Below are 47,087 nucleotides of genomic sequence, written 5' to 3'. Positions count from 1 at the left end.
GGATATATCTATATCCAGTTTATAGTGGAATAGGTTAATAACTAGAGAGGACGTGTTCTTATGATTAAAGGTAACCGAAAGAAATATGACATATCGCAGGGGAAACAGCGATTTTCTATTAGGAAATTCAAGTTTGGTGCTGCGAGTATTGCTATCGCATTTATGATAGGTGGGCAAGCGGTGGTTTTTGCTGTTGAGTCTAATGCAGTAACATCTGAGACGGCTGTAAATGCAGATGTTATTCCAGCGCAAGAGGCGAAAAAAGAAACGGAAGCAACAAAACAGAATTCAATAGATGATGATATTGCAAACAAAGATATTTCAACTGTTACAGATAAGAGAGGACAAAAATTAGAACAAGTAATTGAAGAGAATAACTTTACTCTAAAACCTACAGATGTATCGGAGATGTTGAAATATGCCCGAACTGTGACTGCTTTAGAAGCTAGAGATGCCAACTGGAAGTTAGACGATAAGTTAGAAGATAATAGTGTTGCTAAAACAAAGTCTGAAACTGGTAAAAGTCAGATTAGCGCTATAAACTGGAGAGCGGGGGTAGCTGAAATCACCTATAAAGAAGGTGATAGTAATTTCTCTAATGGTTGGTCAAGAAAACCAGGTGGAAATAGTAATTATGCAGATGAAGTGCTTCGTGTCAGAGCTCAGTATGATAGAGAACAGGATGTTATTCATTGGCAGATTGTTGTAAAAGGAAATGGTACTGGAACTTTTGCAGGGGTTGCTAAGGATTTTGCTAGACCTTATAGCCTTTTTACAACCTCTCGTGGTCTGTATAAGCCTGAGAATATGACTGTCCATGATGTGAGCTATCAGGGGACGTTGCAAAAGCTAGAAGGATACCCAAGTGATATAGATAAATGGTCTACAAATTCTAGAACTCTTTTTAATCCTAGTAAGGTTAATGTTAATGGAAAAGAAGCCGAGATATTAGGACCGTCTAGTCAAATGATGACAGAATGGGCGGGAGGCTATCGTTTAGGCTGTACTGGTACTGATAAAGAAAATGGGGAAAAGTACAATATTGAGAAACATATCTATTATTCGAAATATGGCTTTAGTGATTGGCTTACTGCACAGAATCAGTCTTGTACTAGGATTTATAATTTCGATACCCGTATTAATAGAGATGAATTAAAAAATTTAGAACAGCTTCCAAAAGTAAAAAGTCAATTTGGAAATTGGATGGGTTGGGGAGATTATTTCCGGGAAGATACTGATTTAGCAAATAAAGTGTGGGTGACTGTTGGTCTTACTTCACGGGAAAGCGGCTCAGGGTTTAGCCGTCCTGCAGGAACTGGGATATACAACTTTAGTAAAATCGCTACTGTAGATGTATCAACATTGCCAACGCAAGCAGATGACTACACGCCACAATATGATGGTGGATCAGGTTACCCAGGTGACACAGTAAATCTCAAAGTTAAAGAGAAAAACAACAAGCAAATTCCATCAGGAACAAACTATGAAGTAGATGCAGGTTCGCCATTTACAGTGGATAAAGTTACAGGTGAAGTAAGAACTAAAATCCCTGACAATGCACAGCCAGGCAGTGTTATCTCAGGCAATGTAAAAGTAACCTACCCAGATGGCTCTACTGATACAGTTCCAGTTAATGTTACAGTCAAAGATTATGCAGATAACATTAAGTATACACCAGAAGCTAAGCATAGGACTGTTGAACAAGATACAGAATTAGATGCAAAAGATAGTATTGTAAATACAGAGGAGTTGCCACAAGATTCAAAATATAAATGGAAAGATGGTCATACTCCAGACACTTCAAAACCAGGAGATAATAAACCAGGAATAGTAGAGGTTCACTATCCAGACGGAAGTGTAGATGAAGTACCAGTTCAAGTAACGGTTACGCCTAAAAAAATTCTAGAAGTCAAAGCTCCGACCCTAGCTATTGACAAAGAAAATATAAAAACAAAAGCAAACACTAAAGTTACATTCACCCTGACATTAGAGGGAGAGAAGGAAGTTGAAATTGATGGTTTCGATGAATTAGTTGACAAATATGATAACCGTGTAATAATTGAAGATCTTGAATACGAATTTAATAAAAAAGTATACAGAGTTACAATTGAAAATGTAGTTCCAAAAGATAATGCTACATTAACGTTTAAAGCAAAATATAAAGACGGTAGTAAGACATCTGAGCCGAAGACATTAAAACTTGAAGTTGAACCATCAGATAACGAACTTTATAAACTAGAGTATCCGTCTGCAACAGGTAAGCCAGGCGATAGTGTCACACTTGAACCCAAAGATAAGACTGGCAAACAAATCCCAGATGGCACCAAATACAAGGTTAAAGACGGTTCAGGTATCACCGTAGACGAAAATACAGGTAAAGCTACTGTCAAGATTCCAGCGGATAAGAAAGAAGGGGAAAAAGTTACAGGAACCATCACGGTTACTTATCCAGACAACTCTACAGAAGATATACCGGTAGAAGTTACGGTAGATAAACCAGCAGAAGTGAAAGCTCCGACCCTTACGATTGATAAAGAAGAAATCAAGACTAAGGCTGGAAAAGATGTCACCTTTACCCTTACGGCTGAAGGCGATAAGGCGGTTGATATTGATGGTTTGAAAGAACTTATTGACAAATATGGTCATGAACGTGTTGAAGTCGATGGTGAGTTGGATAACAATAAGACAATCTACAAGATTACTATCAAAAATGTAACGATAAAAGACAATGCAGACTTAACTTTCAAAGCAAAATATACGGATGGTAGTAAGACATCTGAGCCGAAGACATTAAAACTTGAAGTTGAACCATCAGATAACGAACTTTATAAACTAGAGTATCCGTCTGCAACAGGTAAGCCAGGCGATAGTGTCACACTTGAACCCAAAGATAAGACTGGCAAACAAATCCCAGATGGCACCAAATACAAGGTTAAAGACGGTTCAGGTATCACCGTAGACGAAAATACAGGTAAAGCTACTGTCAAGATTCCAGCGGATAAGAAAGAAGGGGAAAAAGTTACAGGAACCATCACGGTTACTTATCCAGACAACTCTACAGAAGATATACCGGTAGAAGTTACGGTAGATAAACCAGCAGAAGTGAAAGCTCCGACCCTTACGATTGATAAAGAAGAAATCAAGACTAAGGCTGGAAAAGATGTCACCTTTACCCTTACGGCTGAAGGCGATAAGGCGGTTGATATTGATGGTTTGAAAGAACTTATTGACAAATATGGTCATGAACGTGTTGAAGTCGATGGTGAGTTGGATAACAATAAGACAATCTACAAGATTACTATCAAAAATGTAACGATAAAAGACAATGCAGACTTAACTTTCAAAGCAAAATATACGGATGGTAGTAAGACATCTGAGCCGAAGACATTAAAACTTGAAGTTGAACCATCAGATAACGAACTTTATAAACTAGAGTATCCGTCTGCAACAGGTAAGCCAGGCGATAGTGTCACACTTGAACCCAAAGATAAGACTGGCAAACAAATCCCAGATGGCACCAAATACAAGGTTAAAGACGGTTCAGGTATCACCGTAGACGAAAATACAGGTAAAGCTACTGTCAAGATTCCAGCGGATAAGAAACCAGGTGATGTTATCGAAGGTAAAGTAACAGTTACTTACCCAGACGGAACGACAGATGAAGTTCCGGTGAAAGTGACCGTGTCTAAGACACCGGACAATATTACCTATTCACCAGAAGCGAAAGACCAAACTGTAGAACAAGGTACAAAACCAAAAGCTGATGACAGCATCGGAAACAAGGGTGAGCTACCAAAAGATTCAATTTACACTTGGAAGAAAGAGCCAGATACAGCTACACCAGGTGAAAAAGAAGGTGTTGTGGAAGTCACTTATCCAGACGGATCTAAGGATGAGGTTCCAGTGAAGGTGATAGTTACACCGAAGAAGACACCAGATAACGAGAACTACCAACCAGAGTATCCATCTGCAACAGGTAAGCCGGGCGATAGTGTCACACTTGAACCTAAAGATAAGACTGGCAAACAAATCCCAGATGGCACCAAATACAAGGTTAAAGACGGTTCAGGTATCACCGTAGACGAAAATACAGGTAAAGCTACTGTCAAGATTCCAGCGGATAAGAAACCAGGTGATGTTATCGAAGGTAAAGTAACAGTTACTTACCCAGACGGAACGACAGATGAAGTTCCGGTGAAAGTGACCGTAAAAGAGAAGCCGACGGACGCAGACACTCATGAACCAAAAGGTAAGGATCAAACAGTCAAAACAGGTGAAACACCAAAAGCTGAAGATTCAATTGCAAATATTCCAGACCTACCAAAAGGAACGAAATTTGAATTTGAAAGTCCAGTAGATACTACAACACCAGGCGATAAGACAGCGAAGGTGAAGGTGACCTACCCTGATGGCTCTAAAGATGAAGTAACTGTGACAATTCACGTAGAGAAAAAAGCTACGGACGGAAATCATTCTAATGGTGATGATGTTACAGGAAATCAAATAAATTCAGCTACAAAAACATTACCTAATACAGGTTCGACTGTTAATCCATTCTTTACAGCTGCGGCTATGGCTGCAATTGTAGGTGCGGGGACATTGTATGGAGTAGCACGTAAGAAGCATGAAGATGATGCGAATGACTAAGTTTGATAGCGAATACTTAAGGAAAGTAGATTGCTAAAAGAATAAGCTAAAAAGGGCCAGTATTGTAGCTGGCTCTTTGTTTCGGAGAGAAAGATGAATAAAAAAAGATACGTGATAGCAGGAAGCATAGCAATTGTGCTCGCTTTAGGATTTCAAGCTCAAGCCGGAGAGGCTCAAGAAGTTGATAAAATAAAATTGACAACTGAAACTGCTCAAGCAATTGCAGAAGGAAAAATCCGATTGGAAGACAATCGCGTTGATTCCTTGTTGTATGGTGGAGAAGTCTTGAAACTAGATGGTGACGATGATGGGGATGGCTTGTATAATTCAGAAGAATTGTATACCTATACTAAAAACGGTCGAGTTTATTACGACTATAATAGTCATCCGCGCCTCAAGGATACGGATGGGGATGGCATTTCGGATAGAGAGGATAAAAATCCCCTTCAATGGGATATCAGCTCAAGGGATATGGCGATGTTTATGGAGTTATGTTATCGTGATGATGACTATATTTCTGAGGTGTTGGATTCTCAAAATCCGTTAGAAGAGCTTTATAAAGGACGCCAAGAATATGCGATGATGCACACGGAGTTGTCTCGCTTTTGGATGGTTCGTGAAACCTATCATTTGAGTAATGGTTTTGATGCAGTGCTGTTCGAGAATAGAAGCGATGTACCTTATTTAGCTGATAAAACAGTCCAAGTATTGGCAGTAAGAGGAACGAAAGGTAGCGCTGATACGGATGACGATACGGCTATCTTTTTGGGGTTGAACCCTAAGCAAGCTATATCTATAGAAAATTTATTGAAAAAATATGAAGCGGAGCATACAGTTACCAATCTCTATGCGACTGGACATTCCTTAGGGGGATATTTAGCTCATCGTGCTTTGATTAACTCAAAAGAGGAGAACTATACTTGGTTCAAGCAATCTTATACTTTTAATGCACCTAAAATCAAAGGTGGAATATTTACTCAATGGCTCAATAGGCTGGCCAAAGTAGGGGAGCAACTCACTCTGGAAGGACGTTCAATCCATTATATGGTGAATAATGACAAACTGATTCCTGCGGTGGGGAATTTTGCTCATGCAATCAATATAGGAAATACGACTAATTGTCATGGTTCACGAAGTTACTTTGAATCGTTATTGAATGGTCAACCGGGGTTTGCTGTCGGAGACAAATGGTCGATGGATGGTAGAGGATATGCTGAAGAAAATCTGTCTCGCCTACATTTTAATCAGCAGCTTCATGATGCAGATGTTTATGATGTCGAAGTAAATGATGAGATTTTGAATGAAAATGGAAGTGTTGATTTACGAGATAATATCAAGAACAAAGGACAATTACCTCAGAATATAGTGCTTCAGGATGTAACGGACTATTCAAAGATAAATCTTCAAGTAGCAGGAAATTATCAGGGCAAGCTGTTGGTCGTATTTAGTGATGGTAGTAGAAAAGAGGTTCTGATTTCTATAGTGATTCAAAAGAAATCCAATCATCTGACCTCGAGTTCGACAATACCAGAAAAAGAGAAACGGACAACTGAAGGGGATGCGATTTCGTCAGCTACTGCGGAATAAGCTACTGTGACAGCAGCACGAAGTGCAAGAAATAGGCAGTATAGAAAGTTGCCGAACGATATTGTTAGGATAAGAAGACGAGGGTTCTATTCGAATGTGAGTAGTGCCCTTGTTTTTTATTTAGGGTGGTAAAATAGCTTCTTCAAATTAATTGTAAATTTCTCGTAAGAGATGATTAGTAAAATGAATTTTCTTTTTAAATAACATAAATATACGTGGATACTCTAAATTTTTTCTACTTTTTCTTATAAGCGCTACAAAAATAGACAAACTAGCTTATTGTGTTTAAAAATAGATGATTAATGAGAAAATATTCATAGAAAACGATTGCATCACATCTGTTTTTGTGTTATACTAATATCGTTTCGAAGAAAGCGCATTCAAGAAATAAAATGCTAAATAGGAGTTTTTGTATGTCTCAAAACAAACAAGATAAAGGATTTCGTTTTTCTATTCGTAAACGTAGTGTTGGAGTATGTGGCGTTGCCATTGCAACATTTTTACTAGGTTCTGGATTAATTTTTCAATCAAATGCAGTAAAAGCGACAGAGCCAAGTGTAGCTGCAGTTGCTGGTGAAAATATTGCTGCTCATAAGTCTGCGAGTCAGAGTTCAATTGCTTATGGAGGAGATGCTTCTAGAGCAGTTGACGGCAATCGTGATAATGCCTGGAACAATCGTTCCGTTACCCATACAGATTTTCAAGATCATTCTTGGTGGAAAGTTGATTTAGAGAAAGAAGAATCAGTAGGAACTGTTCGTATTTACAATCGTGGAGATGGAGTTGTAGCGAATCGTTTATCTAATTTTTATGTTATTTTGTTGAATAAAGATGGTAAGGAAGTAACTCGTCAACATGTCGATAGTTTAAACAATCAACCAACAATTGACGTTCAATTCACTGGAGTGAATGCACGATATGTTAAAGTGGAGCTAAATAAATCAAAAACACCACTTAGCTTAGCAGAGGTAGAAGTGTATCGTGCTACAGAAGAAAAAGCAGCGATTAATACTAAATTTGAAAGAGCCGCAAAAACAGACTTTACTGCAGAACTAAATAACTATTTATTTGGTTTAAATTATGATAAATTAAATATTTTGACTAGAAAAGGAGAAGCGTTAGAAAATTACACTAATACAAGCACAAAACAACAAGGCAATGAATTTGTGGTTGTGGAAAAAGTGAAGAAGAACCTTTCTAATGGTTCTGCTGATGTTGCCATTAATGGTAACGGAGATATTTTCCTAGGTGCATTGTTTAAAGCAAATCAAGACCTTCTAGAAAATAAACCACAACAAATTAGTGTAGATCGTAAGAAGGGGAGAATTAGCGTTGATTTACCAGGAATGGTAGGCGGAGATAGCTATGTAGATGCCAAACCAACTGTAAGTGGCATGCAGGAAGGTGTAAATACCTTGTTAAATCGTTGGCATGAAAAATATGCTGCGAAAAATCCTGCTCCAGCGCGTATGCAGTACGAATCAACTTCTGCTTACAGCATGAATCAATTGAAAGCAAAATTCGGAAGTGATTTTGAAAAAGTCGGTGTTAATTTGAAAATTGACTTTGATGCAGTTCACAAGGGTGAAAAACAAATTGAGGTAGTTGATTTTAAACAAGTTTACTATACAGCTAACTTTGATGCTCCCAAAAATCCATCAGATGTATTTGCCCCAGGAGTAACGGTTGATCAATTAAAAGCACGTGGAATTGATGAAAAAACACCTCCTGTATACGTGTCAAGCGTTTCATACGGACGTCAAATGTATGTTAAATTTGAAACAACAAGCAAGAGTACAGAGTTGAAAGCAGCGATTAATGCTGTTATCAAAGGAGTGCCTATTAAACCAGACTCTGAATGGGCACGTGTCTTGAAGGATACAACTGTAACAGTTTCAATCGTAGGTGGAAATGCTGATGGCGCTGCACGTGTTGTGACAGGTACAGTAGAAGATTTGAAGAAATTGATTCAAGAAGGAGCTACTTTCAGTACACAAAACCCTGCTGTTCCAATTTCTTATAAGACTGCATTCTTGAAAGATAATCAAGTAGCTACAATTCAAAGCAATACAGACTACATTGAAACTAAAGTGACTTCATATAAAAATGGTTACCTCAATTTACATCACAAGGGAGCTTATATTGCTCGTTACTATGTTTACTGGGATGAAGTAACTTATGATAAGGATGGAATTGAAAGTATTCGTTCACGTCAATGGGAAGATAATGGTAAAAACAGAACAGCAGGCTTCCAAACAGAACTTCAGTTTAGAGGAAATGTTCGTAATCTTCGCGTGAAAATCGAAGAGAAAACAGGGCTTGCATGGGAACCGTGGCGTACTGTATATTACCGTACAGAGCTGCCGCTCGTTCAAAAACGAACAATTACTAATTATGGAACAACTATCAGACCGAAATATACAGAGGAGATAGAGAATAACTAAGAGGTTAATTTGCAAAGACACATAAATAATTAGTTAAAGAGAAACTCCATAGCAGATGTAATGGCTGAAATGGAGTTTTTTCTTGCTAGTTTGAGTATTTTCTTGTACAATAGAGAAGGTGAAAAGAGGTACAGTATGAGTAAAAAAGATAAGAAAATTGAAATTCAATTAACAGATGCTAAAGTGACTGTTGGAAAAGACAGTTATGAAGGATACGTTTTGACAATCGGAAAAAAGGTTATTGGCGAAATTGCCGAATTAGATAGCCAATTTGCCATCATAAAGAATGGAAATGTCGATAGTTTTTATAAAAAACTTGAAAAAACTGTGGAAATTTTGATTGAAAACTACAATTTGACAAAATAATACTTGTTTTATTGAAAATTTCATGATATAATAGTTTTCGTTGAACATTGGAGAGATAGCGAAGAGGCTAAACGCGGCGGACTGTAAATCCGCTCCTTCGGGTTCGGGGGTTCGAATCCCTCTCTCTCCATTCATCATTGGGGTATAGCCAAGCGGTAAGGCAAGGGACTTTGACTCCCTCATGCGTTGGTTCGAATCCAGCTACCCCAGTTCTTAGGTAATAAGTTCAAGATAAAAAGAAAAATATCTTAGGGTATTTTATTTTTATAATTGAAAGGCGTGAACGATGTGAACATGTCTTTGCGGGTGCTTAGGAAAAAAATTATAAGTATGTCAAGTTTGGAAAGACTTGATTGTTGGAGGATTTTTTAGATGAACGAATTTGAAGATTTGCTAAATAGCGTTAGCCAAGTTGAGCCTGGTGATGTTGTTAGTGCTGAAGTATTGACAGTTGATGCGACTCAAGCTAACGTTGCAATCTCTGGGACTGGTGTTGAAGGTGTCTTGACTCTTCGCGAATTGACAAACGATCGCGATGCAGATATCAATGACTTTGTGAAAGTAGGAGAAGTATTGGATGTTCTTGTACTTCGTCAAGTAGTTGGTAAAGATACTGATACAGTTACATACCTTGTATCTAAAAAACGCCTTGAAGCTCGCAAAGCATGGGATAAACTTGTAGGACGCGAAGAAGAAGTTGTTACTGTTAAAGGAACTCGTGCCGTTAAAGGTGGACTTTCAGTAGAATTCGAAGGTGTTCGTGGATTCATCCCAGCTTCAATGTTGGATACTCGTTTCGTACGTAACACTGAGCGTTTCGTAAGTCAAGAATTTGATGCTAAAATCAAAGAAGTTGACCCTAAAGAAAACCGCTTCATCATTTCGCGTCGTGAAGTTGTTGAAGCAGCAGCTGCAGCAGCTCGTGCTGAAGTATTCAGTAAATTAGCTGTTGGTGATGTAGTAACTGGTAAAGTTGCTCGTATCACTAGCTTCGGTGCTTTCATCGATCTCGGTGGTGTCGACGGATTGGTTCACTTGACTGAATTGTCACACGAACGTAACGTATCACCTAAATCAGTTGTAACTGTTGGTGAAGAAATCGAAGTTAAAGTCCTTGAACTTAATGAAGAAGAAGGACGCGTATCCCTTTCACTTAAAGCAACAACACCTGGACCATGGGATGGCGTTGAGCAAAAATTGGCTAAAGGTGATGTAGTGGAAGGAACAGTTAAACGTTTGACTGACTTCGGTGCATTTGTTGAAGTATTGCCAGGTATCGATGGACTTGTTCACGTATCACAAATTTCACACAAACGTATCGAAAATCCAAAAGAAGCTCTTACTGTTGGTCAAGAAGTGACTGTTAAAGTCCTTGATGTTAACGCTGACGCAGAACGTGTATCACTTTCTATCAAAGCTCTTGAAGAACGTCCAGCTCAAGAAGAAGGACAAAAAGAAGAAAAACGTGCTGCTCGTCCACGTCGTCCAAAACGTCAAGAAAAACGTGATTTTGAACTTCCAGAAACACAAACAGGATTCTCAATGGCTGACTTGTTCGGTGATATCGAACTTTAATCAAATTGATAATCGCAAAATCCTTTGTTTAAAACAAGGGATTTTTCTTTTGTCTCTTTCCCATTTTTGATATAATAGTTCTATGTTAGATTCAGAAAAACAATCACAATATCAATTGTTAAATGAGGAACTCTCTTATTTACTTGAAGGTGAGAGCAATGTTCTTGCCAATCTTTCGAATGCTAGTGCCCTCCTAAAATCTCGCTTTCCAAATACTGTATTTGCAGGTTTTTATCTGTTTGATGGTAGTGAGTTGATTTTAGGTCCTTTTCAGGGTGGTGTTTCTTGTATTCGCATTCCACTTGGAAAAGGAGTGTGTGGAGAAGCTGCTGAGTTTCAAGAGACTGTTTTAGTTGGCGATGTGAGCACCTATCCAAACTACATTTCTTGTGATAGTATGGCCAAGAGTGAAATCGTAGTTCCCATGCTAAAGAATGGTCGATTGCTGGGTGTCTTAGACTTGGACTCTTCACTTATTGATGATTACAATGCCATTGACCGTGATTACTTGGAACAATTTGTTGCTATTTTGCTTGAGACGACAGAATGGGACTTTACAATGTTTGAGGAGAAAGTCTAATGTATCAAGCACTTTATCGAAAATATAGAAGCCAAACTTTTTCACAATTGGTCGGACAAGAGGTTGTGGCCAAAACCCTAAAACAAGCGGTCGAGCAGGAAAAGATTAGTCATGCCTATCTTTTCTCAGGCCCTCGTGGAACTGGGAAAACTAGCGTAGCCAAGATTTTTGCTAAGGCCATGAACTGCCCAAATCAAGTGGATGGAGAACCATGTAATCACTGCTATATCTGTCAGGCAGTGACAGAAGGTAGTCTAGAAGATGTTATTGAAATGGATGCGGCTTCAAATAATGGAGTTGATGAAATCCGTGAAATTCGTGATAAATCTACCTATGCACCTAGCTTGGCACGTTATAAGGTCTATATTATTGACGAGGTCCATATGCTGTCTACGGGAGCCTTCAATGCGCTTTTGAAGACTCTTGAGGAGCCAACTCAGAATGTTGTCTTTATCTTGGCGACCACCGAATTGCACAAGATTCCTGCAACCATTTTATCGCGTGTTCAACGTTTTGAGTTCAAATCGATTAAAACTCAAGATATCAAGGAGCATATTTATCATATTTTAGAAAAAGAAAATATCAGTTCTGAACCGAAGGCTGTGGAAATCATTGCCAGACGAGCTGAAGGTGGAATGCGAGACGCCTTGTCTATTCTGGATCAAGCCTTGAGTTTAACACAGAGAAATGAGCTGACGACTGCCATCTCTGAAGAAATTACAGGCACCATTAGTCTGTCAGCCTTGGATGATTATGTGGCTGCCTTATCCCAGCAGGATGTTCCCAAGGCCTTGTCTTGCTTAAATCTTCTATTTGACAATGGCAAGAGCATGACTCGTTTTGTGACGGATCTTTTGCACTATTTAAGAGATTTATTAATTGTTCAAACAGGGGGAGAAAACACTCACCATAGTTCAGTCTTTGTAGAAAATTTGGCTCTTCCTCAAGAAAATCTGTTTGAAATGATTCGCTTAGCGACAGTGAGTTTAGCAGATATTAAGTCTAGTTTGCAGCCAAAGATTTATGCTGAGATGATGACTATCCGTTTGGCTGAGATTAAGCCTGAACCAGTGCTTTCAGAAACTGTCGAAAGTGAAATTTCTGCACTGAGACAGGAAGTAGTTCGTCTCAAACAAGAACTTGCCAATGTTGGAACAGCTCCTAAACAAGTGGTACCAGTCCCTAGCCGTCCAGCGACTTCCAAGACAGTCTATCGAGTGGATCGCAACAAAGTTCAGGCTATCCTGCAAGAAGCTGTCGAAAATCCTGATTTAGCACGGCAAAACTTGATCCGCCTCCAAAATGCATGGGGAGAAGTGATTGAAAGCTTAGTTGGTCCAGATAAGGCTCTGCTCGTTGGTTCTCAACCAGTTGCGGCCAATGAACATCATGCCATTCTTGCTTTTGAGTCTAATTTCAATGCAGGGCAAACTATGAAACGGGACAATCTCAACACCATGTTTGGCAACATCCTCAGTCAGGTAGCAGGTTTTTCACCTGAGATTTTAGCTATTTCCATGGAGGAATGGAAAGAAGTTCGCGCAGCCTTTTCAGCCAAGGCTAAATCTTCTCAAGCTGAAAAAGAAGCAGAAGAAAGCTTGATTCCAGAAGGATTTGAATTTTTAGCTGATAAAGTGAAGGTAGAGGAAGACTAAAGAAAGATTTCATGATACAATAAGTTTATGAATAAACAACAATTTATTATTATCGCGCTGTTCACAGCTGCTGAGACCTATTTTTTCAATGAAGCCTGGATGACTGGTCGCTATATTATGGCAGCCTTTTGGGCCATTTTGCTTTTCAGAAATTTTCGAGTCAGTTATGTGATGGGCAAAATCATTGATGTTGTTGATCAGCATTTTAATAGGAAAGACTAGCTCTTTATTTACTGATACATGAAGTATAAATTGTTATAGTTCAAATAATATCCTTTTTGTATTTACACAACTTGTTGTAGATTATTTTTCTTAAAACATGTTATAACTAAATGTAAAAATATTTAAAAATCAAAAAGAAACATACCTCAGAATTATATTTCCTTACGCCTAATACTGATTTTTATACTCCTATTTCAACTATAAGATTAGTATTTTTGGTTACTTATCCTAGATTTCGGGTCTGATATTTGATTTTTTCTTTAGTATAACTTAACCTTTATGTAAAATAAGGAGAAAAATGACAGATTTGAAAGAAAAAATTGAAGAACTAGCTAAAGAATACTCAAATAAACTAGATATTAAAATTGAAGAAAGACTACAAGAAATGTCTGCTGATGATAAAAGTCATTATTTGATTTATAGGGTTCTGGGGATTTCTTTTGAAGAAGGTGAAAACATAGATTTATATCAAAATAAAGGTCGTTTTTTATATAAATATGCAGGTTCATTCTTGGAGGAAGCAACAGTTCTCTGCTTCCAAGAAAAATTTGGTTTAAAGAATGCTAGAAAGGTAAAAATACCCAATACGGAAGGACTAAGACCAAAAACTTTTGAAATAGATTGCTTAATTAATGATAAAAATGCATATGAGATAAAGTGGCGTGATGCGACTACAGATGGAGATCACATAACTAAAGAACATACAAGAATAATTGCAATTAATAAAAAGGGATATACTCCAATTCGTTTAATGTTTTATTATCCTAACAGAGAGCAAGCAAAAAGAATTCAACAGACATTAGAAACGATGTATAAAGGTATTGGAGGAGAATATTATTATGGTGATTCGGCTTGGGAACATTTGAAAACGACTACTGATATTGATTTACTGAGTGTACTGACTGAAATTGCAGAAAGAAATACAGGAGCCTCATAGAATGACAATACTGCAAGGAGACAATTTAGAACTACTAAAAACAATTAAATCATCGAGTGTTGATTTAATTTACATGGATCCTCCATTTTTTACACAAAAAACACAAAAATTATCTAGTAAAGATAATATTACCTATTCTTTCGAAGATACGTGGGCTTCTATTGAGGATTATAAATGTTTTTTACACAATAGACTAATAGAATGTAAAAGAGTATTGAAAGATAGTGGGAGTATATTTGTACATTGTGACAAAACTGCTAACCATCATATAAGGTTAGTTTTAGATGATATTTTCGGTGCCGATATGTTCCAAAATGAAATAATTTGGAACTACAAAAGATGGTCAAATTCAAAAAAAGGTTTATTAAATAATCATCAAAATATTTATTTTTATTCAAAAACAAAAAAATTCAAATTTAAGACAATTTATACAGAGTATTCTTCCACAACAAATCTTGACCAAATTTTAGTAGAACGAAGACGAGATAGTAATTCCAAAACAACTTATAAGCTTGATGATAATGGTGATTATATTTTATCTAAAGAGAAAATCGGAGTTCCACTTTCAGATGTTTGGAATATACCGTTTCTAAACCCTAAAGCTAGAGAAAGAGTCGGTTATCCAACTCAGAAGCCTATTTTATTACTGGAACAAATTATTAGAATTGCTACTGATGAAAACGATGTGGTTTTAGACCCATTTTGTGGTAGTGGAACTACATTAGTAGCTTCAAAAATATTAAATAGAAATTATATTGGAATTGATCTTGCAGAGGAAGCTATTTCAATTACGAAACAACGTTTGGAGACTATTATCAAGACTAGTTCTAATTTATTGAAAAAAGGTATTGCGGCTTATAAAACAAAAACTGAAGAAGAAGAAAACATTCTAAAATTATTAAATGCAAAAGTAGTGCAAAGAAATAAAGGTATCGATGGTTTCTTACCTCAACATTTTCAAGATAAACCTATCCCAATTAAAATTCAAAAGAAAAATGAGGATTTAAATGATAGTATCCTACTATTACAGAATGCAATTAAATCCAAAAATCTAAAATTTGGAATTGTTATAAAGACACATACAGATAATTTATTATTTGAATCCGAGGTTTTATCTAAAAATATATTAGTTATTAGTCACTTCGAACTTATGATTGAAAAATGGTTAAATAACAAATAGTTATTGTAGTTTGTAGAACATAGAAAAATTCTTATAAATGTTTATTTTAAGGTTTTTTGAAACCTATTAATTCCACCAGCCCTCAGATTCCAGACAAAATCAAAGCCTTTTAGGCTTTTTTTTGTTATACTATAAAAGTATATTTATAGACCTTTCACTCTATTTCTGGGGAAATCGGGCGTTTTTCTAGTAAGGATGGTAAAGGTCTTGAAAAAGAAAGGAACTATCATGTCAGTATTAGAAATCAAAGATCTTCACGTTGAGATTGAAGGAAAAGAAATTTTAAAAGGGGTTAACCTGACCCTGAAAACAGGAGAAATTGCCGCTATCATGGGACCAAATGGTACTGGTAAATCGACTCTTTCTGCCGCTATCATGGGAAATCCAAACTATGAGATAACCAAAGGTGAAGTCTTGTTTGATGGCGTAAACATCCTTGAGTTGGAAGTGGACGAGCGTGCGCGTATGGGACTTTTCCTTGCAATGCAATATCCATCAGAAATTCCTGGAATTACCAATGCTGAGTTTCTTCGTGCAGCCATGAATGCTGGTAAGGAAGATGATGAGAAGATTTCAGTTCGTGAGTTTATTACTAAACTAGACGAGAAGATGGAACTGCTCAACATGAAAGAAGAAATGGCTGAGCGTTACCTCAACGAAGGTTTCTCTGGTGGTGAGAAAAAACGTAATGAAATTCTTCAACTTTTGATGTTGGAGCCAACATTTGCCCTTTTGGATGAGATTGACTCTGGTCTTGATATTGACGCTCTTAAAGTTGTTTCTAAAGGTGTTAATGCTATGCGTGGTGAAGGCTTTGGTGCTATGATTATCACTCACTACCAACGTCTTTTGAACTACATCACACCAGACGTGGTACACGTGATGATGGAAGGTCGTGTTGTCCTTTCTGGTGGTCCAGAATTGGCTGCGCGTTTAGAACGTGAAGGATACGCAAAACTGGCTGAAGAACTTGGCTATGACTACAAGGAAGAATTGTAATTCCCTCGTATCTTTTAGGAGAAGTAAATGACTAAAGAGAATATTAAACTTTTTGCAGAAATGCATGCTGAACCAAGCTGGTTGGCTGACCTCCGTCAAAAAGCTTTTGATAAGATTGAGAGTTTGGAATTACCAGTTATTGAGCGTGTGAAATTTCACCGTTGGAATCTGGGGGATGGAACCATCACAGAAAGTGAACCTTTAGCAAATGTTCCTGACTTCACGGCTTTAGATAACCACTTGAAGTTGGTACAAGTTGGAACCCAAACTGTTTTTGAGCAAACTCCAGTTGAGTTAGCTGAACAAGGTGTTGTTTTCACAGACTTTCACTCAGCTTTAGAAGAAATTCCAGAACTTATCGAAAAATTCTTCATGTCATCTGTTAAATATGACGATGACAAGTTGGCAGCCTACCACACAGCTTATTTTAACAGTGGTGCTGTTCTCTACATTCCAGATAACGTAGAAATCACAGAGCCAATCGAAGGTATTTTCTACCAAGACAGTGATAGCGATGTACCGTTTAACAAGCATATCCTGATTATCGCTGGTAAGAACAGTAAGATTAACTATCTTGAACGTCTTGAGTCACGAGGTGAAGGTAGAGCTAAGGCAACTGCCAATATCACAGTCGAAGTGATTGCGCGTTCTGGTGCGCAAGTGAAGTTTGCGGCTATCGACCGTCTAGGTGAAAACGTCACTGCCTACATTAGCCGTCGTGGTAAATTGGGCAACGATGCAAGCATTGACTGGGCCATCGGTGTCATGAACGAAGGGAATGTCGTTGCGGATTTTGATAGTGACTTGATTGGAAATGGTAGCCATGCAGATCTCAAGGTTGTAGCTCTTTCAAGTGGTCGTCAGGTACAAGGGATTGATACTCGAGTGACTAACTATGGTTGCAACTCAATCGGAAATATCCTCCAACATGGGGTTATTCTTGAAAAAGCAACCTTGACCTTTAATGGTATCGGTCACATCATCAAGGGCGCTAAGGGAGCAGATGCGCAACAAGAAAGCCGTGTTCTCATGCTTTCAGACCAAGCGCGTTCAGATGCCAACCCGATTCTTTTGATTGATGAAAACGATGTCACTGCAGGACACGCAGCTTCAATCGGTCAAGTAGATCCAGAAGACATGTACTACCTCATGAGCCGTGGCTTGGATAAGGCAACGGCAGAACGTTTGGTTGTCCGCGGTTTCCTTGGTTCCGTGATCGTTGAGATTCCAGTCAAGGAAGTTCGTGATGAAATGATTGCAACTATCGAAGAAAAATTGTCAAAACGCTAAGGGGTAGCCTATGTTAGATGTAGAAGCGATTCGCAAGGATTTTCCAATTTTAGACCAGATTGTCAACGATGAACCTTTGGTCTATCTGGACAATGCTGCGACGACACAAAAACCACTAGCTGTTCTTGAAACGATTAACCGCTACTATGAGAACGACAATGCCAATGTTCATCGTGGCGTTCATACCTTGGCAGAAAGAGCGACAGCTTCTTATGAGGCGGCTCGTGAAACCATTCGTCAATTTATCAATGCAGGGTCTACAAAGGAAGTTCTCTTTACCAGAGGAACGACAACCAGTCTTAACTGGGTAGCTCGCTTTGCTGAGGAAGTTCTGACTGAGGGAGACCAGGTCTTGATTTCTGTCATGGAACACCATTCCAATATTATTCCTTGGCAGGAGGCCTGTCGAAAGACCGGAGCAGAGCTTGTCTATGTTTATCTCAAGGACGGTGCCTTGGATATGGATGACTTGCGAGTTAAATTGACTGATAAGGTGAAATTTATCTCCTTAGCTCACGCCTCCAATGTTCTTGGTGTGGTCAATCCGATTAAAGAAATCACTAAAATAGCCCACCAAGTTGGAGCCATCATGGTGGTGGATGGAGCACAGTCTACCCCCCATATGAAGATTGATGTCCAGGATTTAGATGTGGATTTCTTTGCCTTTTCAGGTCACAAGATGTCTGGTCCAACTGGTATCGGTGTCCTTTATGGCAAAGAGAAGTATCTGGAACAAATGTCACCTCTTGAATTTGGTGGTGAGATGATTGATTTCGTCTATGAGCAATCTGCTAGTTGGAAGGAATTACCTTGGAAATTTGAGGCGGGAACTCCAAATATGGCAGGTGCTATCGGACTTGCTGCTGCAGTGGATTATCTGGAAAAGATTGGTATGGATGTCATTGAAGCCCACGAACAAGAATTGATTGTATATGTATATCCAAAATTGCAGGCAATAGAAGGATTGACCATTTATGGTTCGCAGGACTTAGCTCAACGCTCAGGTATCATTGCCTTCAACCTAGGTGACCTTCATCCTCACGATCTTGCGACAGCTTTGGATTATGAAGGAGTAGCTGTTCGCGCAGGTCATCATTGCGCTCAACCTTTGCTCCAATATTTGGAAGTTCCAGCAACAGCTCGTGTAAGTTTTTATATCTATAATACCAAGGCTGACTGCGATAAATTAGTGGATGCCCTACAAAAGACAAAGGAGTTTTTCAATGGCACTTTCTAAACTAGATAGCCTTTATATGGCAGTGGTAGCAGACCATTCGAAAAAGCCCCATCACCAAGGAAAATTAGAAGATGCTGAGCAAATTAGTCTCAACAATCCAACCTGTGGGGATGTTATCAACCTCTCTGTCAAGTTTGATGCAGATGAGCGTTTGGAAGATATCGCTTTTCTAAACTCAGGTTGTACCATCTCAACCGCCTCTGCGAGCATGATGACAGATGCTGTTTTGGGCAAGACTAAGCAAGAAATCCTAGGGCTTGCGACTATTTTTTCAGAAATGGTTCAAGGACAAAAAGATGACCTCCAAGACCAACTAGGCGATGCAGTCTTCTTGTCAGGTGTTGCTAAATTTCCGCAACGGATCAAATGTGCAACTCTAGCTTGGAATGCTCTGAAGAAAACAATTGAAAATCAAGAAAACAAGTAAGACAAGCTTCTTTTGTCTTATGAATCATTAGAAATGAAGAATGAAAGAAAGGATATTATGGCTGAAGAAAGAGTAGAACCAAAACCAATTGACCTTGGTGAATATAAATTTGGTTTTCATGATGATGTAGAGCCTGTCCTATCGACAGGAAAAGGATTGAATGAAGATGTCATTCGTGAACTATCAGCTGCTAAGGGAGAACCTGAGTGGATGTTAGAATTCCGTTTGAAGTCTTATGAAACCTTCAAAAAAATGCCCATGCAAACTTGGGGAGCAGACTTGTCAGAGATTGACTTTGATGACTTGATCTACTACCAAAAACCATCTGATAAACCAGCTCGTTCATGGGATGAAGTCCCTGAAAAAATCAAAGAAACCTTTGAACGTATCGGGATTCCGGAAGCTGAGCGTGCTTATCTAGCCGGTGCCTCTGCCCAGTATGAGTCAGAAGTAGTTTACCACAACATGAAGGAAGAGTTCCAAAAATTGGGTATTATCTTTATAGATACGGATTCTGCCCTCAAGGAATACCCAGACTTGTTTAAACAATACTTTGCCAAGTTGGTACCGCCGACTGATAATAAGCTGGCTGCCCTCAACTCGGCAGTATGGTCAGGTGGAACCTTTATCTACGTACCAAAAGGGGTGAAAGTGGATATCCCGCTTCAAACTTATTTCCGTATCAACAACGAAAATACTGGTCAGTTCGAACGTACCCTGATTATCGTTGATGAGGGAGCAAGTGTCCACTACGTAGAAGGATGTACAGCGCCAACTTATTCAAGTAACAGCTTACACGCTGCCATTGTAGAAATCTTTGCTTTAGACGGAGCTTATATGCGTTATACGACTATCCAAAACTGGTCTGACAACGTTTATAACTTGGTAACGAAACGTGCCAAAGCCTTGAAAGATGCGACTGTTGAGTGGATTGATGGAAACTTGGGTGCTAAAACAACTATGAAATACCCATCTGTTTACCTAGATGGAGAAGGGGCGTGTGGAACCATGCTTTCGATTGCCTTTGCCAATGCTGGGCAACACCAAGATACTGGTTCTAAGATGATTCACAATGCCCCACATACAAGCTCGTCTATTGTGTCTAAATCCATCGCTAAAGGTGGAGGAAAGGTTGACTACCGTGGGCAAGTAACCTTTAACAAAAACTCTAAGAAATCTGTTTCTCACATTGAGTGTGATACTATTATCATGGATGACTTATCAGCGTCAGATACTATTCCATTTAATGAAATTCATAACTCGCAAGTTGCTTTGGAGCACGAAGCCAAGGTATCTAAGATTTCTGAAGAACAACTCTATTACCTCATGAGCCGTGGATTGTCAGAATCTGAAGCAACTGAGATGATTGTCATGGGATTTGTCGAACCCTTCACAAAAGAACTTCCAATGGAATACGCAGTTGAGCTGAACCGCTTGATTAGCTATGAAATGGAAGGTTCAGTCGGATAAGAGTATGCAAAATATGAACACGAATCCTTTCAGTTCAGAATTCTTTTCAAAAGCTAAATTCCCAAACTAAGTTCCACCGCTAGTAGAAGTGGAAGTTGATCTGAAAAATTCTAAAAACCAGTGGAAATCCGTGTCAGGCTAAGTTCCACTGGTTTTACTCATGCTTGATTTCATCGCTTTTGTAGCCAAAAGGAATCGAAAAAAGAGGGCACAAAATCCCCTCATCTGAAAGCATTTCAGATTAAGTTCCGCTATGGTGGAAGTTAGAGTGAGACGTTTGAATGGGGTTGAAGGTTCGTTTTTAGAACCTATATTGAAGTAATTTAGAAGATTGACAGCCGTCTTCTGCAGGTATTTTAGAAATACCAAGAAGCTTAGGAATCCCTTCTCCGTAAGTAAAGGCAAAGAGTTCATAGGCTGACTCTCCATTCAAAGCAGCTCGTTTGACACTGTTGACATGCGAACAGACGAGATGGATGTCCTCTTGAATGAAGTTATCAGAGGAAGTTCCTTTAGGTAGAAGGTCGCGAATCAGCGTGTGAATGTTCTCAATTCTCCCTTTCTGGTCAGAGCGATTAGGGTCACAAAAGAAGAGTTTACTTTCTCCTCGAATATCCATTTCGATGTCATCGCCCCTGGCAAACTCTCCACCATTATCGGTAAGAATGACGGGAAAGGGTTGGAAAAAGTCTTTGTTCGCTTGGTGAAGAGTGTTCTTAATATCATGAGGTGTTTGGTAACCGCAAGGGCAGTTTGATTCTCCAGCAGCCTAGCGAAGATAAAGTTACAGAAGGAAAGATTGAAGGTGACTAGGATTTTACCTCCCATTCTGCCCATAACCGTGTCCATTTCCAGCCATGAGTCTAGTTGATTCAGGGCTAAATAGATTTGAAAATCCTCAGAGGAACGGTTTTTTAGCTTCTTTAGGGATGGAAGGTAGCTTATTTTTCCGTCTTTCTTTAAATTTAACGGCTCTGGCTAGGTCAATAGGAGCGATAGATAGGTATCCTTTTCGGAGTCCCAGAAAGTCTGAGAATTGAGAGGAGTTCCTTCACGAGCCTCGACAAGAGTTTGTTCGTATTGCTTTTGAGCTTGTTTAGCAAGGTAGAAGATTTTTTTAAATCCGCAATTTTGTCTTCTTTTAGGGCAATCATTACAGACAGAGGGAACTTTATCGAGTAAAGTGCAAGGAAGGTTATCACACGTAGACTCTCGGCCTTGTCTATTTCTTTTGACTTCTTTTGAAACAGTAGTTGGGTCTTTTAGAATGGATTGTCCAATAGTTTTGAAGGTTTCATCGCGCTCTAAGCCTAGTTGGACATCATTACGGTCTGAAAGGGTAAGGTGTTTCTGTTTGGTCAGAGTAGATCTCATTTCTAACTCAAACGTCTCACACTTAATTCCACCATAAAAATCCGTTTTAGACGAACTTCCACTTCGGTCAGGAAAGTGGAAGTTACTTTGAGAAATTACCTTCAAAAAAATTCTTTCAAAAAATAACCCAGTAAATATTCACAAAAATGCTTTTATATGGTAAAATAAAACAATTACATTTAGTGGAGATGAAGTATGAATATTTTTAGAACCAAGGATGTTAGTCTGAGACAGACAGAGATGAGTCGCCATTTGAAATTGTGGGATTTAATTCTATTGGGGATTGGTGCTATGGTAGGGACGGGGATTTTCACCATTACAGGAACAGCGGCAGCAACACTTGCTGGTCCATCACTAGTGCTTTCCATCGTGATTTCTGCCCTGTGTGTTTCTTTATCAGCTCTCTTTTTTGCAGAGTTTGCCTCTCGTGTACCTGCAACTGGGGGTGCTTATAGTTATCTCTATGCGATTTTGGGAGAATTGCCAGCCTGGATTGCTGGCTGGTTGACCATCATGGAATTCATGACAGCTGTTTCAGGTGTGGCGTCTGGTTGGGTAGCTTACTTTAAGGGCTTACTCAGTAATTATGGTATCTCCATGCCTCAAGCCTTGAATGGCACCTTTAATCCTGAACAGGGGGCCTATATCGACCTTCTACCTATTTTGTTGCTGACCTTGGTAACAGGATTGGTTTTATTAAATTCCAAGGTAGCCTTGCGCTTTAATTCGCTTCTAGTAATCTTGAAATTCTCTGCTCTAACCTTATTTATCCTAGTTGGTATTTGGTACATCAAACCTGAAAATTGGTCGAATTTTGCTCCTTTTGGCTTTGGCCAGATTTATGGAGGAAGCACTGGGATTATGGCAGGTGCATCTTTGATGTTTTTTGGATTTCTCGGCTTTGAGTCTATTTCCATGGCAGTTGATGAAATCCAAAGCCCGCAAAAAAATATTCCTCGAGGAATTGTACTTTCTCTGACAATCGTCACCATTCTCTATGCTTTGGTAACCTTAGTATTGACAGGGATTGTTCACTATAGTAAGCTCAATGTGGACGATGCAGTAGCATTTTCATTACGGAGTATTGGTATCGGTTGGGCAGCCAATTATGTTTCGCTTGTAGCCATTCTCACCCTGATAACGGTATGTATTTCCATGACTTATGCTTTGTCTCGAATGATTTACAGCCTAGCACGTGATGGGCTAATACCTCGAAGTTTTAAACAGCTAAGTAAAACTAGCCGAGTTCCAAAGAATGCGACCATCTTAACAGGAGTTGCTTCAGCCATTGCAGCAGGAGTCTTTCCGCTAGCCAGTATTGCAGCCTTTTTAAATATCTGTACGCTAGCTTATCTCATTTTGCTAGCCTACGGAATAATAAAACTCAGAAAGGATAAGGGTATGCCAAAAAAAGGAGAGTTTAAAACTCCTTTGGTGCCACTTTTGCCAATCCTTTCCATCCTTATCTGTGTTTCCTTTATGCTTCAATATAGTCTAGATACCTGGATTGCCTTTGGCATTGCTCTTGTGGTTGGTCTAGTCATCTACTTTACTTACGGTTACCATCATTCAACTCTCACAGAAGAAAAATAAAAGCTGGGAAATCCCAGCTTTTTAATCTTTCACATAAGTAAAGCCTTCACCAAGAATTTCATGGGCCTCTGTGATGGTGATAAAGGCTTGAGGATCGACTTGGTGAATCATATCCTTCATTTTGACAATCTCGTTCCGACCGACGATACAGTAGATAATTTTTAAATCTTTCTTACTGTAATAACCTTGACCAGATATAAAGGTTACACCACGTCCAAGCTCCTCATTAATCTTATCAGCCAGTTGGTCAGGATATTGAGTAATGATGATAAAACCTTTACCAGCGTATCCCCCTTCGCCAATGAGGTCAATAACGCGAGCGATGATGAAGTCAAACAAGAGAGTATAGGTCACAAGACGGAGATCTTGGAAAATAAGCAGAATTAACATTAAAATGAGAAAGTCAATTCCAAAAAGCAGTTTTCCAATCGAAAGATTGGTATACTTGTTGAGGATGCGGGCAACGATATCAGAGCCCCCAGTGGTTCCACCAGCATTAAAGATAATTCCTAAACCAACTCCCAGTAAAACCCCTGAGATTAAAGCAACGATGATGAGGTCTCCTTGTAAGTCAAACTGCAAGGGGATACGCTCAAAGATTGCGAGCCAAATAGAGAGAGAAATAGAACCCAGAAGGCTGGAGTAGAGGGTCTTGGAACCGAATATCTTCCAAGCCCAAATAAATAAAGGAATATTGATTAAGAGATTCATCAATGAGACAGGGATTTTAAAAAGATAGTAGGTAATCAAGGTGATACCTGTCGCCCCTCCCTCAAATAGATGATAAGGAACAACAAAGTAGGTGAGACCAAAGGCATAGATAGCTGCTCCAAATATAATCGTAATAATCGGTTGAACTTTTCGAATCATGGCTGTTCCTCGCTTTTCTATAGATAGATTATACCAAAAATTCAGTTTTTTTAATTGGATTACTTATGATTTTTTATCATTTTTTTGATATAATAAGAGTGAAAAATCCCAATCCTATTGAGAAGAATAGAAAGATTGAACTTATGACACAAGTAAAAATTGTAACGGACTCTTCTGTTACTATCGAACCAGAAGTAGTTAAAGAATTAAATATCACTATTGTCCCCTTATCGGTTATGATTGATGGCGTACTCTACTCAGATGCTGATCTACAAGAGGGGGAATTCCTTCATCTCATGCAACAAAGCAAGAATCTCCCTAAAACGAGTCAACCTCCAGTAGGAGTGTTTGCTGAAGTCTTTACAGAGCTAGGAAAAGATGGCAGTCAGGTTGTTGCTATTCATATGTCTCATGCCTTGTCTGGAACGGTTGAAGCCGCTCGCCAAGGCGCAAGTCTCTCAAGTTCTGATGTGACGGTTATTGATAGTTCCTTTACAGATCAGGCTATGAAGTTTCAAGTTGTTGAAGCTGCAAAACTTGCTAAAGAGGGTAAAGATTTAGAAACTATTCTAGCACATATAGAAGAAGTGAAGAATCACACAGAGCTTTATATCGGTGTTTCGACTCTAGAAAACCTAGTGAGAGGTGGGCGTATTGGACGTGTGACGGGACTATTAAGCTCACTATTAAATATTCGTGTAGTGATGCAGATGAAAAACCACGAACTCCATCCAATCGTCAAGGGGCGTGGTGTGAAAACTTTCAAAAAATGGCTTGAAGAGTTAACGGAGGCTCTTACTCATAAATCAGTTGCAGAAATTGGAATTTCCTATGCTGGAACGAATGAATGGGCAAATGAGATGAAGAGTTCATTGCAAGCCTATGTTGAGAAACCAATCTCTGTACTAGAAACTGGTTCTATTATTCAAACTCATACTGGAGAGAATGCTTGGGCAATTCTAATCCGCTATAATTCCTAAAAAATAGAGAAAAATGTTTGAAATGGCGTTTTTGACTTGACCTATGGGCAATTTTAGGATATGATTATATTTGTTAATCAGAAATTATTTGGAGGATTTGTTAACATGGCAAACAAACAAGATTTGATCGCTAAAGTGGCAGAAGCTACAGACTTGACTAAGAAAGATTCAGCAGCAGCAGTTGATTCTGTATTTGCAGCAGTAACTGAATACCTTGCAGCTGGTGAAAAAGTTCAATTGATTGGTTTTGGTAACTTTGAAGTTCGTGAACGTGCTGCACGTAAAGGTCGCAACCCACAAACTGGTAAAGAAATCGAAATCGCAGCTTCTAAAGTTCCAGCATTCAAAGCTGGTAAAGCTCTTAAAGACGCTATTAAATAATGAATTTAGAAAAAGCCTATTGTATCAAGCTTTCTAGCTTGGTCAGTAGGCTTTTTTGTGTATAGGGGGCAAGAACTAATACTTTTCCATGACATCTGCCACGGTTGATTTCATTCCCTTAGTTATATATGTATAAATTTAAGTGTTTTTCAATTGAGTCTTTGATATGATATATAACTTCTGAGAAGTAGTCTTTTGAAAAATAGGATTTAAGCCTTTACAGTAAAAGAAAAAAGGTTCCCATATTTGAGAACCTTCTTTTATGTACGACTTATCCCGTGAGGTCTCATGAGCGCTGAAAGCGTAGTAACAACGAATCATGAGAAGTCAGTCGAGCCCATAGTAGTGAAGAAACCTCTATAATAGAGGTAGAGTGAAGGGGAGAATACTCAAACAGTTTGGGGAGAGACTGTTTGAGGTCTGTCGCTAGAGAGAGAAAACGACAGATCGAAGTAATCCTACTTCACTTGCGTCTGTAAAACGAACGGTCTGATAGAACTGGACTCTATCACGTATTGACTAGATGAAGGTTCACCAATATAAGATGTCCCTCAGGCACCAACACAAGAAAGGAATACGCACATGTCAAAATTGCTAGATAAGATATTATCATGCGAAAATATGCTGGAAGCCTACCATCAAGTAAAATCCAATAAAGGCTCAGCTGGGATTGATGGAATGACTATCGAAGAGATGGATAATTATCTCAAACAAAACTGGCGCCTGACTAAGGAACTGATAAAACAGAGAAAATATAAGCCTCAACCAGTTCTCAGAGTTGAGATTCCTAAACCAAACGGAGGCATCCGTCAACTAGGAATTCCAACAGCTATGGATAGAATGATTCAACAGGCCATTGTCCAAGTCATTAGCCCCATTTGTGAACCCCCTTTCTCAGATGCGAGTTATGGTTTCAGACCAAATAGGTCATGTGAAAAAGCCATCATAAAGCTCTTAGAGTACTTAAATGACGGCTATGAGTGGATATAGACCTAGAGAAATTTTTCGATACGGTTCCTCAAGATAGATTGATGTCCTTAGTACATAACATTATCGAAGACGGAGATACGGAATCCTTGATTCGTAAGTATCTTCATTCAGGTGTTATCATTAAAGGTCAGCGTCATAAAACGCTAGTTGGCACGCCACAGGGAGGAAATTTATCTCCTCTCTTATCCAATATCATGCTGAATGAATTGGACAAGGAATTAGAAAAGAGGGGACTTCGATTTGTGCGCTACGCAGATGATTGTGTGATTACGGTCGGAAGCGAGGCCTCCGCTAAGCGTGTGATGTATTCAGTCAGTCGTTTTATTGAGAAACGGCTAGGTTTGAAAGTAAACATGACCAAGACTAAGATTACTAGACCAAGAGAGTTGAAATATCTAGGTTTTGGGTTCTGGAAATCATCAGATGATTGGAAAAGTCGTCCACATCAAGATAGTGTTCGGAGATTTAAGCTTAAATTGAAGAAACTAACACAGAGGAAATGGAGTATAGACCTAACAAGACGTATTGAGCAACTGAATTTGTCCATTCGAGGATGGATAAACTATTTCTCATTGAGAAATATGAAAAGTATAGTCACTAGCATAGATGAACGCTTGCGTACTCGCCTACTAGTGATTATTTAGAAGCAATGGAAGAAGAAATCTAGACGATTGTGGGGATTGCTTAAGTTAGGAGTTCCTAAATGGATAGCAGATAAGGTATCTGGCTGGGGCGACCACTATCAATTAGTAGCTCAGAAGTCGGTACTTAAGCGTGCTATATCAAAACCAGTCCTTGAAAAACGTGGACTGGTTCGTGTTTGGATTATTACCTTGAACGACATGCGTTAAAAGTTAGTTGAACCGCCGTATGCCGAACGGCACGTACGGTGGTGTGAGAGGGGCTAGAGATTATCCCCTACTCGATTTAGTTTTTAGAAGCCACTTGGAATTCAGGGTTTTTCCATGCTTCATCAATGATGGCTTGCAATTCTTTAGCAGATGCTTGCATTTTTTGAGTTTCAGCATCGTTCAATGGGATGTTTACTGGACGAACGATACCGTGTGCACCAACAACAGCTGGTTGACCGATAAAGACATTTTTAACACCGTATTGACCTTCTTGGAAGACTGAAAGTGGAAGTACTGCATTTTCGTCATCAAGGATTGCTTTTGTGATACGAGCAAGTGCTACTGCGATACCGTAGTAGGTAGCTCCTTTTTTGTTGATGATTGTGTAGGCAGCGTCACGAACACCTTCGAACAATTCAATCAATTCAGCTTCTTGAACGTTTTGAGTATCTTTAAGGAATTCTTCAAGGTTTACACCAGCGATGTTGGCATGTGACCAAACCGCAAACTCAGAATCTCCGTGTTCACCCATGATGTAGGCGTGAACGGAACGAGCATCAACATCTAATTTTTCAGCAAGTGCTTGACGGAAACGTGCTGAGTCAAGTGAGGTACCTGAACCGATAACACGTTCTTTAGGGAATCCAGAGAATTTCCAAGTTGAGTAAGTCAAAACGTCAACTGGGTTAGCCGCAACAAGGAAGATACCATCAAAACCTGATTCAACAACTTGTGTTACGATTGATTTGTTGATAGCCAAGTTTTTACCTACAAGGTCAAGACGAGTTTCGCCTGGTTTTTGAGGAGCACCTGCAGTGATAACAACAAGGTCAGCGTCTGCACAGTCAGAGTATTGAGCAGCGTAGATTTTTTTAGGCGAAGTGAAGGCAAGGGCGTGGCTAAGGTCAAGCGCATCACCAACAGCTTTTTCGTGTAATTGTGGAATTTCGATAATTCCAAGCTCTTGTGCAATTCCTTGGTTAACAAGTGAGAAAGCGTAAGATGAACCTACGGCACCGTCACCAACAAGGATCACTTTTTTGTGTTGTTTAGTTGAAGTCATTATCTAAACATCTCCTTCATTTTTTTAGGGGAATCCCCAGACACTTTCATTCTATCACTTTTAAAAAACTTTGTCACGAATATTCTATTCAGTTATTGATGTAAACGTTTTAGTGATTTTCAAAGACTGAAATGAAGGACAAATTATGGTATAATATATTTAATTACTAATAGTGAAATGAGGCATTTATGAATGCAGGATAGAAATTTAGTGAATGTCAATCTGACAAAGGAGATGAAGACCAGCTTTATCGATTACGCCATGAGTGTTATCGTTGCACGGGCTCTTCCTGATGTTCGAGACGGTCTAAAGCCTGTTCATCGTCGTATTCTTTACGGAATGAATGAACTAGGTGTTACACCAGACAAACCTCATAAAAAATCAGCCCGTATTACAGGGGATGTTATGGGTAAATACCACCCGCACGGAGATTCCTCTATTTATGAAGCCATGGTTCGTATGGCTCAGTGGTGGAGTTACCGTTACATGCTTGTCGATGGACATGGAAATTTTGGTTCCATGGACGGGGATGGTGCCGCCGCACAGCGTTACACAGAAGCACGTATGAGCAAGATTGCTCTTGAAATGCTTCGTGACATCAATAAAAATACAGTTGATTTCGTAGACAACTACGATGCCAATGAGCGTGAGCCCTTGGTCTTGCCAGCTCGTTTTCCAAACCTTTTGGTCAATGGGGCAACTGGTATCGCTGTTGGAATGGCAACCAATATCCCACCTCACAACCTGGGTGAAACCATTGATGCGGTGAAGTTGGTCATGGACAATCCTGAAGTAACTACTAGGGATTTGATGGAAGTTTTACCCGGTCCAGATTTTCCAACTGGTGCCCTTGTCATGGGGAAATCAGGCATTCATAAGGCTTATGAAACAGGTAAAGGTTCTATTGTCCTTCGTTCTCGTACTGAAATTGAAGAGACTAAGACTGGTCGTGAGCGCATCGTTGTAACAGAATTTCCTTATATGGTCAATAAAACCAAGGTGCATGAGCATATTGTTCGCTTGGTTCAGGAAAAACGAATTGAGGGAATTACAGCTGTACGTGATGAGTCCAATCGCGAAGGCGTTCGCTTTATTATCGAAGTGAAGCGTGATGCTTCTGCAAATGTCATCCTCAATAACCTCTTCAAGATGACGCAGATGCAAACCAACTTTGGTTTCAATATGCTTGCTATTCAAAATGGCGTACCAAAAATCTTATCTCTTCGCCAAATTTTGGGTGCTTATATCGAGCACCAAAAAGAAGTGGTTGTTCGCCGTACTCGTTTTGACAAGGAAAAAGCAGAGGCGCGTGCGCACATTTTAGAAGGCCTTTTAATCGCGCTAGATTATATCGATGAAGTGATCCGTATCATCCGTGCTAGTGAAACGGATGCGGAAGCACAAGCTGAGTTGATGAGTAAGTTCAAACTTTCTGAACGCCAAAGTCAGGCTATCCTTGATATGCGTCTTCGCCGTTTGACAGGATTGGAACGCGATAAGATTCAGTCTGAATATGATGAATTGATTGCCTTGATTGCAGACTTGACCGATATTCTTGCTAAACCAGAACGCGTAGTGCAAATCATAAAAGATGAATTAGATGAAGTAAAACGTAAATTTGGTGACAAACGTCGTACCGAGTTAATGGTCGGAGAAGTCTTGACACTTGAAGACGAAGATTTGATTGAGGAATCGGATGTCTTAATCACTCTTTCTAACAAGGGCTATATCAAACGTTTGGACCAAGGTGAATTTACTGCTCAAAAACGTGGTGGTCGTGGAGTCCAAGGTACGGGAGTTAAGGATGATGACTTTGTACGTGAGTTGGTTTCAACCAGCACCCATGATCATTTGCTCTTCTTTACCAATAAGGGCCGTGTATACCGACTAAAAGGTTATGAAATTCCTGAATACGGTCGCACAGCCAAGGGATTGCCGGTTGTCAATCTTTTGAAGCTGGATGAAGGGGAGAGGATACAAACCATCATTAATGTTAAATCTGAACGTAGTGATGACGCCCATCTCTTCTTCACAACCCGTCACGGTATCGTGAAACGAACCAGTGTTAAAGAATTTGCTAATATTCGTCAAAATGGACTTAAGGCTTTGAATCTAAAGGATGAAGATGAACTGATTAACGTCTTGCTGACAGAAGAAGACACAGATATCATCATTGGTACCAAGTTTGGTTATGCCGTTCGCTTTAATCAATCAGTCGTTCGTGGCATGAGCCGTATCGCGACAGGTGTTCGAGGAGTTAACCTTCGTGAAGGAGATACTGTAGCTGGTGCTAGTGTCATCACTGATCAGGACGAGGTCCTTATCATCACTGAAAAAGGATATGGGAAACGCACAGTTGCAACTGAATACCCAACAAAAGGTCGTGGTGGTAAAGGGATGAAGACAGCCAATGTTGCTGAGAAGAATGGCCCTCTTGCAGGTCTCCTCACTGTTAAAGGAGATGAAGACCTGATGATTATCACGGATACAGGTGTCATGATTCGAACAAACGTTGCCAATATTTCACAAACAGGACGCTCAACTATGGGAGTTAAGGTGATGCGTCTAGACCAGGATGCTAAGATTGTAACCTTTACAACAGTTGCTGCGGTAGAAAAAGAAGAAGTTGGGACTGAAAACGAAACAGAAGGGAAAGTATAATGTCTCATAAAAAAACGAAAAGTAAGAAGAATAAGCGTAGGAATCTATTTCTCAATATTTTAGCGGTTTTCTTAATTCTTTTATCCTTAGCTTTGATTTTTAATTCAAAGATTCGAGATCTCTTTATAGTATGGAATACCAATAAGTACCAAGTCAATCAGGTTACTAAAGAAAATATAGATGAAAATCTCAAAACAGAAGGAAATTTTGATTTTGATTCGGTTAAATCTATTTCATCTGAAGCAGTTCTAGCCGCTCAGTGGGATACCCAGAAACTTCCTGTTATTGGAGGAATTGCTATTCCCGAAGTGGAGATTAACTTGCCGATTTTCAAAGGGTTAGATAATGTAAACTTGTTCTACGGAGCAGGAACTATGAAACCAGACCAAAAAATGGGAGAAGGCAACTATTCTCTAGCGAGTCACCATATCTTTACTGTTGAAAATGCCAGTCAAATGCTCTTCTCACCTTTAGTTAACGCTAAAGCGGGTATGAAAATTTACCTGACCGATAAGGATAAGGTTTATACTTATGAGATTACGGAAGTTAAACACGTCACCCCGGACCGAGTAGATGAAATCGAAGATCGTGATGGAGTAAAGGAGATTACTTTGGTTACGTGTGTTGATTATAATGAGACTGAGCGTATAATTGTTAAGGGGATTTTTAAAGAATCAAAAGCTTATTCAGAGACTTCTGAGGATATTTTGAAGGCCTTTAATCAACCGTATAGACAACGTTATTAAGTTTGAAAAAACCAGTGAAACTATTTGTTTCACTGGTTTTTATATGAAGAAAAGTAGATGTTGGAAAAGCTTTAAACGAAAGGATAAGGAATATTATATGTGAAATAGTTGCAAGAAAATTTTTAGATTCTTGTAGAAAACGCTTTCTGGAAAACAAAAAATATGCTATAATTATCACAAATAAAAGTTTAGGAGTATTTTATGGATTCTCCAGAGTTTATTTCAAAGATTGAATTTGCTTGTAAGAAGAAAGTCTTTATAGCCAAAGCAAATTTAAGTATACTATTCATTCCATGTTTGCAGGTTCCTTTTTAACATTTAGTGCGACTGCAGGTGCAGTTGGCGCTGACTTGATTAATAAAATCGCACCAAGTAGCGGACGTTTCCTCTTTCCATTCGTTTTTGCTTGGGGAGCGGCCTACATTGTTTTCTTGAATGCTGAGTTGGTAACTTCAAAAATGATGTTTTTGACTGCTGGTAGTTTCTTGAAAAAAATTTCTTGGAGAAAAACAGCTGAGATTTTACTGTGCTGTACCTTGTTCAATTTTATCGGAGCTTTGATAGCAGGTTGGGGCTTTGCCCACTCAGCAGCAGCCTATGCAAATCTAACACATGATAGCTTCATTTCAGGGGTTGTAGAGATGAAGTTAGGCCGTTCTAATGAGTTTGTCTTGCTTGAAGGTATTTTAGCCAATATCTTTGTAAACATTGCCATTCTTTCATTTGTTTTGGTGAAAGACGGTGGCACCAAACTTTGGCTTGTCTTATCAGCAATTTACATGTTTGTATTCTTAACAAACGGACACATTGCTGCGAATTTTGCTTCTTTTGTGATTGTTAAGTTCAGTGTTGCTGCTGATTCTATTGCTAACTTTGACATTCCTAATATTCTTCGTCACTGGGGTGTAACCTTTGTCGGAAACTTTATCGGAGGAGGTCTCTTGATGGGTCTTCCATATGCCTTCCTCAATAAAAACGAAGATAATTATGTAGATTAAGAAAATGAGCACGATTGATTCGTGCTTTTTTGTTTGATGTGTAAGACTAGTCATAGTTGTTCCTTATATCAAAATATAGAAAACTGATATTGGAAAAGACTAGCCCAAGATGGTACAATATCCGTAATGAAGTAATTTGGAGGTTGTCTTATGACTCGTGATTTTAAATTTGAAACTCTACAATTACATGCTGGGCAGGTAGTTGATCCGGCTATAAAGTCTCGTGCAGTACCGATTTATCAAACAACATCCTTTGTTTTTGATGACACGCAGGAAGGTGCAGATCTGTTTGTCTTGAGAAAACCAGGGAACATTTATACTCGTATCACAAATCCTACAACAGCAGCCTTTGAAGAAAGAATCACTGCTCTAGAAGGTGGTGTTAGAGCGCTAGCAACAGCATCAGGTATGGCCGCAGTGACTTATACGATTTTGGCGCTTGCCCATGCTGGTGACCATGTAGTAGCATCCTCAACTATTTAGGGTGGGACCTTGAACCTCTTGAAGAAAACCCTTCCTCGTTATGGCATCACAACAACCTTTGTTGATGTGGATAATTTGGAAGAAGTGGAAGCAGCTATCGGTGACAATACCAAGCTTGTCTTGATTGAAACCTTGGGGAATCCCTTGATTAACATTCCTGACTTAGAAAAACTGGCCGAAATTGCGCATAAACACCAGATTCCTCTCGTTTCTGATAACACCTTTGCTACACCTTACTCTTGATAAACGTATTTTCTCACGGTGTAGATATTACCATTCACTCAGCAACTAAGTTTATCGGTGGGTACGGTACGACTATTGGAGGAGTGATTGTCGATAGCGGTCGTTTTGATTGGGAAGCATCAGGGAAATTCCCTCAATTTGTTGAGGAGAACCCAAGTTATCATAACTTAAGCTATACTCGAGATGTGGGTGCAGCAGCCTTTATTATCGCTGTTCGTGTCCAATTGCTTCGTGATACAGGCGCAGCCTTGTCTCCATTTAATGCCTTCCTCTTGCTCCAAGGACTTGAAACTCTTTCACTTCGTGTGGAACGTCACGTGCAAAATGCAGAGAAAATTGTTGATTTTCTTGTCAACCATCCTAAGGTAGAGAAGGTAAATTATCCCAAACTCGCTGACAGTCCTTACCATGCCTTAGCTGAGAAATATTTGCCAAAAGGTGTTGGTTCAATCTTTACCTTCCATGTCAAAGGTGGAGAAATAGAAGCCCGCAGGGTGATTGATAATTTGGAAATCTTCTCAGACCTTGCTAACGTGGCAGATGCCAAGTCTCTTGTTGTTCATCCAGCAACAACCACTCACGGTCAATTGTCAGAAAAAGACCTAGAAGCAGCAGGTGTCATACCAAACCAAATTCGTTTGTCAATCGGTCTTGGAAATGTAGAAGATTTGATTGAAGACTTGCGCTTGGTCTTGGAAAAAATTTAAAGTAAAAGAAGATAAACAGTGGGTTTTGACTCACTGTTTTTGATTTTCCCTCAGGCATGATATAATGGTTACAGAAGTCTAGAAAGAGGAATGTAATGAACGAAATCAAATGTCCCAACTGTGGGGAAGTCTTTACAGTAAATGAAAGCCAGTATGCTAAACTATTGTCTCAAGTGAGAACGGCAGAGTTTGATAAGGAACTACACGATCGCATGAGGCAGGAACTGGTCTTGGCTGAGCAAAAGGTCATGAATGAGCAACAGTCTAAACTGGCTCAGAAGGATCAAGAAATTGCACAATTGCAGAGTCAAATTCAAAAGTTTGATACAGAGAAAGAGTTAGCCAAGAAAGAGGTTGAACAAACAAGTCATCAGGCTCTCTTGGTCAAGGAAAAGGAAGTACAGGCCTTGGAAAACCAATTGGCGACCTTGCGTTTGGAACATGAAAATCAACTACAAAAGACCCTTTCTGACCTAGAAAAAGAACGAGATCAGGTCAAAAATCAGCTCCTCTTGCAAGAAAAGGAAAATGAGTTATCTTTGGCTTCTGTTAAGCAAAACTACGAAGCCCAGCTCAAGGCAGCTAGCGAACAAGTCGAGTTTTATAAGAATTTCAAAGGTCAACAATCTACAAAAGCGATTGGGGAAAGTCTGGAACAGTATGCGGAAAGTGAGTTTAACAAGGTCCGCAGTTTTGCCTTTCCAAATGCCTACTTTAAGAAGGATAACAAGGTCTCTGCGCGTGGGTCTAAGGGGGACTTTATCTTCCGTGAATGTGATGAAAATGAGGTCGAAATCATTTCTATCATGTTTGAGATGAAAAACGAAGCGGATGGAACAGAGAAGAAGCGTAAGAATGCAGACTTCTACAAGGAATTGGACAAGGACCGTCGGGAGAAGAACTGTGAATATGCAGTTTTGGTGACCATGCTTGAGGCAGATAATGCCTACTTTAACACAGGGATTGTTGATGTTAGCCACGAGTATGAAAAGATGTATGTGGTTCGTCCACAGTTCTTTATTCAGTTGATTGGGCTCTTGCGAAATGCGGCGCTTAATTCTCTTAAATACAAGCAGGAGTTGGCACTTGTCCGTGAACAAAATATCGATATTACGCATTTTGAGGAAGATTTGGACGCCTTTAAACTAGCCTTTGCTAAGAACTACAACTCAGCTTCGACCAACTTTGCTAAAGCTATCGATGAAATCGATAAGGCTATTAAGCGTATGGAAGAGGTCAAAAAGTTCCTAACCACATCCGAAAACCAACTCCGTCTAGCTAGCAACAAATTGGAAGATGTCTCTGTTAAAAAATTGACTCGAAAAAATCCAACTATGAAGGCGAAGTTCGAAGCGTTGAAGGGGGAGTGAGAAAGCAAAAATGAACGGTATTATCAACTTAAAAAAAGAAGCGGGGATGACCTCGCATGATGCGGTTTTTAAACTGCGTAAGATTTTGGGAACTAAGAAAATTGGTCATGGTGGGTCCTTGGATCCGGATGTAGTGGGCGTTTTGCCCATTGCGGTTGGCAAGGCGACACGTATGGTCGAGTTTATGCAGGATGAGGGCAAGGTCTATGAGGGGGAAATCACTCTTGGCTATTCAACGACGACTGAGGATGCCAGTGGGGAAGTGGTCGCAGAGACACCTGTTTTGTCGCCCCTGGATGAAAAGATTGTCGATGAAGCGATTGCTAGCTTGACTGGGCCTATTACTCAAATTCCGCCTATGTATTCGGCTGTCAAGGTCAATGGTCGCAAGCTCTATGAGTATGCGCGTGCTGGTCAGGAAGTGGAGCGTCCAGAACGTCAGGTGACCATTTATCAGTTTGAGCGGATAAGCCCGATTTCTTATGAGGGTCATCTTGCACGCTTTACTTTTCGTGTGAAATGCAGCAAGGGGACTTATATCCGTACATTATCGATTGACTTAGGAGAAAAACTGGGTTATGCGGCTCATATGTCACATCTGACACGGACTAGTGCAGCAGGTTTGCAACTTGAGGATGCTCTTACCTTGGAAGAAATTGCTGAAAAAGTGGAGGATGGGCAATTAGACTTTCTCCATCCTCTAGAGATTGGGACAGGTGATCTTGTCAAAGTTTTTCTAAGTTCAGAAGATGCTACAGAAGTGCGCTTTGGTCGCTTTATTGAGCTCGACCAAACAGACCAAGAATTGGCTGCTTTTGAAGGCGATCAATTGCTAGCTATTCTAGAAAAACGAGGCAATCTCTACAAGCCAAGGAAGGTTTTTAGCTAGTATAACTGAGGTGTAGGGAGTGTTGTTTCCCCTAGACTATCCAAATCAGACTATAAATTTTGCAAAAAATGTGATAGAATAGACGACGGATAAAAAAACGGAGGATAGCATGCAAAATAGACCAATCATTATCGGAGTGACAGGTGGTTCTGGTGGTGGTAAAACTAGTGTTTCAAGAGCCATTTTATCGCACTTCCCTGATGAAAAGATTTCCATGATTGAGCACGATTCATACTACAAGGATCAGTCTCATTTGACCTTTGAAGAGCGTGTCAAAACCAACTATGACCATCCATTTGCTTTTGATACAGACTTGATGATCGAGCAAATTAAGGAATTGTTGGCAGGGCGTCCGGTAGATATTCCTACTTATGACTATACAGCGCATACACGGAGCAGCAAGACCTATCGTCAAGAACCTCAAGATGTCTTTATCATTGAGGGAATTTTGGTTTTGGAGGACAAGCGTCTGCGCGATTTGATGGATATCAAGATTTTTGTGGATACAGATGATGATGTGCGCATTATTCGTCGTATCAAGCGTGATATGGAAGAGCGTGGCCGTAGCCTTGATAGCGTTATTGAACAGTATTTAAATGTGGTCAAACCTATGTACCACCAGTTTATCGAGCCGACTAAGCGTTATGCAGACATCGTCATTCCTGAGGGAGTCAGCAATACAGTCGCTATCGATCTTTTGACGACCAAGATTGAAAAGATTTTGGAAGAAGCTCGAAACAGTAAATAATCAGATGAGGAGGCAATGTCTCCTTTTTCTATTTTCCCTCATGATGGTATATAAATGGAGATTTTTAAGCATATTTTTGGTATAATAATACCCATAAAAGAGCAAGAAAATGAATAGTAGGTGGAGATGGAACAGTATTTATCGGTCACAACTTTGACCAAGTATCTGAAAATGAAATTCGATAAAGACCCTTACTTGGAACGGGTCTATTTAACTGGTCAAGTTTCCAACTTTCGTAAACGACCTACTCACCAATATTTCTCCCTAAAAGATGATCACGCAGTCATTCAAGCGACCATCTGGTCTGGGATTTATCAGAAATTAGGTTTCGATCTGGAAGAAGGGATGAAGATCAATGTAATTGGGCGTGTGCAGGTCTATGAACCAAGTGGTAGCTACTCCATCATCATTGAAAAGGCAGAGCCTGATGGAGTTGGTGCGCTTGCGATTCAGTTTGAACAACTCAAGAAAAAATTGACAGAAGAAGGCCTGTTTCAAGAATGCTTCAAGCAACCTCTGCCCCAATTTTCTAAGAGAATTGGTGTAGTAACCAGTCGCAGTGGAGCCGTTATTCGAGATATTATCACGACCGTCAGCAGGCGCTTTCCAGGTGTGGCAATTCTTCTCTATCCGACCAAGGTTCAAGGTGAAGGATCTGCGGAGGAAATTGCTCGAAATATTGAGCGTGCTAATCAACAGGACGATTTGGACTTGCTGATTATTGGTCGTGGTGGTGGTTCCATCGAGGATCTCTGGGCCTTTAACGAAGAAATTGTGGTACGGGCTATTTTTGAATCTCGTTTGCCAGTTATTTCTAGTGTGGGCCATGAGACGGATGTGACCTTGGCAGATTTTGTGGCAGATAGACGAGCTGCGACGCCGACAGCGGCAGCTGAACTGGCGACACCTGTGATCAAGTTGGATGTATTGGCTCATTTGCAAAATCAAGAAAAACGGATGGCAACGGCAGTACGAAATGTCCTATCTAAAAAACAAGAAGCTTTGAAAAAATGCAGTCAGTCTGTTATCTTTAGACAGCCAGAGCGTTTGTATGATGGCTATTTGCAACGCTTGGATCAACTGCAACTGCGCTTAAAACAAAGTTTGCGAACACGGATTTCTGATAATAAACAGATAGTACAAGCAAGGACGCATCAACTGGTGCAATTATCACCTGTTACCAAAATCCAACGCTATCAAGACCGTTTAGGTCAGTTGGACAAGCTTTTACGTAGCCAAATGGCGCTGGTTTATGATGCCAAGGTTGCTGAGGTGAAGCGACTTTCAGAAGCCCTTCTCATGTTGGATACTAGTCGAATCGTGGCGCGTGGCTATGCTATTGTCAAAAAAGAAGAGTTCGTGATTGATTCGGTTGAGAGTTTGAAGAAAAAAGACCAAGTGACGCTTTTGATGCGAGATGGTCGAGTAGAATTAGAGGTTAAAGATGTCAAAACAAAAGAAATTTGAGGAAAATCTAGCAGAACTGGAGACCATTGTCCAAAGTTTGGAAAATGGTGAAATTGCTCTGGAAGATGCGATTGCTGCCTTTCAAAAGGGTATGGTCTTGTCAAAAGAGCTCCAAGCGACGCTGGACAAGGCTGAAAAGACCTTGGTCAAGGTCATGCAAGAAGACGGAACAGAAAGTGATTTTGAATGAAAAAGCAAGAAAAATTAGCTCTTGTCGAGTCGGCTTTGGAAGACTTTTATGGAGACCAGCAGTTTGCTTCGAGCTTAAGAGAGTCTGTTCTCTATTCTATTCATGCTGGTGGCAAGCGTATTCGGCCTTTTCTTTTGTTAGAAGTTCTGGAAGCCTTGCAGGTCGCTATTAAACCTGCTCACGCGCAAGTGGCTGCGGCCTTGGAAATGATTCATACAGGGAGCTTGATTCACGATGATCTTCCTGCCATGGATGATGATGATTACCGTCGAGGGCGGTTGACCAATCATAAGAAATTTGGCGAAGCGATGGCAATATTGGCAGGAGATGCTTTATTCCTAGATCCTTACGCCTTGATAGCGCAGGCAGATTTGCCCAGTCAGATCAAGGTGGACTTGATTGCCAACTTATCGCTTGCTTCAGGAAGTCTGGGCATGGTTGCAGGTCAGGTTTTGGACATGGAGGGTGAACATCAGCATTTATCTTTGGAAGAACTTCAGACCATTCATGCTAATAAGACTGGAAAATTACTGGCCTTTCCTTTCCAAGCAGCTGCTATTATAGCTGAATTGGCACCTGAAATACAAGCAAAACTGAAAACGGTTGGTGAATTGATTGGGCTTGCCTTTCAAGTTCGAGATGACGTGCTAGATGTGACAGCTAGTTTTGAGGAAATTGGCAAGACTCCACAAAAGGATTTGCAGGCAGAAAAGTCAACTTATCCAGCCTTGTTGGGTTTGGAGGAGGCGATTGCTTTTTGTAACCAAACTCTGGATCAAGCTAATGCAAAACTAGAAGAAATTGCCCAGCAGGTTCCCTTTGAGATAGAATCGATTGTAAGTGTAGTAGAAAGTTTGAGAATCAATGGCTAAGGAAAGAGTGGATGTACTAGCTTATAAACAGGGCTTGTTTGAAACGCGAGAGCAGGCCAAGCGCGGTGTCATGGCTGGTCTGGTTGTGGCAGTCCTGAATGGAGAACGTTTTGATAAACCAGGAGAGAAAATCCCAGACGATACTGAGCTAAAACTCAAGGGTGAAAAACTCAAGTATGTCAGTCGTGGTGGTCTAAAACTGGAGAAGGCCTTGCAGATCTTTGATTTGTCAGTTGAAGGAGCGACAACAATTGATATTGGGGCCTCCACTGGAGGATTTACTGACGTCATGTTGCAGAATGGTGCTGAGCTTGTCTACTCAGTGGATGTTGGTACCAATCAGTTAGCCTTTAAACTACGCCAAGATTCTCGGGTTGTCAGTATGGAGCAGTTCAATTTCCGCTATGCTGAAAAGACTGATTTCGAAAAGGAACCGAGCTTTGCCAGTATTGATGTGAGTTTCATTTCCTTAAGTTTGATTCTACCTGCCTTGCACCGTGTCTTGGCAGATCAAGGGCAGGTTGTGGCTCTGGTCAAACCTCAGTTTGAAGCAGGTCGTGAGCAGATTGGGAAAAATGGAATCATTCGCGATGCCAAGGTTCATCAAGCTGTCCTTGAATCTGTCACTGCTATGGCAGTAGAGGAAGGTTTTTCAGTCCTTGGTTTGGACTTTTCTCCTATCCAAGGTGGACATGGAAACATCGAATTTCTGACATATTTGAAAAAGGAAGAGGGAGCAAGTAATCAAGTTGCTCCTGAAATAGAAAAAGTTGTAGAGAGAGCGCATAGAGAATTTAAAGATGAATAAAAAAGAGAGACTTGAAAAAATTGGAAGATTTGTTACGGATTATCAAATCGGGACTCAGGAAGAAATTGTTGAACACTTAAAGGAAGCAGGTATTTCTGCTACTCAAGCCACTGTCTCAAGGGACATAAAGGAGCTTGGGATTGTTAAAATTCCTTTGAAGAACAACACCTATATCTATGAGTTGCCAAAATCAATCGTCAAAAGTTTGCAGTTGGCCGAGGACAATATTGTGAGTTCTGAGTTAATGGAAAATATGATCAACCTTTCTGTCATTCCTGGAAATACTATTTTTGTGAAGAGTCAGTTGGTTGAAGCATTTTCTGAACAGATTTTTAGCTGTCTAGCTGATGATGATTCTATCTTAATTGTAGCTAGAACAGCAGAGGCAGCTAAGGAAATCTTTGAACAAGTAAAAAATTGGTAGGTCTATATGTTACTTGAAATTTCGATAAAAAACTTTGCCATTATTGAGGCTATTTCCCTCAATTTTGAAAAGGGAATGACTGTCCTGACTGGGGAAACGGGTGCAGGGAAGTCGATTATCATTGATGCCATGAATATGATGTTGGGAGCTCGTGCGACGACAGATGTTATTCGTCATGGTGCACCAAAGGCAGAGATTGAGGGACTTTTCTCAGTTGAGAATAGTCGCCTTTTGCAGGAAATTTTTGATGAGCAAGGTTTAGAATTGGGTGATGAAATTATCATCCGTCGAGAAATCTTGCAAAATGGTCGTAGTATCAGCCGTGTGAATGGCCAGATGGTCAATCTGTCTGTCTTGCGTGTTATTGGTCAACATCTAGTAGATATTCATGGTCAGCATGACCAAGAGGAGTTAATGCGTCCTCAACTGCACATCCAGATGCTGGATGAATTTGGCGATGCAGCTTTTTGGGACTTGAAAGAAACCTATCAGACGAGTTTTGATGCCTATCGAAAAATGCGCAAGCAGGTTTTGGAAGTCAAGAAAAACCAACAGGAACACAAGGCTCGTATTGAAATGTTGGAATTTCAAATGGCAGAGATTGAGGCAGCAAACTTGCAGGCTGGAGAAGATCTAGCTCTCAACCAAGAGCGAGAGAAACTTCTCAACCATAAAAATATTGCGGATACATTGACCAATGCCTATAGCATGTTGGATAATGAAGACTTTTCAAGTTTGGCCAATGTTCGCTCAGCCATGAATGACATGGAAAGTGTCGAAGAGTATGACACCGAATACCGTGAAATTTCAAGCTCCCTGTCTGAGACCTACTATGTCTTAGAAGATATTAGCAAGCGTCTGGAAGCTATTATTGAGGACCTTGATTTTGACGGCAATCGTCTTATGCAGGTCGAGAATCGTTTGGACCTCCTTCATACTATTACCCGTAAGTACGGTGGAACTGTGGATGATGTCTTGATTTATTTTGCTAAAATTACAGAAGAATACAATCTCTTGACAGGCAACAACCTTTCTTCTGAAGACATGGAAGCAGAACTTAAGAAATTAGAAGTTAACCTTGTCGATTTGGCTGGTCAACTTGCCTCTGCTCGTCATGACTTGGCTCAGCAGCTCGAAGCTGAGATTAAACAAGAACTGCAGGACCTTTATATGGAAAAAGCCCAGTTTCAGGTTCGTTTTAGCAAGGGCAAATTCAGTCGGGAGGGCAATGAAATGGTTGAGTTTTATATTTCAACCAACCCTGGTGAAGACTTTAAACCCTTGGTCAAGGTTGCGTCTGGCGGGGAATTGTCTCGCCTCATGCTAGCCATTAAGTCTGCATTTTCACGTAAAGAAGGCAAGACAAGTATTGTCTTTGATGAAGTGGATACGGGAGTTTCAGGTCGTGTTGCCCAAGCTATTGCGCAGAAGATTCACAAGATTGGTCAGCATGGTCAGGTTCTTGCTATTTCTCACCTTCCACAAGTGATTGCCATCGCGGATTATCAATTCTTTATTGAGAAGATTAGCAATGAGCATTCAACGGTTTCGACTGTTCGTCTCTTGACGGTTGAAGAGCGAGTTGAGGAAGTTGCCAAGATGTTGGCAGGTGATGATGTGACGGAAGCTGCCCTGACGCAAGCCAGAGAATTGTTGAGAAACAGGGAGAAATAAGATGACAGACTATTATGTAATTGGAGATGTTCACGGAAAACCTGGGATGGCCAAACTCAGTTGCTCTTTCTAGGGGATTTGATTGACCGTGGTGAAGACAGTCGCCGTGTTCTAGAAATGGTTAAGGACTTGGTTGATAATCAAGGGGCTATCTGTTTATCAGGAAACCACGAGTATATGTTTTTGACTTGGTTGGACAATACTGAGGAAAGCTATGACCACTATCGTCGCAATGGTGGAGATACAACTATTAACTCTATTTTAGGTCGTCCCTTGGATGCACCAGTTGATGGCGTGGAAGATGCCAAACGGGTTGCGACTGAAGCGGCAGACTTGGTAGAATTTATTCGTCAAATGCCATTTGTAGTAGAGACAGACAAGTATATCTTTGTTCATGCTGGTATTGATTTGACCTTGGATGATTGGCATGAAACGACTGATTACAAGAAAGTCTAGCTCAGAAAACCATTCCACGAAGCCGAAAATCATACTGAAAAAACCATTGTCTTTAGGCATACACCGGTTTATGGTTTGCTCAAGCAAGACCGAGGTACAGCTGAGCTTTGGATAACAGATGATGGCAAGATTGGCATGGATGGAGGAGCTGTCTATGGTGGTGTCCTTCATGGAATCGTCTTTACAGACCAAGGAATGACAGAACACCACTTTATCGAAAATGATGGCTTTATTGCCGAAGATTAGTACTCCTAGCAGGGTATGGTCTTGTCAAAATGTTAAAAACAATTTATAATTAATAGATACCCTGAAAGGAAGAGCATCATGAACTTAGAAGAATTAAAAAAACGACAGGAGAAGATTCGAAACTTCTCTATTATCGCCCATATTGACCATGGGAAATCAACGCTAGCAGACCGCATTTTGGAAAAGACGGAGACCGTTTCTAGTCGTGAAATGCAAGCCCAACTTCTGGATAGTATGGATCTTGAGCGTGAACGTGGGATTACCATTAAACTCAATGCCATCGAACTCAATTACACTACAAAAGATAGCGAGACCTATATCTTCCACTTAATTGACACGCCTGGACATGTGGACTTTACCTATGAAGTGTCGCGTTCTCTAGCTGCCTGTGAAGGAGCGATTTTGGTGGTTGATGCGGCCCAAGGGATTGAGGCGCAAACTCTTGCCAACGTTTATCTAGCCTTGGATAATGATTTGGAAATTCTGCCAGTCATTAACAAGATTGATCTACCAGCAGCTGATCCAGAGCGTGTTCGTACAGAGATTGAGGATGTCATTGGACTGGATGCCAGCGAAGCGGTCTTAGCTTCTGCTAAGACTGGTATTGGAATCGAAGAAATCCTCGAGCAAATCGTTGAAAAAGTGCCAGCACCAACGGGTGATGTAACGGCGCCACTCAAGGCCTTGATTTTCGACTCGGTCTATGATGCTTACCGCGGGGTTATTCTCCAAGTGCGTGTTATGGATGGAGTAGTTAAACCTGGCGATAAGATTCAGCTCATGAGCAATGGAAAGACCTTTGATGTGACGGAAGTTGGTATTTTCACGCCGAAAGCAGTAGGGTGTGATTTCCTAGCGACAGGTGACGTTGGTTATATTGCGGCTTCTATCAAGACAGTTCAAGACACGCGTGTCGGAGATACAGTGACCCTAGCAAGCAATCCTGCTGCAGAGCCACTAGACGGGTACAAGCGAATGAACCCTATGGTCTTTGCGGGTCTTTATCCAATCGAATCAAACAAGTATAATGACCTTCGTGAAGCCCTTGAAAAATTGCAGCTCAACGATGCCAGCTTGCAGTTTGAACCTGAAACATCTCAGGCACTTGGATTTGGTTTCCGTTGTGGCTTCCTTGGACTTCTCCATATGGATGTTATCCAAGAACGTTTGGAACGTGAGTTCAATATCGACCTCATCATGACAGCGCCGTCTGTTATCTATAAAGTTAATTTGACCGACGGGGAATCTATGGATGTGTCAAACCCATCAGAGTTCCCAGACCCAACCAAGATTGCGACCATTGAAGAGCCGTATGTTAAGGCGCAAATTATGGTACCGCAGGAGTTTGTCGGAGCAGTAATGGAATTAGCTCAGCGCAAACGTGGGGACTTTGTGACTATGGACTATATTGATGATAACCGTGTCAATGTTATCTATCAAATTCCACTTGCTGAAATCGTCTTTGATTTCTTTGATAAACTCAAGTCTTCAACACGTGGTTATGCAAGTTTTGACTATGAATTGTCAGAGTATCGCCCATCTAAGCTGGTCAAAATGGATATCCTTCTCAATGGAGACAAGGTGGATGCCCTCAGCTTTATCGTTCACAAGGACTTTGCCTACGAACGCGGGAAACTCATCGTTGATAAGCTCAAGAAAATCATCCCTCGTCAACAATTTGAGGTGCCAATCCAAGCAGCTATTGGGCACAAGATCGTGGCTCGTACTGATATCAAGGCCCTTCGTAAGAACGTACTTGCCAAATGTTACGGCGGTGACGTTTCTCGTAAACGCAAACTCCTTGAAAAACAAAAAGCTGGTAAGAAACGCATGAAAGCAATCGGATCAGTAGAAGTCCCACAAGAAGCCTTCCTCAGCGTCTTGAGCATGGACGAAGAATAGAAATAGAAAGCAAAACTCTTGAAGATTTCTCAAGAGTTTTTTTGTATTTTTGATGAATCAAGCTATCACATACGAAAGTTGGAAATACAAAAATCAATTTATCATGTCTTCTTTTTTATTTTATTTTCGAATAGATAGATGAGTAGCAAAAGAAACGGAGTTGTATATGAAGATTACAAACTATGAGATTTACAAATTGAGAAAAGCTGGGCTGACCAATCAACAGATTTTAACTATTCTTGAATATGACGAGAGTGTTGATCAGGAGCTCTTGCTAGGTGATATTGCAGAAATTTCAGGATGCCGTAATCCTGCGGTTTTTATGGAACGCTATTTCCAGATAGATGATGCACAGTTGGAGAAGGAATTTCAGAAATTTCCATCCTTTTCTATTCTTGATGATTGTTATCCTTGGGATTTGAGTGAGATTTATGATGCTCCAGTGCTCTTGTTTTATAAAGGAAATCTGGACTTGTTGAAGTTTCCAAAGATTGCTGTTGTAGGGGGCCGTTCATGTTCTAGTCAGGGTGCAAAGTCGGTTCAGAAAGTCATTCAAGGTTTGGAAAACGAGTTAATCGTGGTCAGTGGTTTGGCTAAAGGGATTGATACGGCTGCCCACATGGCTGCACTCCAGAATGGTGGGAGAACGATTGCTGTCATTGGAACAGGATTGGATGTTTTCTACCCTAAAGCCAACAAACGCTTGCAGGAGTACATTGGCAATGACCATCTGGTTCTCAGTGAATATGGACCTGGCGAGCAACCTCTGAAATTTCATTTTCCAGCTCGAAATCGTATCATTGCAGGACTTTGCCGTGGTGTTATTGTAGCAGAGGCGAGGATGCGCTCAGGCAGCCTCATCACCTGTGAGCGTGCTATGGAGGAAGGGCGCGATGTCTTTGCCATTCCAGGGAACATTTTAGATGGCCATTCAGATGGCTGTCACCACCTAATCCAAGAGGGAGCAAAACTGGCCACAAGTGGTCAAGATGTGCTAGCAGAGTTTGAATTTTAAGGAGAAATTGTTCAATCAGAGCTTTTCCAAGTAGAGAGGCGATTTCTCTATTTGATTTCCCTTCTATTTTCCATCGTTCGATTAAGCGACGACTATGGATTGTCAAGTGTTTCGCTTTTATAGTATAATTGTTTTGCATCTCTGTGCCTTTCTTGTATTTGTGGTGAACAACAAGTATAACACAGAGGTGTTTTCTTATGCCTATAACTAGATTTCATTTGACAACAGGAGCTAACTATAAGCTAGTTCAAGCATTATATTTTCAGAAAGGCTGGGTGGCTAACTTCATTATAGAACTTTCAAAGAGGAATAGGAAAAGAAGAAAAAGCAGAAACTGATAATCTAAGAATCTGTATTCACAAAAAAATGTTAAACTAAAGATGTGATACGAAAAGCATATGATACCGATTTAACCGATCAAGAATGGGCTAAACTTGAACCCTATTTCTCCCAACATCGCACCTATAAGT

General features: G+C 40.1%; 33 protein-coding genes, 2 tRNA genes and 6 pseudogenes. 37 read left to right on the top strand and 4 right to left on the bottom strand.

Going from position 1 to position 47,087, the window contains the following annotated elements; all coding sequences use genetic code 11:
- Positions 1-60: 60 nt before the first annotated feature.
- The 17 genes from OVN21_RS10695 to sufB all read left to right on the top strand — a co-directional run bounded on the left by OVN21_RS10695 (position 61) and on the right by sufB (position 20,616).
- Positions 61-4,647, top strand: a complete 4,587-nt coding sequence (locus OVN21_RS10695) for a YPDG domain-containing protein (protein ID WP_267248402.1) — start codon at positions 61-63, stop codon at positions 4,645-4,647.
- Between the two features lie 93 nt (positions 4,648-4,740).
- The gene (locus OVN21_RS10690) at positions 4,741-6,234 is read left to right on the top strand and encodes a Rib/alpha-like domain-containing protein (RefSeq protein ID WP_267248401.1); all 1,494 of its coding nucleotides are present in this window, start codon (positions 4,741-4,743) and stop codon (positions 6,232-6,234) included.
- A 413-nt stretch (positions 6,235-6,647) separates the two neighbouring features.
- Entirely contained in the window at positions 6,648-8,678 is a 2,031-nt protein-coding gene (locus OVN21_RS10685) for a thiol-activated cytolysin family protein (protein ID WP_267248400.1), read from the top strand.
- A 135-nt stretch (positions 8,679-8,813) separates the two neighbouring features.
- Positions 8,814-9,044, top strand: coding sequence for a DUF2969 domain-containing protein (locus OVN21_RS10680; protein WP_267248404.1), 231 nt, complete (start codon positions 8,814-8,816; stop codon positions 9,042-9,044).
- Positions 9,045-9,093: 49 nt separating this feature from the next.
- Positions 9,094-9,174: transfer RNA gene (locus tag OVN21_RS10675), tRNA-Tyr, on the top strand.
- 8 nt (positions 9,175-9,182) lie between these two features.
- Positions 9,183-9,254, top strand: a tRNA-Gln gene (locus tag OVN21_RS10670).
- A gap of 162 nt (positions 9,255-9,416) precedes the next feature.
- On the top strand, positions 9,417-10,619 hold the full coding sequence (gene rpsA / locus OVN21_RS10665; protein ID WP_267248399.1) for a 30S ribosomal protein S1: 1,203 nt from the start codon (positions 9,417-9,419) through the stop codon (positions 10,617-10,619).
- Between the two features lie 82 nt (positions 10,620-10,701).
- The gene (locus tag OVN21_RS10660; RefSeq protein WP_267248398.1) at positions 10,702-11,199 is read left to right on the top strand and encodes a GAF domain-containing protein; all 498 of its coding nucleotides are present in this window, start codon (positions 10,702-10,704) and stop codon (positions 11,197-11,199) included.
- Entirely contained in the window at positions 11,199-12,854 is a 1,656-nt protein-coding gene (dnaX, locus tag OVN21_RS10655) for a DNA polymerase III subunit gamma/tau (protein WP_267248397.1), read from the top strand. Before OVN21_RS10660 ends, dnaX begins: the two co-directional genes overlap by 1 nt.
- A gap of 27 nt (positions 12,855-12,881) precedes the next feature.
- On the top strand, positions 12,882-13,076 hold the full coding sequence (locus OVN21_RS10650; RefSeq protein ID WP_148843407.1) for a DUF3272 domain-containing protein: 195 nt from the start codon (positions 12,882-12,884) through the stop codon (positions 13,074-13,076).
- Between the two features lie 298 nt (positions 13,077-13,374).
- Positions 13,375-14,013, top strand: a complete 639-nt coding sequence (locus tag OVN21_RS10645; protein ID WP_267248396.1) for an ApaLI family restriction endonuclease — start codon at positions 13,375-13,377, stop codon at positions 14,011-14,013.
- Between the two features lies 1 nt (position 14,014).
- Positions 14,015-15,193, top strand: a complete 1,179-nt coding sequence (locus tag OVN21_RS10640) for a site-specific DNA-methyltransferase (protein ID WP_267248395.1) — start codon at positions 14,015-14,017, stop codon at positions 15,191-15,193.
- Between the two features lie 228 nt (positions 15,194-15,421).
- Positions 15,422-16,192: a Fe-S cluster assembly ATPase SufC gene (gene sufC, locus OVN21_RS10635; RefSeq protein WP_267248394.1), complete on the top strand. Its 771-nt coding sequence runs from the start codon at positions 15,422-15,424 to the stop codon at positions 16,190-16,192.
- Positions 16,193-16,219: 27 nt separating this feature from the next.
- On the top strand, positions 16,220-17,482 hold the full coding sequence (sufD, locus tag OVN21_RS10630; protein ID WP_267248393.1) for a Fe-S cluster assembly protein SufD: 1,263 nt from the start codon (positions 16,220-16,222) through the stop codon (positions 17,480-17,482).
- Positions 17,483-17,492: 10 nt separating this feature from the next.
- Positions 17,493-18,719 carry a cysteine desulfurase gene (locus OVN21_RS10625; RefSeq protein WP_267248392.1) on the top strand — a complete coding sequence of 409 codons (1,227 nt, stop codon included), beginning with the start codon at positions 17,493-17,495 and terminating at the stop codon, positions 18,717-18,719.
- A complete protein-coding gene (gene sufU, locus OVN21_RS10620; RefSeq protein WP_267248391.1) occupies positions 18,706-19,146 on the top strand; it encodes a Fe-S cluster assembly sulfur transfer protein SufU in 441 nt (146 codons plus the stop codon). The genes OVN21_RS10625 and sufU overlap by 14 nt, the downstream gene beginning before the upstream one ends.
- Positions 19,147-19,203: 57 nt before the next feature.
- Positions 19,204-20,616, top strand: a complete 1,413-nt coding sequence (sufB, locus tag OVN21_RS10615) for a Fe-S cluster assembly protein SufB (protein WP_267248403.1) — start codon at positions 19,204-19,206, stop codon at positions 20,614-20,616.
- Positions 20,617-20,917: 301 nt separating this feature from the next.
- Here the strand turns inward: sufB and OVN21_RS10610 are convergent.
- Positions 20,918-21,978 (bottom strand): annotated as a pseudogene (locus OVN21_RS10610) (transposase).
- Positions 21,979-22,185: 207 nt separating this feature from the next.
- Here OVN21_RS10610 and OVN21_RS10605 point away from each other — a divergent pair.
- A complete protein-coding gene (locus OVN21_RS10605; protein ID WP_267248390.1) occupies positions 22,186-23,583 on the top strand; it encodes an APC family permease in 1,398 nt (465 codons plus the stop codon).
- A 21-nt stretch (positions 23,584-23,604) separates the two neighbouring features.
- On the opposite strand, the gene OVN21_RS10600 is transcribed toward OVN21_RS10605, so the two are convergent.
- Positions 23,605-24,453: a YitT family protein gene (locus OVN21_RS10600; protein WP_267248389.1), complete on the bottom strand. Its 849-nt coding sequence runs from the start codon at positions 24,451-24,453 to the stop codon at positions 23,605-23,607.
- Positions 24,454-24,596: 143 nt separating this feature from the next.
- Here OVN21_RS10600 and OVN21_RS10595 point away from each other — a divergent pair, with 143 nt between their 5' ends.
- The 3 genes and pseudogenes from OVN21_RS10595 to ltrA all read left to right on the top strand — a co-directional run bounded on the left by OVN21_RS10595 (position 24,597) and on the right by ltrA (position 27,666).
- On the top strand, positions 24,597-25,433 hold the full coding sequence (locus tag OVN21_RS10595) for a DegV family protein (protein WP_267248388.1): 837 nt from the start codon (positions 24,597-24,599) through the stop codon (positions 25,431-25,433).
- A 105-nt stretch (positions 25,434-25,538) separates the two neighbouring features.
- On the top strand, positions 25,539-25,814 hold the full coding sequence (locus OVN21_RS10590; protein WP_267248387.1) for an HU family DNA-binding protein: 276 nt from the start codon (positions 25,539-25,541) through the stop codon (positions 25,812-25,814).
- A gap of 582 nt (positions 25,815-26,396) precedes the next feature.
- Positions 26,397-27,666 (top strand): annotated as a pseudogene (gene ltrA, locus OVN21_RS10585) (group II intron reverse transcriptase/maturase).
- 65 nt (positions 27,667-27,731) lie between these two features.
- Here the strand turns inward: ltrA and OVN21_RS10580 are convergent.
- Entirely contained in the window at positions 27,732-28,718 is a 987-nt protein-coding gene (locus OVN21_RS10580; protein WP_267248386.1) for an L-lactate dehydrogenase, read from the bottom strand.
- A gap of 192 nt (positions 28,719-28,910) precedes the next feature.
- Here OVN21_RS10580 and gyrA point away from each other — a divergent pair, with 192 nt between their 5' ends.
- The 16 genes and pseudogenes from gyrA to dprA all read left to right on the top strand — a co-directional run bounded on the left by gyrA (position 28,911) and on the right by dprA (position 46,617).
- Positions 28,911-31,379, top strand: a complete 2,469-nt coding sequence (gene gyrA / locus OVN21_RS10575; RefSeq protein WP_267248385.1) for a DNA gyrase subunit A — start codon at positions 28,911-28,913, stop codon at positions 31,377-31,379.
- Positions 31,379-32,125, top strand: coding sequence for a class A sortase (locus tag OVN21_RS10570; RefSeq protein ID WP_267248384.1), 747 nt, complete (start codon positions 31,379-31,381; stop codon positions 32,123-32,125). Before gyrA ends, OVN21_RS10570 begins: the two co-directional genes overlap by 1 nt.
- A 201-nt stretch (positions 32,126-32,326) precedes the next feature.
- A pseudogene (locus OVN21_RS10565) lies at positions 32,327-33,123 on the top strand (formate/nitrite transporter family protein).
- A gap of 150 nt (positions 33,124-33,273) precedes the next feature.
- Positions 33,274-34,556, top strand: a pseudogene (locus OVN21_RS10560) (O-acetylhomoserine aminocarboxypropyltransferase/cysteine synthase family protein).
- A gap of 95 nt (positions 34,557-34,651) precedes the next feature.
- The gene (locus tag OVN21_RS10555; protein WP_267248383.1) at positions 34,652-35,926 is read left to right on the top strand and encodes a DUF2130 domain-containing protein; all 1,275 of its coding nucleotides are present in this window, start codon (positions 34,652-34,654) and stop codon (positions 35,924-35,926) included.
- A 10-nt stretch (positions 35,927-35,936) separates the two neighbouring features.
- A complete protein-coding gene (gene truB / locus OVN21_RS10550) occupies positions 35,937-36,815 on the top strand; it encodes a tRNA pseudouridine(55) synthase TruB (RefSeq protein WP_267248382.1) in 879 nt (292 codons plus the stop codon).
- Positions 36,816-36,924: 109 nt separating this feature from the next.
- A complete protein-coding gene (gene udk / locus OVN21_RS10545; protein ID WP_267248381.1) occupies positions 36,925-37,563 on the top strand; it encodes a uridine kinase in 639 nt (212 codons plus the stop codon).
- A 126-nt stretch (positions 37,564-37,689) separates the two neighbouring features.
- Positions 37,690-39,030 carry an exodeoxyribonuclease VII large subunit gene (xseA, locus tag OVN21_RS10540; protein WP_267248380.1) on the top strand — a complete coding sequence of 447 codons (1,341 nt, stop codon included), beginning with the start codon at positions 37,690-37,692 and terminating at the stop codon, positions 39,028-39,030.
- Positions 39,008-39,220: an exodeoxyribonuclease VII small subunit gene (locus OVN21_RS10535; RefSeq protein WP_000043226.1), complete on the top strand. Its 213-nt coding sequence runs from the start codon at positions 39,008-39,010 to the stop codon at positions 39,218-39,220. The genes xseA and OVN21_RS10535 overlap by 23 nt, the downstream gene beginning before the upstream one ends.
- Positions 39,217-40,092 (top strand): polyprenyl synthetase family protein, encoded by an 876-nt coding sequence (locus tag OVN21_RS10530; RefSeq protein ID WP_267248379.1) that lies wholly within the window; start codon positions 39,217-39,219, stop codon positions 40,090-40,092. Before OVN21_RS10535 ends, OVN21_RS10530 begins: the two co-directional genes overlap by 4 nt.
- Positions 40,085-40,900 carry a TlyA family RNA methyltransferase gene (locus tag OVN21_RS10525; protein WP_267248378.1) on the top strand — a complete coding sequence of 272 codons (816 nt, stop codon included), beginning with the start codon at positions 40,085-40,087 and terminating at the stop codon, positions 40,898-40,900. The genes OVN21_RS10530 and OVN21_RS10525 overlap by 8 nt, the downstream gene beginning before the upstream one ends.
- Complete coding sequence (locus tag OVN21_RS10520; protein WP_267248377.1) at positions 40,893-41,324, top strand: arginine repressor; 432 nt, start codon at positions 40,893-40,895, stop codon at positions 41,322-41,324. Before OVN21_RS10525 ends, OVN21_RS10520 begins: the two co-directional genes overlap by 8 nt.
- Before the next feature lie 6 nt (positions 41,325-41,330).
- A complete protein-coding gene (recN, locus tag OVN21_RS10515; protein ID WP_267248376.1) occupies positions 41,331-42,998 on the top strand; it encodes a DNA repair protein RecN in 1,668 nt (555 codons plus the stop codon).
- 1 nt (position 42,999) lies between these two features.
- A pseudogene (locus OVN21_RS10510) lies at positions 43,000-43,700 on the top strand (metallophosphoesterase).
- A gap of 78 nt (positions 43,701-43,778) precedes the next feature.
- Positions 43,779-45,602: a translation elongation factor 4 gene (gene lepA, locus OVN21_RS10505; protein ID WP_267248375.1), complete on the top strand. Its 1,824-nt coding sequence runs from the start codon at positions 43,779-43,781 to the stop codon at positions 45,600-45,602.
- A 166-nt stretch (positions 45,603-45,768) separates the two neighbouring features.
- Positions 45,769-46,617 carry a DNA-processing protein DprA gene (dprA, locus tag OVN21_RS10500; protein WP_267248374.1) on the top strand — a complete coding sequence of 283 codons (849 nt, stop codon included), beginning with the start codon at positions 45,769-45,771 and terminating at the stop codon, positions 46,615-46,617.
- 19 nt (positions 46,618-46,636) lie between these two features.
- On the opposite strand, the pseudogene OVN21_RS10495 reads toward dprA, so the two are convergent.
- Positions 46,637-46,756: pseudogene (locus tag OVN21_RS10495) on the bottom strand (helix-turn-helix domain-containing protein); the annotation flags it as partial.
- Positions 46,757-47,087 lie beyond the last annotated feature (331 nt).

Source organism: Streptococcus sp. Marseille-Q5986 (genome assembly GCF_946902915.1).
Classification (GTDB): domain Bacteria; phylum Bacillota; class Bacilli; order Lactobacillales; family Streptococcaceae; genus Streptococcus.
Note: the sequence above shows the minus strand (reverse complement) of the source record. Positions and strands in the feature narration are given on the sequence as shown.

Bases quoted from the DNA above. Each gene is read 5' to 3' on its own strand.
- OVN21_RS10520 (WP_267248377.1), top strand. From the start codon at position 40,893: ATGAATAAAAAAGAGAGACTTGAAAAAATTGGAAGATTTGTTACGGAT.
- OVN21_RS10680 (WP_267248404.1), top strand. From the start codon at position 8,814: ATGAGTAAAAAAGATAAGAAAATTGAAATTCAATTAACAGATGCTAAA.
- sufD (WP_267248393.1), top strand. From the start codon at position 16,220: ATGACTAAAGAGAATATTAAACTTTTTGCAGAAATGCATGCTGAACCA.
- sufC (WP_267248394.1), top strand. From the start codon at position 15,422: ATGTCAGTATTAGAAATCAAAGATCTTCACGTTGAGATTGAAGGAAAA.
- lepA (WP_267248375.1), top strand. From the start codon at position 43,779: ATGAACTTAGAAGAATTAAAAAAACGACAGGAGAAGATTCGAAACTTC.
- OVN21_RS10625 (WP_267248392.1), top strand. From the start codon at position 17,493: ATGTTAGATGTAGAAGCGATTCGCAAGGATTTTCCAATTTTAGACCAG.
- truB (WP_267248382.1), top strand. From the start codon at position 35,937: ATGAACGGTATTATCAACTTAAAAAAAGAAGCGGGGATGACCTCGCAT.
- dprA (WP_267248374.1), top strand. From the start codon at position 45,769: ATGAAGATTACAAACTATGAGATTTACAAATTGAGAAAAGCTGGGCTG.
- OVN21_RS10685 (WP_267248400.1), top strand. From the start codon at position 6,648: ATGTCTCAAAACAAACAAGATAAAGGATTTCGTTTTTCTATTCGTAAA.
- OVN21_RS10605 (WP_267248390.1), top strand. From the start codon at position 22,186: ATGAATATTTTTAGAACCAAGGATGTTAGTCTGAGACAGACAGAGATG.
- gyrA (WP_267248385.1), top strand. From the start codon at position 28,911: ATGCAGGATAGAAATTTAGTGAATGTCAATCTGACAAAGGAGATGAAG.
- udk (WP_267248381.1), top strand. From the start codon at position 36,925: ATGCAAAATAGACCAATCATTATCGGAGTGACAGGTGGTTCTGGTGGT.
- sufB (WP_267248403.1), top strand. From the start codon at position 19,204: ATGGCTGAAGAAAGAGTAGAACCAAAACCAATTGACCTTGGTGAATAT.
- dnaX (WP_267248397.1), top strand. From the start codon at position 11,199: ATGTATCAAGCACTTTATCGAAAATATAGAAGCCAAACTTTTTCACAA.
- OVN21_RS10530 (WP_267248379.1), top strand. From the start codon at position 39,217: ATGAAAAAGCAAGAAAAATTAGCTCTTGTCGAGTCGGCTTTGGAAGAC.
- OVN21_RS10660 (WP_267248398.1), top strand. From the start codon at position 10,702: ATGTTAGATTCAGAAAAACAATCACAATATCAATTGTTAAATGAGGAA.
- OVN21_RS10645 (WP_267248396.1), top strand. From the start codon at position 13,375: ATGACAGATTTGAAAGAAAAAATTGAAGAACTAGCTAAAGAATACTCA.
- OVN21_RS10690 (WP_267248401.1), top strand. From the start codon at position 4,741: ATGAATAAAAAAAGATACGTGATAGCAGGAAGCATAGCAATTGTGCTC.
- OVN21_RS10650 (WP_148843407.1), top strand. From the start codon at position 12,882: ATGAATAAACAACAATTTATTATTATCGCGCTGTTCACAGCTGCTGAG.
- OVN21_RS10695 (WP_267248402.1), top strand. From the start codon at position 61: ATGATTAAAGGTAACCGAAAGAAATATGACATATCGCAGGGGAAACAG.
- OVN21_RS10590 (WP_267248387.1), top strand. From the start codon at position 25,539: ATGGCAAACAAACAAGATTTGATCGCTAAAGTGGCAGAAGCTACAGAC.
- OVN21_RS10595 (WP_267248388.1), top strand. From the start codon at position 24,597: ATGACACAAGTAAAAATTGTAACGGACTCTTCTGTTACTATCGAACCA.
- OVN21_RS10570 (WP_267248384.1), top strand. From the start codon at position 31,379: ATGTCTCATAAAAAAACGAAAAGTAAGAAGAATAAGCGTAGGAATCTA.
- OVN21_RS10580 (WP_267248386.1), bottom strand. From the start codon at position 28,718: ATGACTTCAACTAAACAACACAAAAAAGTGATCCTTGTTGGTGACGGT.
- rpsA (WP_267248399.1), top strand. From the start codon at position 9,417: ATGAACGAATTTGAAGATTTGCTAAATAGCGTTAGCCAAGTTGAGCCT.
- xseA (WP_267248380.1), top strand. From the start codon at position 37,690: ATGGAACAGTATTTATCGGTCACAACTTTGACCAAGTATCTGAAAATG.
- OVN21_RS10535 (WP_000043226.1), top strand. From the start codon at position 39,008: ATGTCAAAACAAAAGAAATTTGAGGAAAATCTAGCAGAACTGGAGACC.
- OVN21_RS10600 (WP_267248389.1), bottom strand. From the start codon at position 24,453: ATGATTCGAAAAGTTCAACCGATTATTACGATTATATTTGGAGCAGCT.
- sufU (WP_267248391.1), top strand. From the start codon at position 18,706: ATGGCACTTTCTAAACTAGATAGCCTTTATATGGCAGTGGTAGCAGAC.
- recN (WP_267248376.1), top strand. From the start codon at position 41,331: ATGTTACTTGAAATTTCGATAAAAAACTTTGCCATTATTGAGGCTATT.
- OVN21_RS10555 (WP_267248383.1), top strand. From the start codon at position 34,652: ATGAACGAAATCAAATGTCCCAACTGTGGGGAAGTCTTTACAGTAAAT.
- OVN21_RS10525 (WP_267248378.1), top strand. From the start codon at position 40,085: ATGGCTAAGGAAAGAGTGGATGTACTAGCTTATAAACAGGGCTTGTTT.
- OVN21_RS10640 (WP_267248395.1), top strand. From the start codon at position 14,015: ATGACAATACTGCAAGGAGACAATTTAGAACTACTAAAAACAATTAAA.